At 69.3% G+C, this 55,848-nt stretch carries 51 protein-coding genes and 2 pseudogenes (2 of these 53 cut by a window edge); 19 read left to right on the top strand and 34 right to left on the bottom strand.

What is annotated here, in order from left to right; genetic code table 11:
• Positions 1 to 258, bottom strand: partial view of a circadian clock protein KaiC gene (gene kaiC, locus E4V01_RS04640; RefSeq protein WP_060771350.1) — the 5' end (the start) only. Its footprint begins 1,494 nt before the window's first position; only the first 258 of its 1,752 coding nucleotides appear in the window; it begins with the start codon at positions 256 to 258; the stop codon falls past the left edge of the window.
• A 415-nt stretch (positions 259 to 673) separates the two neighbouring features.
• Here kaiC and E4V01_RS04630 point away from each other — a divergent pair, with 415 nt between their 5' ends.
• Positions 674 to 1,060 carry a response regulator gene (locus E4V01_RS04630; protein WP_135297623.1) on the top strand — a complete coding sequence of 129 codons (387 nt, stop codon included), beginning with the start codon at positions 674 to 676 and terminating at the stop codon, positions 1,058 to 1,060.
• Positions 1,061 to 1,082: 22 nt separating this feature from the next.
• Here the strand turns inward: E4V01_RS04630 and E4V01_RS04625 are convergent, their stop codons facing one another.
• The 3 genes from E4V01_RS04625 to E4V01_RS04615 are packed head-to-tail and all read right to left on the bottom strand — an operon-like array spanning position 1,083 to position 3,448.
• The gene (locus E4V01_RS04625) at positions 1,083 to 2,429 is read right to left on the bottom strand and encodes a HAMP domain-containing sensor histidine kinase (protein WP_060771352.1); all 1,347 of its coding nucleotides are present in this window, start codon (positions 2,427 to 2,429) and stop codon (positions 1,083 to 1,085) included.
• Positions 2,426 to 3,091 (bottom strand): response regulator transcription factor, encoded by a 666-nt coding sequence (locus E4V01_RS04620; protein ID WP_060771353.1) that lies wholly within the window; start codon positions 3,089 to 3,091, stop codon positions 2,426 to 2,428. Before E4V01_RS04620 ends, E4V01_RS04625 begins: the two co-directional genes overlap by 4 nt.
• A gap of 24 nt (positions 3,092 to 3,115) precedes the next feature.
• Entirely contained in the window at positions 3,116 to 3,448 is a 333-nt protein-coding gene (locus tag E4V01_RS04615; RefSeq protein WP_135297545.1) for a PepSY domain-containing protein, read from the bottom strand.
• Positions 3,449 to 3,614: 166 nt separating this feature from the next.
• On the opposite strand from E4V01_RS04615, the gene E4V01_RS04610 reads away from it, so the two are divergent.
• Positions 3,615 to 4,238 (top strand): thermonuclease family protein, encoded by a 624-nt coding sequence (locus tag E4V01_RS04610; RefSeq protein ID WP_135297544.1) that lies wholly within the window; start codon positions 3,615 to 3,617, stop codon positions 4,236 to 4,238.
• Between the two features lie 68 nt (positions 4,239 to 4,306).
• On the opposite strand, the gene E4V01_RS04605 is transcribed toward E4V01_RS04610, so the two are convergent.
• The 7 genes from E4V01_RS04605 to E4V01_RS04575 form a co-directional block, all read right to left on the bottom strand.
• Positions 4,307 to 5,056, bottom strand: a complete 750-nt coding sequence (locus tag E4V01_RS04605; protein WP_245517418.1) for a Hint domain-containing protein — start codon at positions 5,054 to 5,056, stop codon at positions 4,307 to 4,309.
• A 424-nt stretch (positions 5,057 to 5,480) separates the two neighbouring features.
• Entirely contained in the window at positions 5,481 to 5,795 is a 315-nt protein-coding gene (locus E4V01_RS04600) for a hypothetical protein (RefSeq protein WP_060771357.1), read from the bottom strand.
• Positions 5,795 to 6,145: a DUF3325 domain-containing protein gene (locus tag E4V01_RS04595; protein ID WP_135297543.1), complete on the bottom strand. Its 351-nt coding sequence runs from the start codon at positions 6,143 to 6,145 to the stop codon at positions 5,795 to 5,797. The genes E4V01_RS04600 and E4V01_RS04595 overlap by 1 nt, the downstream gene beginning before the upstream one ends.
• Positions 6,142 to 7,734 (bottom strand): PepSY domain-containing protein, encoded by a 1,593-nt coding sequence (locus tag E4V01_RS04590; RefSeq protein ID WP_135297542.1) that lies wholly within the window; start codon positions 7,732 to 7,734, stop codon positions 6,142 to 6,144. The genes E4V01_RS04595 and E4V01_RS04590 overlap by 4 nt, the downstream gene beginning before the upstream one ends.
• Positions 7,731 to 8,045, bottom strand: a complete 315-nt coding sequence (locus tag E4V01_RS04585) for an iron transporter (RefSeq protein ID WP_135297541.1) — start codon at positions 8,043 to 8,045, stop codon at positions 7,731 to 7,733. Before E4V01_RS04585 ends, E4V01_RS04590 begins: the two co-directional genes overlap by 4 nt.
• Before the next feature lie 9 nt (positions 8,046 to 8,054).
• Complete coding sequence (locus E4V01_RS04580) at positions 8,055 to 10,409, bottom strand: TonB-dependent siderophore receptor (RefSeq protein WP_135297540.1); 2,355 nt, start codon at positions 10,407 to 10,409, stop codon at positions 8,055 to 8,057.
• Positions 10,410 to 10,650: 241 nt separating this feature from the next.
• Positions 10,651 to 11,004 (bottom strand): hypothetical protein, encoded by a 354-nt coding sequence (locus tag E4V01_RS04575; RefSeq protein ID WP_245517417.1) that lies wholly within the window; start codon positions 11,002 to 11,004, stop codon positions 10,651 to 10,653.
• A gap of 471 nt (positions 11,005 to 11,475) precedes the next feature.
• Here E4V01_RS04575 and E4V01_RS04570 point away from each other — a divergent pair, with 471 nt between their 5' ends.
• From E4V01_RS04570 to E4V01_RS04550, 5 genes are all read left to right on the top strand, one after another.
• Positions 11,476 to 11,667 (top strand): hypothetical protein, encoded by a 192-nt coding sequence (locus E4V01_RS04570; RefSeq protein WP_135297539.1) that lies wholly within the window; start codon positions 11,476 to 11,478, stop codon positions 11,665 to 11,667.
• Between the two features lie 506 nt (positions 11,668 to 12,173).
• Positions 12,174 to 16,898 (top strand): malectin domain-containing carbohydrate-binding protein, encoded by a 4,725-nt coding sequence (locus tag E4V01_RS04565; protein WP_135297538.1) that lies wholly within the window; start codon positions 12,174 to 12,176, stop codon positions 16,896 to 16,898.
• A gap of 70 nt (positions 16,899 to 16,968) precedes the next feature.
• Complete coding sequence (locus E4V01_RS04560) at positions 16,969 to 18,492, top strand: phosphomannomutase/phosphoglucomutase (RefSeq protein ID WP_135297537.1); 1,524 nt, start codon at positions 16,969 to 16,971, stop codon at positions 18,490 to 18,492.
• 409 nt (positions 18,493 to 18,901) lie between these two features.
• Positions 18,902 to 20,353, top strand: a complete 1,452-nt coding sequence (locus E4V01_RS04555; RefSeq protein WP_135297536.1) for a right-handed parallel beta-helix repeat-containing protein — start codon at positions 18,902 to 18,904, stop codon at positions 20,351 to 20,353.
• A gap of 344 nt (positions 20,354 to 20,697) precedes the next feature.
• Positions 20,698 to 22,128: a right-handed parallel beta-helix repeat-containing protein gene (locus E4V01_RS04550; RefSeq protein WP_135297535.1), complete on the top strand. Its 1,431-nt coding sequence runs from the start codon at positions 20,698 to 20,700 to the stop codon at positions 22,126 to 22,128.
• A gap of 135 nt (positions 22,129 to 22,263) precedes the next feature.
• Here E4V01_RS04550 and E4V01_RS04545 read toward each other — a convergent pair whose 3' ends face one another.
• From E4V01_RS04545 to E4V01_RS04520, 6 genes are all read right to left on the bottom strand, one after another.
• On the bottom strand, positions 22,264 to 22,524 hold the full coding sequence (locus tag E4V01_RS04545; RefSeq protein ID WP_060771367.1) for a hypothetical protein: 261 nt from the start codon (positions 22,522 to 22,524) through the stop codon (positions 22,264 to 22,266).
• Positions 22,524 to 24,728, bottom strand: coding sequence for an exopolysaccharide transport family protein (locus tag E4V01_RS04540; protein ID WP_135297534.1), 2,205 nt, complete (start codon positions 24,726 to 24,728; stop codon positions 22,524 to 22,526). The genes E4V01_RS04545 and E4V01_RS04540 overlap by 1 nt, the downstream gene beginning before the upstream one ends.
• A 70-nt stretch (positions 24,729 to 24,798) precedes the next feature.
• Entirely contained in the window at positions 24,799 to 26,322 is a 1,524-nt protein-coding gene (locus tag E4V01_RS04535) for an exopolysaccharide biosynthesis polyprenyl glycosylphosphotransferase (protein WP_135297533.1), read from the bottom strand.
• An 83-nt stretch (positions 26,323 to 26,405) separates the two neighbouring features.
• Positions 26,406 to 27,404, bottom strand: coding sequence for an NAD-dependent epimerase/dehydratase family protein (locus E4V01_RS04530; protein WP_060771370.1), 999 nt, complete (start codon positions 27,402 to 27,404; stop codon positions 26,406 to 26,408).
• Between the two features lie 457 nt (positions 27,405 to 27,861).
• A complete protein-coding gene (locus E4V01_RS04525; RefSeq protein ID WP_060771371.1) occupies positions 27,862 to 28,641 on the bottom strand; it encodes a WecB/TagA/CpsF family glycosyltransferase in 780 nt (259 codons plus the stop codon).
• The gene (locus tag E4V01_RS04520) at positions 28,638 to 29,654 is read right to left on the bottom strand and encodes a UDP-glucuronic acid decarboxylase family protein (protein ID WP_135297532.1); all 1,017 of its coding nucleotides are present in this window, start codon (positions 29,652 to 29,654) and stop codon (positions 28,638 to 28,640) included. Before E4V01_RS04520 ends, E4V01_RS04525 begins: the two co-directional genes overlap by 4 nt.
• Positions 29,655 to 30,109: 455 nt before the next feature.
• Between E4V01_RS04520 and E4V01_RS04515 the strand changes: the two genes are divergently transcribed.
• The 3 genes from E4V01_RS04515 to E4V01_RS04505 are packed head-to-tail and all read left to right on the top strand — an operon-like array spanning position 30,110 to position 33,356.
• The gene (locus tag E4V01_RS04515; RefSeq protein ID WP_135297531.1) at positions 30,110 to 31,489 is read left to right on the top strand and encodes a polysaccharide biosynthesis/export family protein; all 1,380 of its coding nucleotides are present in this window, start codon (positions 30,110 to 30,112) and stop codon (positions 31,487 to 31,489) included.
• Positions 31,490 to 31,541: 52 nt separating this feature from the next.
• Complete coding sequence (locus E4V01_RS04510; RefSeq protein ID WP_060771374.1) at positions 31,542 to 32,951, top strand: mannose-1-phosphate guanylyltransferase/mannose-6-phosphate isomerase; 1,410 nt, start codon at positions 31,542 to 31,544, stop codon at positions 32,949 to 32,951.
• Positions 32,952 to 32,960: 9 nt separating this feature from the next.
• Positions 32,961 to 33,356, top strand: coding sequence for a hypothetical protein (locus tag E4V01_RS04505; RefSeq protein ID WP_060771375.1), 396 nt, complete (start codon positions 32,961 to 32,963; stop codon positions 33,354 to 33,356).
• 177 nt (positions 33,357 to 33,533) lie between these two features.
• Here the strand turns inward: E4V01_RS04505 and E4V01_RS04500 are convergent, their stop codons facing one another.
• The 14 genes from E4V01_RS04500 to E4V01_RS04435 all read right to left on the bottom strand — a co-directional run bounded on the left by E4V01_RS04500 (position 33,534) and on the right by E4V01_RS04435 (position 46,095).
• Positions 33,534 to 34,211, bottom strand: a complete 678-nt coding sequence (locus E4V01_RS04500; protein ID WP_135297530.1) for a response regulator transcription factor — start codon at positions 34,209 to 34,211, stop codon at positions 33,534 to 33,536.
• Complete coding sequence (locus tag E4V01_RS04495; RefSeq protein ID WP_135297529.1) at positions 34,208 to 34,798, bottom strand: MxaH protein; 591 nt, start codon at positions 34,796 to 34,798, stop codon at positions 34,208 to 34,210. Before E4V01_RS04495 ends, E4V01_RS04500 begins: the two co-directional genes overlap by 4 nt.
• A complete protein-coding gene (locus E4V01_RS04490) occupies positions 34,795 to 35,739 on the bottom strand; it encodes a YncE family protein (protein ID WP_135297528.1) in 945 nt (314 codons plus the stop codon). Before E4V01_RS04490 ends, E4V01_RS04495 begins: the two co-directional genes overlap by 4 nt.
• Before the next feature lie 24 nt (positions 35,740 to 35,763).
• The gene (locus E4V01_RS04485; protein WP_060771379.1) at positions 35,764 to 36,294 is read right to left on the bottom strand and encodes an SRPBCC family protein; all 531 of its coding nucleotides are present in this window, start codon (positions 36,292 to 36,294) and stop codon (positions 35,764 to 35,766) included.
• Positions 36,294 to 37,289 (bottom strand): vWA domain-containing protein, encoded by a 996-nt coding sequence (locus E4V01_RS04480; protein WP_371688508.1) that lies wholly within the window; start codon positions 37,287 to 37,289, stop codon positions 36,294 to 36,296. The genes E4V01_RS04485 and E4V01_RS04480 overlap by 1 nt, the downstream gene beginning before the upstream one ends.
• 11 nt (positions 37,290 to 37,300) lie before the next feature.
• A complete protein-coding gene (locus tag E4V01_RS04475) occupies positions 37,301 to 37,927 on the bottom strand; it encodes an MxaK protein (protein WP_135297526.1) in 627 nt (208 codons plus the stop codon).
• Positions 37,927 to 38,994, bottom strand: a complete 1,068-nt coding sequence (locus E4V01_RS04470; RefSeq protein WP_135297525.1) for a vWA domain-containing protein — start codon at positions 38,992 to 38,994, stop codon at positions 37,927 to 37,929. The genes E4V01_RS04475 and E4V01_RS04470 overlap by 1 nt, the downstream gene beginning before the upstream one ends.
• A 4-nt stretch (positions 38,995 to 38,998) precedes the next feature.
• Complete coding sequence (locus E4V01_RS04465; RefSeq protein ID WP_135297524.1) at positions 38,999 to 39,922, bottom strand: nonribosomal peptide synthetase MxaA; 924 nt, start codon at positions 39,920 to 39,922, stop codon at positions 38,999 to 39,001.
• Between the two features lie 5 nt (positions 39,923 to 39,927).
• Entirely contained in the window at positions 39,928 to 40,797 is an 870-nt protein-coding gene (locus tag E4V01_RS04460; RefSeq protein WP_135297523.1) for a DUF58 domain-containing protein, read from the bottom strand.
• Entirely contained in the window at positions 40,794 to 41,825 is a 1,032-nt protein-coding gene (locus E4V01_RS04455; protein WP_060771385.1) for a MoxR family ATPase, read from the bottom strand. The genes E4V01_RS04460 and E4V01_RS04455 overlap by 4 nt, the downstream gene beginning before the upstream one ends.
• 181 nt (positions 41,826 to 42,006) lie before the next feature.
• Positions 42,007 to 42,297: a methanol dehydrogenase [cytochrome c] subunit gene (locus tag E4V01_RS04450; RefSeq protein WP_060771386.1), complete on the bottom strand. Its 291-nt coding sequence runs from the start codon at positions 42,295 to 42,297 to the stop codon at positions 42,007 to 42,009.
• A gap of 132 nt (positions 42,298 to 42,429) precedes the next feature.
• Positions 42,430 to 43,023: a cytochrome c(L), periplasmic gene (gene moxG, locus E4V01_RS04445; protein WP_060772382.1), complete on the bottom strand. Its 594-nt coding sequence runs from the start codon at positions 43,021 to 43,023 to the stop codon at positions 42,430 to 42,432.
• A gap of 38 nt (positions 43,024 to 43,061) precedes the next feature.
• Complete coding sequence (gene moxJ, locus E4V01_RS04440; protein WP_135297522.1) at positions 43,062 to 43,952, bottom strand: methanol oxidation system protein MoxJ; 891 nt, start codon at positions 43,950 to 43,952, stop codon at positions 43,062 to 43,064.
• Positions 43,953 to 44,214: 262 nt separating this feature from the next.
• Positions 44,215 to 46,095 (bottom strand): methanol/ethanol family PQQ-dependent dehydrogenase, encoded by a 1,881-nt coding sequence (locus E4V01_RS04435; protein WP_060771388.1) that lies wholly within the window; start codon positions 46,093 to 46,095, stop codon positions 44,215 to 44,217.
• A 370-nt stretch (positions 46,096 to 46,465) separates the two neighbouring features.
• Between E4V01_RS04435 and E4V01_RS04430 the strand changes: the two genes are divergently transcribed.
• Together E4V01_RS04430 and E4V01_RS25555 are read left to right on the top strand one after the other, a co-directional pair.
• Positions 46,466 to 47,371 carry a serine protease gene (locus tag E4V01_RS04430; RefSeq protein WP_135297521.1) on the top strand — a complete coding sequence of 302 codons (906 nt, stop codon included), beginning with the start codon at positions 46,466 to 46,468 and terminating at the stop codon, positions 47,369 to 47,371.
• Positions 47,372 to 47,568: 197 nt separating this feature from the next.
• Positions 47,569 to 47,742, top strand: coding sequence for a hypothetical protein (locus tag E4V01_RS25555; RefSeq protein ID WP_060771390.1), 174 nt, complete (start codon positions 47,569 to 47,571; stop codon positions 47,740 to 47,742).
• Positions 47,743 to 47,772: 30 nt separating this feature from the next.
• Here E4V01_RS25555 and E4V01_RS04425 read toward each other — a convergent pair whose 3' ends face one another.
• Complete coding sequence (locus E4V01_RS04425) at positions 47,773 to 48,507, bottom strand: DUF4336 domain-containing protein (protein ID WP_135297520.1); 735 nt, start codon at positions 48,505 to 48,507, stop codon at positions 47,773 to 47,775.
• Positions 48,508 to 48,837: 330 nt separating this feature from the next.
• Here E4V01_RS04425 and E4V01_RS04420 point away from each other — a divergent pair, with 330 nt between their 5' ends.
• The 3 genes and pseudogenes from E4V01_RS04420 (at position 48,838) to E4V01_RS04410 (ending at position 49,889) form a co-directional block, all read left to right on the top strand.
• The gene (locus E4V01_RS04420) at positions 48,838 to 49,173 is read left to right on the top strand and encodes a hypothetical protein (RefSeq protein WP_135297519.1); all 336 of its coding nucleotides are present in this window, start codon (positions 48,838 to 48,840) and stop codon (positions 49,171 to 49,173) included.
• A gap of 11 nt (positions 49,174 to 49,184) precedes the next feature.
• Positions 49,185 to 49,713: pseudogene (locus tag E4V01_RS04415) on the top strand (DUF2243 domain-containing protein).
• On the top strand, positions 49,710 to 49,889 hold the full coding sequence (locus E4V01_RS04410) for a hypothetical protein (RefSeq protein WP_060771393.1): 180 nt from the start codon (positions 49,710 to 49,712) through the stop codon (positions 49,887 to 49,889). Before E4V01_RS04415 ends, E4V01_RS04410 begins: the two are co-directional and overlap by 4 nt.
• A gap of 45 nt (positions 49,890 to 49,934) precedes the next feature.
• Here the strand turns inward: E4V01_RS04410 and E4V01_RS04405 are convergent, their stop codons facing one another.
• Entirely contained in the window at positions 49,935 to 50,741 is an 807-nt protein-coding gene (locus E4V01_RS04405; RefSeq protein WP_135297518.1) for a glycosyltransferase family 2 protein, read from the bottom strand.
• A gap of 542 nt (positions 50,742 to 51,283) precedes the next feature.
• Between E4V01_RS04405 and glmU the strand changes: the two genes are divergently transcribed.
• The 4 genes and pseudogenes from glmU to E4V01_RS26090 all read left to right on the top strand — a co-directional run bounded on the left by glmU (position 51,284) and on the right by E4V01_RS26090 (position 55,496).
• Entirely contained in the window at positions 51,284 to 52,669 is a 1,386-nt protein-coding gene (gene glmU, locus E4V01_RS04400) for a bifunctional UDP-N-acetylglucosamine diphosphorylase/glucosamine-1-phosphate N-acetyltransferase GlmU (protein ID WP_135297517.1), read from the top strand.
• Positions 52,670 to 52,954: 285 nt separating this feature from the next.
• Positions 52,955 to 54,781, top strand: coding sequence for a glutamine--fructose-6-phosphate transaminase (isomerizing) (glmS, locus tag E4V01_RS04395; protein ID WP_135297516.1), 1,827 nt, complete (start codon positions 52,955 to 52,957; stop codon positions 54,779 to 54,781).
• 71 nt (positions 54,782 to 54,852) lie between these two features.
• Positions 54,853 to 55,143, top strand: a pseudogene (locus E4V01_RS26095) (exonuclease domain-containing protein); the annotation flags it as partial.
• Between the two features lie 95 nt (positions 55,144 to 55,238).
• A complete protein-coding gene (locus E4V01_RS26090; RefSeq protein ID WP_245517423.1) occupies positions 55,239 to 55,496 on the top strand; it encodes a hypothetical protein in 258 nt (85 codons plus the stop codon).
• 23 nt (positions 55,497 to 55,519) lie between these two features.
• Here E4V01_RS26090 and E4V01_RS04385 read toward each other — a convergent pair whose 3' ends face one another.
• A protein-coding gene (locus E4V01_RS04385; RefSeq protein WP_060771398.1) for a heme-binding protein crosses the window boundary here: on the bottom strand, positions 55,520 to 55,848 show its 3' portion. Its footprint extends 106 nt past the window's final position; the window shows 329 of its 435 coding nt (coding positions 107-435); the start codon falls outside the window, past its right edge; the stop codon is at positions 55,520 to 55,522.

Genomic DNA, 55,848 nt, shown 5'->3' with positions numbered 1-55,848 from the left:
GAACACGCCGGGCTCGCCGAAGCGGGTCGCGCCGTTGACGAGGAAGGTGGTGGCGAACAGCGTCTTGCCGCAGCCGGCCGCGCCGCAGACCAGCGAGGGCCGCCCCTTCGGCAGGCCGCCGAAGGTGATGGTATCGAAGCCGTCGATGCCGGTGGCGACTTTCGCGAGCGCGGGGGCGCTCGTGGATGCGCTCTTGGATGCGCCCTTCGAAGCGTCCTTGGGAGTGCCTTCGGGCGGGCTCGCGGATTCAGACGCCAAGGCAGGTCTCCAGCACGGTTTCTTCCCCGGCCGTCATCGGGGGCAACCCGTCCGGTCCGCTATCCAGGCGCGGGATCGTGATGGGGAGCGCTGCGGCCGGGACACGAGGAAGAGGGCGGGCGCCGGCAGCGGCGCCGGTCGCAGGCGCCGACGGGAGGGGGCGGAGGCGTCGTGAGGCAAGGGCGTCGTCATGAAGGCGTCATGGCGGGCCTCGATCACCCGTTGCACGGCTCCCGTAATGCAAAGGCCAGGGGGTGGCAATACACGGCCCGGCGAGCGCCCGGCAGGCTCCCCGAGCCGTGGTTCGCGGCCGATATTTCTTCGAATCTTCTACGGCTCCGCTGAAACCAATCGCCGCGCGGGCACTTTGAGGAAAGCCGTGTCCCATCAACCCTCTGCAGCGCGCTTCACCCCAATGCCCTGTCTGTCCGAGCCGACCGATTCGTCCTCCGCGCCCCGCATCCTCGTCGTCGAGGACGAGTGCTTCGTGCGCATGGTGGCCGTGGACATGCTGGAGGATGCCGGCCTGCCGGTGGCCGAAGCGCCGGACGCCGACGCGGCCCTGCAACTCCTGGAGGGGAGGGCGCAGGCCTTCGGCGCCCTGTTCACCGACATCGACATGCCGGGCTCGATGGACGGGCTGACCCTGGCTGCGCGGGTGCGGGCGCGCTGGCCGCATATCCGCCTCGTCGTCACCTCGGGCCGGGTCCGGCCGCGCGCCGACGATTTGCCCGATGCGGGTTTCCTGCCGAAGCCCTATTGCCGCTCCGACCTGCTCGGCGCCCTCGGCCAGGCCGCCTGACGGCATCGCTCCGGCATCGGCCTCAGGCCGCCGGAACCGGCCAGCTCATCTCCACCCGAAGGCCGCCGAGTTCGGAGCGGCTGAGGCGCATCCGCGCGCCGACACCCTCCGCGAGGTCGCGGGCGATGGCGATGCCGAAGCCCGTGCCGGGCCGGGTCTCGTCCCAGCGCCGGCCGCGGGCGATGCCGGCGATTGCGGCCTCGCTCATGCCGGGGCCGTCATCCTCCAGCACCAGACGGTGTTCGCCCCCCTCCGCGCGTCCCGAGACGCGGATGCGGCGGTGGGCCCATTTGCGGGCGTTGTCGAGGAGGTTGCCCAGGATCTCGGTGAGGTCGCCCTCGTCGCCGGGGAAGGCGAGGTTTTCCGGGACCGCGATCTCCCAGCGCAGGGCCTCGCCCTCGGGCAGGCGCTTGAGGGCGCCGACGATCCGTCCCAGTGCCGGTCCGACCGGGCAGGCGCGCCGCCGCAGCCCCCCCGAGGCCGCCCGCGCCCGGGCGAGCGTGCGCTCGACCTGGCGGCCCATGGCGTGCGCCTGCTCGGCGATCTCCGCCGCCAGGGTGGGGTCGGCGGCTTCCGTGCGGCGGGCCAGCGCGTCGAGCACCGCCAGCGGGGTTTTTAGGCCGTGGGCCATGTCGCCGGCGCCCGTGCGCGCCCGCTCCAGGTCGCGCTCCTGGGCGTCGAGCAGGCGGTTGAGATCGGCCACCAGCGGGCGCACCTCCTCGGGAAAGGTGTCGGGCAGCCGCGCCTGCGTCCCGGCATGGATCGCGGCGAGATCCGCGCGCAGGGTCCGGAAGGGTGCCAGTGCCCGGCGCACGAACAGCGACATGGCGAGCGTCAGAGCCGCGAACAGCGCGCCGAGCGAGGGCACCAGCAGGCGCAGGAAGGTGGCGCGGCTCTGGGCGAGGTCGCGGCGATCCTCGGCCACCGTGACGGCGAGCGCCACCGCGCCGCCGTGGCCCGGAATCGAGACCCGCCGGGTCACGGCGATGAGCCGGCCGCCGTCCGGCCCGGCGAGGTCGCCGACCGCCGGCTCCTCGGATGTGTCGGGAAGCGTGCCGAGGCTCCGGTCCCAGAGCGAGCGCGAGCGCAGGGCGGTGCCGCCGGCACGCTCGACTTGCCAATAGAGGCCGCCATAGGGCGTCGAGAAGCGCGAATCCGGCGGCTCGCGCGGCAGGGTCGGGGCTCCGTCCGGCGCCAGGGCGACCTGCCCGGCGATGAGCTTGGCGGTGCGGTCGAGGCCGTCGGCGGTGCGGGCGTCGAGCACCCGGTCGAAGATCAGCGTCAGCCCGATCCCGGCCAGCACCAGCGCCAGGGCGATCAGCCCGGCGGCGGCGAGCCCGAGCCGCAGGCGCAGCGAGCCGCTGTTCACGGCGGATCGGACGGCACGAGGTAGCCGTGGCCGCGGCGGGTCTCGATGATGCCGGGGCCGAGCTTGCGCCGCAGCCGGGTCAGCAGAGCCTCCAGCGCGTTGGCCTCGCGGTCGCTGTCGCTGCCGTGGAGATGGTCGAGCAGCTCGCCCGCCGCCACGACCTGCCCCTGGCGGTGGAGCAGGAAGGCGAGCAGGCGGTATTCGAGCGCGGTGAGGTCGGCCTCGCGGCCCGCCACCGAGACCGCGCGGGTGCGGGTGTCGAGTTCGACCGCGCCGGCCCGCAGGACGGGAGAGGCGTGGCCGGCGGTGCGGCGCAGGATGGCGCGCAGCCGCGCCACCAGCTCCTCCATCCGGAACGGCTTGACGAGGTAGTCGTCGGCGCCCGCGTCGATCCCCTCGACCCGCTCGCGCCAGCCGTCGCGGGCCGTGAGGATCAGCACCGGCAGGGCGACGTCGGCCCCGCGCAGGCGGCGCAGCACGCCGAGGCCGTCGAGCCGCGGCAGGCCGAGGTCGAGCACCATGGCGTCGTAAGTCTCGGTCTCGGCCCGGAACCACGCCGCCTCGCCGTCGCCGACGATCTCGGCGACGTAGCCGGCCCGCTCCAGACCCTCGCTGATGTCGGCCGCGATGCGCGGCTCGTCTTCTACGACGAGGATGCGCATGTCGTCCCCGGAAGCAGGTCGGCCTCAGTCATCGTCGTCCACGTCGAGGAGCTTGAGGGAACTGGCATCGATCTTCACGTCGCGGCGGCGCCCGTCGGTGCCGAGGATGCGCAGCTTGTAGAGCCATCGCCCGTCGTCGCGCTTAAGGTCGAGCGCCACCACGTCCCCCGGCACGGCGGCGCGGGCGGCGGCCAGGACGGCATCGAGGGGGCGGATCTCGCCCCGCTCCAGGGCGCGGCGCGCCCGCTCGCCGTCGTCGTCGGCCCGCGCGGGCACGGCGCCCAGAGGCACGGCACTCAGGGCCGGGATCAGCGCGACGAGCGCGAGAAGGAACGGGCGAAGCGGGAAAAGGAACATCGGGGCACGAACCATGGCGCGACGCGGAGATGCCTGAGCCCGGCTGACGCGAGGCTGACAGGCGGCGTCAGGCTCGCGCGCCGCCGGGTTTGCGAGAAGGCGGCATCGACGGCGCAGCGGCTCTGAGCGGCGCGCCGACCGCCCTCTCCCCGCGAGGCCCATCCCGATGTCGCTCACCGCCACCATCCTGCTGATCTACGCGGCCTGCCTCGCCGGCACCATCGTCAGCCCCGCCCGATCCAATGGGGATCGCCCCCCGGAAGGGCCGGGCCCCCGCCGCCTGCTCGCCGCGCTCCTCGTTCCCGCGCTGGCCCTGTTGGCCGGATTCCAGGTGGCCCCGGCCCGCGCGGGCGAGGCCACGCCCGCGACCGTAAGCGGCCCGGCCACGGTGATCGACGGGAGCACGATCGAGATCGGCGGCCGGCGCCTGCGCCTCCACGGCATCGACGCCCCCGACCTCGACCAGATCTGCTTCGACGGGCACGAGCGCGGCTATCCTTGCGGCCGCGTGGCTGCCGCCGCCCTGGCGGCGCGGATCGGGAGCGACGCTCTCGCCTGCGAGCCGCGCGCCGCCGCGGACGGCCGCGCCGGCGTCGTGTGCCGCCTCGGGGAGGATGATCTCGCTGCCTGGATGGTCGCCAGCGGATACGCTGTGGCCGACCGCAGCGTCTCGGCCGACTACACCGACCAAGACCGCCGCGCCTGGGGCCGCCGTCTCGGCCTGTGGTCCGGGGTGTTCGAACTGCCCGCGGAGCGCCGCCGGGTGCTCCGAGCGAGCGCCGGCCTGTGATGCGGGCCGTCGCCGCCTCGTGCCGTGACGCTCGGGGCGCGCAATCCCGCGGGTGGCGTCCCGCCGGCCTACAGCGTCAGCGCTCCGTCCGACCATGCGCCTTGCCGGTTCAGGATGGCGGCGAAGACGGTGCCGAGGCGCAGGCGTTCGGCCTCGACCTGAGGCCCATCCACTGCGACCGGCCGGCAGCGGGCGCCCCAGCCCGCGGGCACGAAGTCGGGGTTGTGCAGGGCGTGGTCGGAGGCTTCCGAGAAGAAGGCGCGGTCGCCGCCGTCGATGTAGCTCTCGGCCGGCAGGCCCTCGGCGAGCAGGATGTCGTGAGCGTCGAGTTCGACGTGCCAGTAGGTGACGCACGTCACCGGCTCACGGGTGACCGTGGTGCCGTTGATCAGGCACATGACGGGCACGAGCAAGCCGCCCTCGTTGTCGGCATCGGCCCCGACCAGAACCGGGTGGCCCGGCGAGAGGAAGAGATCGCGCTTGGGCAGACCGCCGCCGAAGGCACCCGCGCGCACGCGGACGGGCTGCCGGTCGTGGTGCAGGGCCCTGCCGCCGCCGTCGAGGACGCGATGGCCGATCCAGGTGATCGTCCGGCGCGCGCCGGACGCGGTGACGGCGACGTCCCGCTCGCGCAGATCCTCGACGGCCACCTCGCCGCGCTCGGTCAGGATGTGGGTGCCCGAGCCGAAACAGAGGACGTTGTAGTCGCCCAGGGACGCATTGCTCACGTTGACGACCTGTCCGGGCGTGAGCGGGCTGTTCGACAGAATGATGTAGCTGCTGGCGCCGCCGGCTCCGTTCGGCTGGCTTGCGAGCACGATTAGGCTTGGGTCGTCGAAATTGGTCGCGTAATAAGTTGCGCTGCTCTCGAATCCAAATCTATTGATAACGAAAGTTACCGGATCGTTGGGGTTCGATATGGTTCCGTTGACGACGACATTGGAATCTCTGCTGATCGCATCGACGGAAAAGCTCGTGCTATTGCTGTTTGATTGGGTTGCGCCTCCGGACTGTCCGGCGCGGAACATTGTGTTGTTGAAAACGATTGGCATAGCCAAGCCCATTCTCCTGTCGTCTTTGGCTTGGCGCGCCGATAAGACAGCACATCGCGCACGCACCTCTGATTTGGGAAAGACCAGACTGCCAAGCTTATGTCCAGCATAGATTCGCTGCGTCGCGCCTCGGCGCAGCGGCGGCGCCATCGCCGACCGGAAAGCGTCGAGCCGCGTACGCGGCACCGGGTCAGTGCGGCCCTGTCAGGTGCTTGCACCGCCGCGCGAGCCCGCCCGCGAAGTCGCGCAGGGCGGCTTCGACCAGGGCGGCGACCTGCGCTTCCGTCTTCGGCGCGCGGATCACGAGGCTCGCCATCACCTCGGGATGGACCCGCCGCTGCTTGGGCGTGCGGGCATGGTTCGACAGGCGCAGCCGCTCCGGCCCCTCGCCGCGGGCGAGATAGAGGCTGTCGCCGCGCGCGTTGCGGGCGGTCTCGCGAAAGCCGTGCGCGGCGAGCAGGCGGCTCGCAAGGGCGAGCGCCTGGGGCGGCGGCAGCGGGCGCATCAGGCCGCGGCGGCGAGAACCGCCAGCGGCAGGGCCGCCGCGACGAGGGCGGCGAGCGCGGCGGGGGCGACGTAGCGCGGGCGGTAGGAGAGGAGCAGAACCAGTCCGAGCGCCGCCCCGGTGAGCGCGCCGATCCACTGCACGGGGCCGAAGGCCCAGCCCTCCCACAGCCCCGCGACGACCAGGGACAGGGCGATCGCGAGCCAGCCGAAGAGACGCAGGCGCAGCACCGCCGCCCGCTCCGCCCTGCGGTCGAAGACCTCCGCGTGGTGCCGGTTCAGGCTGAGGCAGAGGGCGGCGAGGCCGGCGAAGCTCAAGGACAGGTTCACGGCCAGGACGAGAGGCGTCATGCGTGGGTCGGCTCAGGGCGCCGCGCGGGCTGGCGGGTGGGGGAGGCGGGAACCGGGGCCGGCTTCGCAGCCCGCTTGGGTGCCTCGTAGCGCAGGATCTTGCGGGCGGCGACGGCGAACAGCATTGCGAGCAGCAGCATCGCCCCGTCGAACCACACGAAGAGCGGGTCGCCGCCAGCCAGCCGCAGGGGATGGCCGGGGATCGTCAGGATGTCGGCTGCGACCACCGCGACGCAGAGCACCGACACGGCGGCCAGACCCTCGCACCACGCCCGGCGCTGCGGACGGACGAGCGGCACCAGGGCCGCGACGATCCAGGCGCCGAAGAAGACGCGGATCTCCCAATCCTCGCGCCCGGCGAGGCCGACGGGCAGGAGCCGGTTGGCGATGAAGAAGCAGGCGATGGCCGCCGGCAGGCCGGCGATGCTGCCGACATTCAGCGCCTGGACCAGCCGCAGGCCGAAGAAGGGCCGCTCCCCCGCCTTCGGCAGGCGGGCCAGCGACCAGAGCACGACGCCGGTCGCGACCATGGCGCAGCCCATGATCCCGCACAGGAAGAACACCAGCCGCAGCAGGGTGCCGGCGAAATGCGCCTCGTGCAGGCCGGTCATCACCGTGAAGGTCTTGGCCGCGGGCTTGAGGCCGCCGTCGCGGACCTCGAGGATCGCGCCGCTCACCCCGTCGAAGGCGATCTGCGGATGCTCGTGCGAGAGGCCGTGCGGCTCCTCGAACACCGCGACCACGGTGGCGTTGGCGTCGCCCGGATTGACGATCGTGAGCCGCTCCAGCGGCTCCGGCCGGGCCGCGACCGCCCGCGCCACGATCGGCCCGAGCGGGGCGAGCGCGGCGGCCTGCTTCGCGGGCGGGCGCGGCGTCGTGATCCAGTTCGCCTCGGTGAAGAAGGTCTGGGCGTTGCCCTTGTAGGCGGTGTTCACGCCCCAGGGCATGTAGAACGTCGCGAGGGTGATGATCCCGGTATAGGTGATCATCACGTGGAACGGCAGCGCCAGCACGCCGGTGACGTTGTGGGCGTCGAGCCAACTGCGCCGGGGCGCCTTGTCGCGGCGGAAGGTGAAGAAGTCGGCAAAGATCCGCTTGTGGGTGACAATGCCGGAGATCAGCGCCACCAGCATGATCATCGCGCAGAACCCGACGACCCAGCGCCCCCAGAGCGGCGGCATGTGCAGCTCGAAATGGAAGCGGTAGAGGAAGTCGCCCCCTTGCGTATCGCGCACGGTGGACTCGGTTCCGGTCCGCGGATCGAGCAGGACGTGACCCGGACGCTCGCCCGGCCGGGTGCGCCAGAACAGGTCGAGCACCGGGTTGTCGGGCTGCGGCAGGCCGACGAACCAGGTTCGGGCCTTGGTCGCGTGCTGGCCGAGATAGGCCACCGCATGCTCGGCCGCCGCCCCGAGGGCGGCAGCCTCCATCGGCTCGGCCCGCGTGAATTCGGGGCGCATCCAGCGGGAGATGTCCGGCCGGTAGTAGCTCGCGGTACCGGTGACGAAGATCGCGAACAGCACCCAGCCCACGATCAGGCCGGACCACGTGTGCAGCCACGCCATCGACTGGCGGAAGCTTCCCTTCATGGCGCGGATCCTCCCATCGCCAACCAGAGGAGGGCGCCGAGCACGACGGCCGTGCCGGCCACGGTGAGGAGCGCCCGCAGCAGCGTGCGCGTCGCGAAGACGAGTACGACGATGCCCGCCATCACGGCGAAGCTGAGCAGGGTCGCCGTCGCCACCGCCTCGGAGCGCGCCATCGGCAGGGTCAGCGACAGCAGCGCGGTGGCGAGCGCGGCGATCCCGTAGCCGCCGCCCGCGGCCAGGACGACCCTTCCGGCCACGGAGACCCGCTCAAGCGCCCTCGTCCTGCCTTGCGCATTGCCTTGCGAAGCCATGCCGGCCTCCTACCAGCGATAGCGCAAGGTTGCATAGACGGTCTGCGGCAGGCCGTAATAGCAACTGGTGTAGCCGTTGCAGCCGCTGACGTAGCGCTCGTCGAGGAGGTTGTTGGCGTTCACCTGCATCGAGAAGCCCTGGAGCGTCGCGTCGAGGTACTTCAGCTCATAGTTGAGCGTGGCGTCGACCAGCACGCTGGCCGGCACCTTGAAGGTGTTGGCCGCATCGCCCCAGGACGGTCCGAGGTAGCGCACGCCGCCGCCGACTTCGAGGCCGAGGAGCGGCCCCTCGCTGAAGCGGTAGGTCGCCAGCAGCGAGGCGGTGGAATCCGGTACCAGAACCGGGCTGCGGCCCTGGAGCGGCACCGTCTGACCCGGGGTCAGGTCGTTGGCGGTTCGGCCGTCGTCCCGGACGTTGCGGATGTCGAGGAGCGAGAAGCCGCCGACCAGGGTGACGCCCTCGGTGAGGTTCACCCGCGCCTCGAACTCCATGCCCTGCACGCCGACCTGACCGGTCTGGACGACGAAGCCTTGGCGCGCCGGGTCCGCGGTCGTGCGGTTCGACTGGCGGATGTCGAAGAAGGCGGCGGTGAGCAGGATGTCGGTGCCCGGCGGCTGGTACTTGATGCCGGCTTCGTACTGGTCGCTCAATTGCGGATCGGGCACGCGGCCGACGGTGCCGAAGGCCGTATCGAACACGCGGCCCGCGACGATCGGTTCGAAGGCCTGACTGTAGGACACGTACGGCGCCACGCCCGAATCGAACAGGTAGAGCAGGCTCGCCCGGCCGGTGAAGGCGTCGGCCGGCGCGTTCTGGAGCGTCAGGGTGCTGGTGCCGTTCGCGGCAAAGGAGCGGGTCGGCCCGGTCTGGCGCGCGACGTCGTAGCGCCCGCCCAGCGTCAGCACGAGGCGGTCGAACTTCATTTGATCCTGAAAGTAGACGCCGGTCTGCTGCGCATCGACCCGCGAAACGGTGTTGAAGGCCGGGACCGCGATGTTCATGTCGTAGTTCGGCGCCAGCACGTTCAGGTCCGGCGCATCCGGGAACGGGGAGCCGCTGGTCCGGGTGCTGAAGGTGCGGTGATCGACGCCGAGCAGGGCGGTGTGGGCGATGAAGCCGGTGTCGAAGTTGGCGACGAAGTTGCTGTCCATCGTGTAGGCTTCCGCCGCCACGTTGGTTGCGATGACGGCGCGCGGAATCAGCGGGCCCGAGGCGAACGGTCCATTGCGGGGATTGAAGGCGCTGTAAACGCTGCGGTAATCGCCCTGGGTGCGCAGGTAGCGCCCGGCCGAGTGGAAGCGCAGGTTCTCGCTGAAGCGGTGATCGAACAGGTACTCGAGCGAGGCCTGGGTCCGGTCCGAGCGCTCGACGCCGCGGTCGCCGTCGTAGAAGTTCACCGGCAGGCGGCCGATGACGCCGTTGCCGAAGTTGCGCGGGAACACCGTGCCCACCGCCGGGAAGCCGCCGTAGAAGCCCGAGAACGGATCGCGCTGGTAGTTGCCGATGAGCGTGAGCTGGGTGTCGGCGGAGGGCCGCCAGGTCAGGCTCGGATTGATCAGCGCCCGCTCGACCCGCGTCGTGTCCACGGGGCCGTCGCCGTTCCAGCCGAAACCGACGATGCGGTAGGCGAACTGGTCGGCGAGCCAGGGCACGTCGGATGGGATCGGGCCGCCGACATCGACGCCGCCGCGCACCTCGCTGAAGCCGCCGCCCTGGACGAAGACCTCGCCGTGCCGGACGAATTGCGGCACCTTCGACACGAGGTTGACGATGCCGCCCGGACCCGACTGTCCGTAGAGCACCGAGGCCGGGCCCTTGATGACGTCGATGCGCTCCAGCCGGTAGGGATCGATCGTGGCGTTGGCGTCGCGTCCCCCGAGCAGCGCCATGCCGTCGAGGAAGACCGGCGCGGTGAAACCGCGGATCAGGAACTGCTCCAGGCGGCTCGAGCCGGCGCCGCCGCGCTGCTCGGTGGTGACGCTTGGGGTGTAGCGCAGCGCCTGGTTGATGCTGAGCGCGTTCTGGTCCTCGATCTGCTTGCGGCCGATGACGGAGATCGACTGGGCCGTCTCCAGGATCGGCGTGTCGGTCTTGGTGGCGACGGTGCTGCGGCTGGCGACGTAGCCCGGCACCGCGCCCGCGGCGCCGCCGGGGCCGTACAGCGCGCCGCCGAGTGTGGCGCCGCGGCCCTCGCCGGTCACGCTCAACTCGGACAGTTCGACGGCGCCGGCCGCCTCCTGTGCGAGGCCCGGCACGGCGAGGCCGAGCAGGGCCGTTCCCGACAGAAATGTCGAGGCAAGCAGGCGTGAGATCCGGCCCGCACGCGGAGCCGGCCGAGCGGAAACGGCACGATCTTCGAACATCTTTTCCGGTACGCTTTTAACTTAGGTTATAAAAACCCAAGAAGACACAACGATTTGTGCCCCGCGTATGACAAACACCGAATGATGCATGCAAGATCTATGTTTTATAGCTGTTATAAATACAAATACTTGAACGCTCGATTATGTTTGCGCGCAACCGTTTTTACTATCTGATATTTTCCTGTTCTGTTGCGGTTCTGCATCGGTCGCACGGTTCGGATCACGGGCTCGGGGCGACGCGCTACAGATCCGTTCGGTCCGCTTCGCTCAAGACCTGCCGGCGCTCGATCGGATCCCAGATTCCCTCGAAGACCGGAGCCGGGCCTTTCAGCCGCTCGGGGGCGGGCATCACCGCAGCCGGAGCGATCGGCTGCCCCAGAATGGGAGCAAGCGACAGCACGGCCACGACGGTGCCGATCACGCACAGCGCGGTGATCGCCCAGCGCGGCGCATCCCAGCTATGAAGAAGGACGGATCCGGCCGCGAGGAGGGCTGCGGATCCGACGAGTTTGGGAAACATCGACGGCTCACTCGATACGGCTCCGCTCCCCGGTGCGAGCGGGATGCCACCGTGTTTCGTGCCAAATCGGGACATGCGCCGGATTTCGCGTCCCGTCCCGGCTGCGGGGCGCCCAGTCGGACCAGGGCGCTCGAGCGCAGCCGGTGCGGGATGCCGCGACGGCGCGATGGGCATGGCCCGCAATCCGGCGCACGGCCTGGCGTAATAGTGATTGGCCGCGACAAAGACCTGAACCATATTTCATGTTAGGGGCTCGCAACGGTTCCACGATCTCAGGCGATCGGGAGGCGAGCCAATTCGGTGAGGGAGGCCGACCCTATGACAAGCATGCTGACCGTGATTGCTCTTCTTCTTGCCCCCGTGGGGGCTCTTGCCTTCGGCGCCTGGGCGTTCGGGCGTCTTCGTCCCGCGTCCTGACGCCGTGGCATCGCCGCCCGTTCGATCGGGCGGTGGCGCTCCGATGCGACGTCCAGCCGATTTCCGACACAAAGCGGCATCACCGATGGGGCATCGTGGCACGCGTGCCGGCGAAGGGAGATCCTGCGCATGACGATTCTGCTTCGGTTCGCGCGTGGCCTTGCATCCGCAGCGCACCATGTCGTCCGCCTCTCGCCGAAGGTGATTTCCCTCGCGCTCGTCTCGGTGATCGGCCTGTCGGCCGGCCGACAGGCGAATGCCGACCGCGACGGCGATGGCGACGAGACGACCCGTTCCATCGTCTACCGCCACTACATCTGAGCGCATGCCGGCCGCCGCCGGCCACGCGAAAACGCGGCCCGTCCTCCTCGAGCGCGAGGATCGGCTGGGCTCGGTGATCCCAGCTCGCGCTTTCTTCGGCCGGTGATGGCGCGGTCCCCCAGGCGAAAGCCGCGTCGCGCGAGCCGGAACCCCCCGGAATGCTGACAGGGACGACGAGGGCGGCACTCCGGCAAATGCCCTGAATCCGAGGCCGCGCCCGAAAACCTGCACCTGCGCATCGTCCAGAGCACGTTCGGCGAGACGATGCCCAAATGCTCCGTGCCCGGAATGGTACGATCGAGAGCGGCTCTTACTCCTTGTTCCGAGGCCGGCTCTTTCGCTGAACTGGCATCCACTTCGGTGGAGACCGCCCTAGCCCGGAAGAGCGCCGCGGAATACCGCTGCGCGCATGAAGCCCGGATCGGGCGCGGATACGGTCGGCCCCAAGTCTGATGTTGAGTCTGATGTTGAGTCTGATCTCAAGTCTGGCGCGAGTGGGGATGATCATGGCCGACGTCACGTTTTCTCAGTCAACACTTGCCGGTTACTCGGGGCTGGCCTCGGCTCTGCAATGGGGGCCGGACGGACGACTCTACGTTGCCGAGCGGTTCGGCAGTATCAAGGCCCTGACGGTCGCCCAGCAGGGCAACGGCTACGTCGTCACCAAAACGGAATCGATCGACCTCATCCTCAACCTGCCCAACCACAACGACGACGGCTCGCTGAACGCGAGCCTGAAGGAGCGGCAGGTCACCGGCATCCTCGTCACCGGCACCGCCGACAACCCCGTCCTCTACGTCACCTCGAGCGACCCGCGCATCGGCGCCGGCAACGGCGGCGAGGACACCAATCTCGACACCAATTCCTCGATCATCTCGCGCCTCACCTTCGATTCCACGACCGATACGTGGAAGAAGGTCGATCTCGTGCGCGGCCTGCCCCGCTCGGAGGAGAACCACTCCGCCAACGGCATGGCGATCTCGCCCGACGGCAAGACGCTCTACGTGGCGGTGGGCGGCAACACCAACGCGGGCGCGCCCTCCAACAACTTCGCCGGCCTGCCGGAATTCGCCTACGCCGCCGCCGTGCTCAAGGTCGATCTGACGGCGCTCGACGCCATGACGCTCAAGAACCCGACCGGGCTCAACCCCTACCTCTACGACCTGCCGACCCTCGACGATCCCTACCGCCCCAACAACGGGACAGCCGGCAACGAGAACCCGGACGGCTCGGATGTCAGCGGTCCGTTCGGCGGGCGCGACGGGTTCAACATGGCAAAGATCACCGCCGACAGCCCGGTGCAGATCTACTCGCCCGGCTACCGCAATGCCTACGACGTGCTTCTGACCTCCGACGGCAAGATGTTCACCTACGACAACGGCGCCAATAACGGCTGGGGCGGGCGCCCGTCGGATGCCGCCGGCAACGTCGTGACCAACCAGAACCAGATCCCGCTCAACACCCCCGACCTGGACGGCGGCACCAAACGGCTCAACTACGACCAGCTCCACGAGATCACGGGGCAGGGCTATTACGGCGGCCATCCCAACCTCGTGCGGGCGGTGGGGGGCCAGGCCGGCTGGCTGCTGACGCCCGGGGCAGGCGTCACCGGCGCGACCTTCCTGCCCCAGGGCAGCGCCGGCCTGCCCGCCGATTTCAACTCGGTGATCCCGGCCGGCACCGCCGACCCGCGCGAGAGCGTGTTCTTCGAGGGCGGCATCAGCGACGGCGCCCTCGACACCGGCCAGGGCTCGCTCAACGGCCTGGCCGAGTACACCGCCTCGACCACCTGGACGACGGCGAACGGCGGCACGACGAGCATTAAGGGCGCCATCCTCGTCACGGATCTCGCGGGCTACCTCCACATCATCCCCCGCAACGCGTCGGGCGGCGTCGACACCACGGTCGGCGCCGCCGGCCAGATCGTCGCCGCGGGCAAGCAGGTGGTGCCGATGGGCGGCGGTGCGCCGCTCGGCATCGACGCGGTCGGCGACGGCAAGCCCTTCGCCGGCACCGTCTGGGTCACGACGCTGGCCGACGGCAACATCAAGGTGCTGACGCCGGGCCCGACCAACCCGCAGAACCTCGACCTCGATGGCGACGGGATCAACAACACGCTCGACCCCTTCGCCCTCGACCCCGACAACGGCACCGCGGGCACCGACGTGATCTCGGGCGGCAAGACCGTCGTGTTCAACTTCGAATCCGGTGCGATCCCCGGCACCTTCGGCGGCAGCGGGCTCACCGGAGCGATGATCAACGGGCTCGACCCGTTCCTCGACGGCGGCCTCTACACCTCGGCCAACATCATCGCGGGCGGCGCGGGCGGCGTCATCCAGTTGAAGAACGTGCAGGAGGGCGACTTCACGGAAGGCAACAACACCCTCAAGGACGCGTTGCAGGCCGGCGTCACCTTCGACGACAGCGTGGCCACCGCCAACGTCACCATGACGATGGCGAACTGGATTCCGAACGCCACGAGCAACGGCGGCTTCCCCTCGGCGGGCCTGCAGATCGGCACGGGCGATCAGGACAACTTCATCAAGCTGGTGCTCGGCGGGCGCGGCGAGAGCGCGGCCGGCAAGTACACCAGCGCGATCTTCGAGACCTCGATGGAGAATCTCGGCGTCGCCCAGACCAGCGCGGTCACCAACAACGCGCTCCTGAGCGCGACGAGTGCGAGCTGGGTGCAGCTGCGCCTCGCGGTCAATCTCGAGACCAACACCGTCACGCCCTACTGGCGCTTCGGCACCGGGGCGGTCTCCTCCGCCACCGACGCGAACGCCGCCTTCACCGCCGGCACCAGCCTGAGCGTGCCGAGCGGCAGCGCGCTGCTGAAGGCGATCCAGGGCGATTACACCGTGGGCGGCAAGGCCAGCGGGATGGCGGTGGGCCTGCTCGCCACCTCCAACGACGGCGAGGCTTTCACCGCCGATTTCGATGGGATCACCATCACGACCACCGCCAAATCGGGCACGACGAACCCGGTCGTCGCCGCGATCAATGCCGGCGGCGCAGCGCTGACGCAGGACGGGATCGGCTTCTCGGCCGACCAGTACTTCACCGGCGGCGCCACCTTCATCGACATGGCCGGCGGCAACGGCCTGCAATCGGCCTTCACCAACACCGTCTACCAGACCGAGCGCTACGGCAATTTCAGCTATGCGATCCCCGTCGCCAGTACGAGTCAGGCCTACACGGTCGAGCTGCGCTTCGGCGAGCTGTGGTGGAGCAATCCGGGCCAGCGCGTCTTCGACGTCACGCTCGAAGGGCAGACCATCCTCAACGACCTCGACATCCTGGCCCAGACCGGCAGCTTCAACACGCCCTACACCTACGTCTCGGGCCCGATCACGGCGGGCGCCAACGGTACGCTCGACCTGCAATTCGCCAACGGCATCGACAACGCCAAGCTCAGCGGCATCGTCGTGCGCCAAGCGAATGGGGGCGGCGGCACCGACATGACCAAGCCGACGGTGGGGCCCTTCACGGTCCAGGCGCCCGTGGCGGGTGACGCGAGTGCCAGCGTCACGGTGGTCTACAACGACGCCTCGGGGATCAACCTCGCCAGCATCACCGCGGCCGACATCGCGGTGACGGGGCCCGGCGCGATCGGCGCGATCAGCCTGCAATCCAAGACGAGCACCAGCGCGACCTCGGCCACCGCCACCTACATCGTCGCAGCACCCACCGGGGGCTGGACCAACGGCCAGTACACCGCCACCGTCAAGACCGGTGAGGTGTCCGATGCGAGCCCGGCGGCCAACACCAACCTTGCGGCCTCACAGCTCTTCTCGGTCCAGACCAGCAGCGCGGGCGGGATCGTCGCGGCGATCAATGCCGGCGGCGGGGCGCTGATTCAGGACGGAATCAGCTTCTCGGCCGACCAGCACTTCACCGGCGGCGCCACCTTCATCGACGGCACCGGCGGCAACGGCCTGCAATCGGTCTTCACCAACACCGTCTACCAGACCGAGCGCTACGGCAATTTCAGCTACGCGATCCCCGTGGCCAGCACGAGTCAGGCCTACACGGTCGAGCTGCGCTTCGGCGAACTCTGGTGGAGCAATCCGGGCCAGCGCGTCTTCGACGTGTCGCTGGAGGGCCAGACCGTTCTCAACGACCTCGACATCCTGGCCCAGACCGGCAGCTTCAACACGCCCTACACCTACGTCTCGGGCCCGATCACGGCGGGCGCCAACGGCACGCTCGACCTGCAATTCGCCAACGGCATCGACAACGCCAAGCTCAGCGGCATCATCGTGCGTCAGGCCACGGGGAGCACCGACACGACCGGGCCGAGCATCGGTGCCTTCACCGTCGACGGTCCCGCGTCCGGCACGGGTGGGGCCAGCGTGACGGTGATCTACAACGATGCGTCTGGCATCAACCTCGCCAGCATCGCCGCGGCCGACCTCGCGGTGAGCGGAGCCGGTGCGGTCGGGGCGATCAGCCTGCAATCGAAGGTGGCGACCAGCGCGACCTCGGCCACCGCCACCTACCTCGTCGCCGCTCCGGCGGGCGGCTGGGCCGACGGCCAATACACCGCGACCGTCAAGGCCGGCGAGATCGCCGACGCAAGCCCGGCGGCGAATACCAACGCCGCCACCTCACACCCCTTCACCATCGACGTGACGCCCGGCAGCGACACCCTCGTTCTCGCCATCAATTCCGGCGGGGCCGCCTATACCCGTGCGGACGGGACCGTGTTCGAGGCCGACACGTCGGCCGCCCCCCACCGCTTCTACGTCGCCGGCCAGGACGGGAACGCGACCTATTCCGACATCGACCCGATCGCCGGGACGACCGACGACGCGCTCTACCAGAACCAGCGCTTCGGCTGGGCCAGCGCCTCGACCACGGATGCGGATGACGGCCGCTTCGGCTACGCGATCAAGAACGCGAACGGCAGCGCGCTGGCCTCCGGCTCCTACGAAGTGATCCTGCACTTTGCCGAGATCTACAACCAGCCCGACGATCCGGGCGGCCTCAGCGGGGCGGGCCAGCGCCAGTTCCATATCGGCATCGAGGGCACCACGATCACCAACTTCGACATCTGGGCGGCGGCCGCGGCGGGGGCGACCGCGACGACCCTGACGCGGACGGTCTCGGTCACCGACGGGACGCTCGACCTCGCCTTCTGGCAGGGGGCGGCCGAGAATCCGACCGTGGCGGCGATCGAGGTGTGGAAGGTCGACCCCGGCTCGGCTCAAGGCGGCCTCTTGGTCTAAACTCTCGACCGATTTCCGGCTTCCCTTCCAGCGGCCTCTCGTCCGCCGCCGCCCTCGCGAAAGGTCCGTCATGTCCTTCGACCCCTCCAAGGCCTTTCCCACCCCCGTTCCGAAGCTCGAACCCAACACCTTCGCCTTCGAGCAGCTGCCGATGGTCAAGCCCACCGGCTTTCGCGAATACGACGCCCGCTGGTTGTTCCCGCAGGAGATCAACCTGATGGGCGTCCAGGCGCTCGGCCTCGGTCTCGGCACGCTGATCCATGAGCGCGGCGTGCGCCCCGACATCGTCACCGGCCATGACTTTCGCGCCTACTCCGCCTCGATCAAGCTCGCGCTGATCGCCGGGATGCAGGCGGCGGGCCTGCGGGTGAAGGATATCGGGCTCGCGCTCTCGCCGATGGCCTATTTCGGCCAGTTCGCCCTCGACTGCCCCTGCGTGGCCATGGTCACCGCCTCGCACAACGACAACGGCTGGACCGGCGTGAAGATGGGCGCCGAGCGGCCCATGACCTTTGGCCCCGACGAGATGGGCCGCCTCAAGGAGATCGTCACCACGGGTGCGTTCCGGTACCGCGACGGCGGCGCCTACGAATTCGTCTCGGATTTCGCTCAGGTCTATCTCGACGACCTCGTGGCGCGCGCCAAACCCGTCTCGCGAAAGCTGAAGGTCGTGGCCGCCTGCGGCAACGGCACGGCCGGCGCCTTCGCCCCCGCGCTTCTGGAGCGGCTCGGCGTCGAGGTGATCCCGCTCGATGTCGAGCCGGATCACAGCTTCCCGCGCTACAACCCCAACCCCGAGGACATGGCGATGCTGCACGCCATCGCCGACAAGGTGCGCGAGACCGGCGCCGATGTCGGCCTCGGCTTCGACGGCGACGGCGACCGCTGCGGCGTGGTCGATGACGAGGGCGAGGAGATCTTCGCCGACAAGATCGGCGTGATGCTGGCCCGCGACCTGTCGAAGCTTCACCCGAACGCGACCTTCGTGGTCGACGTGAAATCGACCGGCCTCTACGCCGCCGACCCCGAGTTGCAGGCGCGCGGCGTGCGCACCGACTACTGGAAGACCGGCCATTCCTACATCAAGCGCCGCGTCAACGAACTCTCGGCGCTCGCCGGCTTCGAGAAGTCGGGGCACTTCTTCTTCAATGCCCCGGTCGGCCGCGGCTACGACGACGGCCTGCTGACCGCGATCGCGGTGATCGAGATGCTCGACCGCAATCCGGGGCAGACCATGGCCGACCTCTACCGGGCGCTGCCGAAGACCTGGGGCTCGCCGACCATGTCGCCGCATTGCGCCGACGAGGTGAAGTACGGCGTGGTCGAGGCGGTGACCGAGCGGTTCCGGGCGCTGCAGGCCTCGGGCGAGCCGGTGGGCGGGCATCCGATCACCGATCTGGTGACGGTCAACGGCGTGCGCGTGACCACCGCCGACGGCACCTGGGGGCTGGTGCGGGCCTCCTCGAACAAGCCGGAACTCGTGGTGGTGGTGGAGAGCCCGGTCTCCGAAGCGCGACTTCGCGAGATGTTCGCGGCGGTGGATGGGGTGCTGCGCCAGCACCCGGAGGTGGGCGCCTACAACCAGACGATTTGACCACACCTCTGGCCGACAGGCGCGTGATAACGGTTCCGGCTGATCACCTCGGTGATGGGTGCGTGTCCCCTCGCCCCGCGTGCGGGTAGGGGGGAGAGCCGGCTCGCCGAACCCATCACCCGAAGACCGTAAGAAGGCATGATTCGGGGAGAAGGACCTTCGCTAGCCGGCCTGGCGATACCCAGGCCAGCCGATCAAGCGTGGCCGTTCGGCAACAAACCGTTGTCTGTCAGAAAATTTCTGACAAAGACCCACGAGAAAACAGCATTAAGCTGAACCGTTTTCGTCGGCCCATACCTCGTGGGGAGTAGTCCTCACGGGGTACGTTGCAGATTTACGCAATCGATCTGCTCGCTAACATTCATTAATTCCCCGCTCCGTTGCGATCATCGCATCTCAAGGAGCGATCATGCCTGCGGGCCAAACCTACAGCACCACCCCCATCCGCACGACGTACGACGGACAGGTTATCGAAAATCTGGATCTCTGGGTCTCCGACGGCGACGCCATCCGCGTCGATCACAACAACGTCGTCATCCGCAACGTCACCATTCACCACGCCGACGGCAACGGCATCGTCGTCGAGGACGTCAGCGGCGTCACCGTCCAGAACAGCCTCATCGTCAATTCCGATCCGCCCGTGGGCAACGGGGGCGAGACCGATGCCGAGACCACCGGCATCCGGGTCGTCAACGCGTCCGGCTTCACCGCGTCGCACGTGACCCTGCAGGACAGCGGCACCGGCATCTATCTCGGCCAATCCCCGAACGCGAAGCTCTCCTACATCGAGGGGCACAACTTCCACGGGCCGTTCCCCGGCGGTCAGCTCGTTCAGTTCTACCAGTCGCCGAACGGCAGCCTCTCGGATTTCGCCGTCACCAACGATGCGAGCCACTCGCATGTCGAGGACAACGTCTCGATCATCGACAGCCGGAACGTCTCGATTACCAACGGCGTGATCGACGGCAACAACTCGCCGAGCGGTGCCGGCGTGATGTTCGAGGGTAATTCGCAGGGGGGCCACGTCCAGAACGTCGACGTGATCCACATGAGCAATGGCGGCTTCTCGTCCTACTCGGACGACGTGTCCTTCGTCGACACCCGCTCCTTCGACAACGATGCCGGCGACCAGGGCCGCGGCGTGTCGCTGTCGAACGGGCTGATCTGGAACACGAGCGGCCACAACGTCACGATCGAGGACTCGACCTACACGGATCCGGGGGTTCCCAACAACATCGTCTGGGGAACCTCCTCGGCCGGCGCGGACGTGTCGGCCGCGCCCTCGGCCACGCCGATGACGCCGATCCACAACGTGTTCGACGGGACGGCGACCGGCACTGCGCCGGTTGCGACCCCGGTGCCGACCCCTGCCCCGACCCCTGCCCCGACCCCAACTCCCGCGCCGGCCCCGACTCCGGCCCCGGCCGGCACGGGCATCGACCGGGACGGCACGGCGGCCTCCGACACGATGACCGGCTCGCGCTTCGCCGACGACCTCGACGGGCTGGCCGGCAACGACACGCTCAACGGGCTGGCCGGCGACGACCGCCTCCACGGCGGGGCCGGCAACGACCGCCTCGACGGCGGCAGCGGCACCGACCACCTCTGGGGCGGCGCCGGCGCGGATCACTTCGTGTTCAAGGCCGGCAACGGCACCGACTGGATCGAGGACTTCCAACTGCGTGGCACCGCGCAGGACGTCGTCGAAGTGAGCAAGGCGATGTTCGGTTCGTTCAACGCCTTGCTCTCCGCAGCCCATGATGTCGGCTCCGATGTCGCCATCACCTCGGGCGCCGACACGCTGTGGCTCGCCGACGTTCACAAGGCGCAGCTCTCGGCCGGCGACTTCCTGTTCGTCTGAGCATTTCTCGCGAAGCGTCCGGTGCCGCCGTCGCGTCCGAAGGGAGGCGGACCGGTCACCGGATGCTGCGCGGGGCGGGCTTGACATGCCGCAGCCGGCGGCAACGCGCCACCGAATCCCTCAGCGCCCGATCAAGCGTGGCCATACGGCCACATCGGTTGTGCGCCGCGAAAAATATCGGGCTGCGGTGCCGGGACTAAAATCTTTACAGTTAATGATTTCCCGCGCCGGATAGACCGCATGGCCTAGCGCAGATTGATTACGTTGCAGATTTGCTAGGTCGATCCACTGATTCTATTCATATAGTTATTGATTTTGTTGTAATATTAACAAATGGAGCAAATATGCCCACGGGTTTGACCACCAGCACCACGCCCATCCGTACGACGCATGACGGACAGGTCATCGAAAATCTGGATCTCTGGGTCTCCGACGGCGACGCCATCCGCGTCGAGCACGACGATGTCGTCATCCGCAACGTCACCATTCACCACGCCGACGGCAACGGCATCGTCGTCGAGGATTCCAGCGGCGTCACCGTCCAGAACAGCCTGATCGTCAATTCCGATCCGCCCGACGGCAATCAGGGCCTGGCCGGCGAGGCCACGGGCATCCGGGTCGTCAATTCGCCCGACTTCACCGCCTCGCACGTGACCCTGCAGGACAGCGGAACCGGCATCTATCTCGGCCAGTCGCCCGGCGCGGCGCTCTCCTACATCGAGGGTCACGACTTCCACGGGCTCTATCCGTCGGGCCAGTTCGTCCAGTTCTACCAATCGCCGGATGGCAGCCTCACGAATTTTGCCGTCAGCAACGATCCGAACGGGTCGCATGTCGAGGACAACGTCTCGATCATCGACAGCCCCAATGTCTCGATCGCCCACGGCGTGATCGACGGCAACAACTCGCCGAGCGGCGTCGGAGTGATGTTCGAGGGCGAGTCCCAAGGCGGCCACGTCCAGAACGTCGACGTGATCCACATGGGCAATGGCGGCTTCTCGTCCTACTCGGACGACGTGACCTTCATCGACACCCGCTCCTTCGACAACATCGCCGACGACCAGGGCCGGGGTGATCCCCTGTCCAACGCCGTCATCTGGAACGCGACCGGCGACGACGTTTCGATCATCGACTCGACTTACACGGACCCGGCGGTGGCCAACAACATCGCCTGGGGCCCGTCCTCGGCCGGCGCGGACGTGTCGGCGGCCCCCTCGGCCACGCCGATGACCCCGATCCACAACGTGTTCGACTGGGTGGCGGGTACGGTCGGAACCGTCGTGGGCATCGTCACGGGCAACAGCCCGGCATCGCCGCCCCCGGTCGCCGCCTCACCCTCCGGCGCGGGCCTCAACCGCGACGGCACCGCCGGGGCCGAGACGATGAACGGATCGAACGCCGCCGACGACCTCGACGGGATGGGCGGCAACGACACGCTCAACGGGCTGGCCGGCGACGATGCGCTCTACGGCGGGGCCGGCAACGACCGGCTCGACGGCGGCAGCGGCACCGATCATCTCTGGGGCGGGGCCGGAGCCGACCGGTTCGCGTTCAAGGCCGGCAACGGCACCGATTGGGTCGAGGATTTCGAGACCGGCGGCTCCGCGCCAGACGTGATCGAGATCAGCCGGTCGATGTTCGGCTCGCTCAACGCCGTCCTGGCCGCGGCGCAGGATGTCGGCACCGATGTCGCGATCCGTTCAGGATCGGACACGCTCTGGCTCGCCGACACGCAGAAGGCCGAATTGAGCGCAGGCCATATCCTGTTCGTCTGACCGCGATGTCCGCGCGATGAGGCGGAAAACCCATCCCTCCGCCTCCTCCTGAGGTGGCCGCGCCAGCGGCCCTCGAAGGATCTTCCAGGGATCGCACGGGATCGGGAGGATCCTTCGAGGCAGCTTCGCAGCACCTCAGGACGGGGGCGTGGGTGGGAAAGCATCGGCGCCCCGGCCGTGCCCGTGGCAGCGATGGGGGGCCAGGACCCGCTCGATCCCGGCCCGGAACGCGGCCAGCGTACCGAGCGGCCGGGCGCAGCCGCCGCAGGCGATGGCCGCCTCGGCGGTCGGGTCCGCCGGCCAAGTGACGGCGGGGGAGCCGCAGGCCGCGCAGGCGAAGCTCCATTCGCTCACGAGGATCGCCGCCCCCAGACCTGCTGCGGACTGCGCGCCCATCACGCGCTGTTCCGGTAGTAGTGCGAGAAGTCGCGGTAGAGCGTGCCGCGATCCGCGGCGCGGCCCTGGTGGCGCTTCAGATCGACCTTGTTCAGGACGAGCCCGGCGACCGTCAGCCCGAGCCGGTGCATATAGGCGAGGCTCGCGGTGACGGCGGCCTTCTGCGTGCCGTGCCACGCCACGACGTGGACCACGGCATCGGCGTGCTGGCGCAGGAGCGCGACATCGCCCAGCAGCAGCACCGGGGGCACCTCCACGAGGATGACGTCGTAGCGCTCGCGCGCCTCCCGCACGAGCATCCCGAAGGTCGGCTCGGCGTAGATGTCGTGACCGTCCTTGAGGCCGGAGACGCGGCGGATGGTCGAGATGCGGCCCTCCGTCTCCTCGTCGTCGGCGTGCGTCTCGTGCCCGAGATTGCCGTGGCGGCCGTCCTCGATCGCCGCGCGGCGGGGCGAGCCGTCGAGGATCAGCACCCGGCGCCCCATCGCGGCGAGCGAGCGTGCCACCGAGCGGGCAACGACGGACTTGCCCTCTCCGGGCATCGCCGAGGTGACGAGGACGACCTTGAGTGGCTCGCGCACCGCGACGAGTTCGGCCACCGCCGCCCGCACGGCCTCGCGGAAGACGAGATCCTGTTCCAGGCGCTCGCCCGATTGCGCACCCGCCGGCCGGTTCGGCAGCAGCGCGAGGCAGGGCAGGCCGGTCTCGGCCTCCATCTCGCCCTGGCTGCGGTAACCCCGGTCGCGGCGGTCGAGCCCGAGCGCCAGCACCGAGCCGGCGCCGGCCCCGGCGAACAGGCCGAGGCCGAGCACGAGGCCGAGGCCGGGCCCGGTGGGCAGGGTCGGCACCTTGGCCGGCGCCAGCATCTGCGCCATCACCGGCTTGAGTTCGCTCAGCGCGTTGGCGGTCTGGTAGCCCTCGTCGAGGACGCGCAGGCGGTCGCGGGCGGCCGTCGCGTCGGCTTGGAGTGCGCGGAGCTTCGATTCGAGCGCCTTGCTCTCGATAAGCGAGCGGCGCACGGTCGAGACCCGCGCCTCGGCCGAGGCTTCGAGCCCGCGGGCGGCGCCGAGATCGACCTCGACCAGCTTCAGCACCTCGGCCATGCGCAGCTGAAGCCGCTGCTGGAGCGCGGCGATCGAGGCCTTGAGGCGCAGCACGCTGGGATGGTTGTCGCCGGAGACGGCGGTGAGTTGCTCCAGTTCCTGGCGCAGCTTGCTGTCATCGGCCAGCATCTGCTGGATCACCGGCGAGATCGTCGTGTCGGAGGCGTTCGGCACGCCGCCGAAGCGCATCACGTCCCCGGCGCGCTGCAGCCGCGCCTCCTCCGCCAGCCGCTTGGCCGAGGCGCTGGAGAGTTCGGTGAGGGCGTCGCGCAATTGCTGCTCGCGCAGGTCCACGCCCTCGCGCACCGATTCGACGAAGCCCGTGCGCTTGCGGAAGGCGTCGATCTCGCTGTCCAGCCGGGCCAGTTCGCCGCGCGAGACCTGGATCTGCTCGGCGTACCAGCGGCTCGCCCGCTCGGTGGCGAGGGAGGCTGCCTGCATCTTGCGGGCGAGATACTCGGTGGCGAAGGTGTTGGCGGTCTCCGCCGCCCGCTTCGGGTCGCGGTCACGGTAGCCGATGGTGATCAGGTAGGCCTTGGCGTCGTTGCCGACGGTGAGCCCGCGCAGGAGCCGCTGGGCCTGGGCGTCCCGCTCGGTCTCCTGCTGCGCGGTGTCTTCCGGACGGGTGCTGGGGAGGGCGGGCAGCGCGGCCTGAACCCGATTCTCGAGGGCTTGCCTCAGGGAGCCGACCCATCCCGCCGATGCCTCCTTGGCCGCCTGCCCCGCCTGGGCCGCCTGCTTGGCTTGCCCGGCTTCCTCGAGCCGGCCCGCCACGGATTGCGCGATGGCAAACGAGCGGATGATGCGCGCCTCGCTCTCCACCACCGAAGCCGGTTCGAGGGCGATCTGCGGGCCGGACTTGCCCGTCCCGCGCACATCTTGGGTCTGGCCGAAATCGAACTGGAGCAGCACCTCGGCGGTGTAGCTCGGCGGCAGGGAGAGCGAGGCCGCCCCCGCCGCCAGCGCCGACAGCCCGGCGATCGAGGCGATCATGATCCGGCGCCGCCAGAGCACCGCGAGGGCGTGCCCGGTGACCGCCTCGTAATGGGAGGTCAGCGATCGCCCGCCGCCGGGCGGGTCGGCTTCGTGGAACGGATCCATGGGTCACGCCTGCGTCGGGATCGAAAAGGGGGAGCGCGTCGAGGGGAGGAGGGGCCGCCGGGGCCCCTCCTCAGCGGGCGCCCTTGGCGGTGAGCACCGCCGGCACCGTCTCGAGGAGGATGTACAGGTCGGTCCAGATCGACCAGTTGCGGATGTAGAAGCTGTCCTGCTGCTCCTGCACCGTGAGGTCGCCGTCGCTGCGGGCCGAGATCTGCCACAGTCCGGTCAGGCCCGGCGGCACGCTCGCCCGCAGCGCCTGGAAGGCCGGGCCGAACCGCTCGGTGTGGTAGGCGGGGAAGGGGCGGGGCCCGACCACGCTCATGTCGCCGCGCAACACGTTGAGGAGCTGCGGCAGCTCGTCGAGGCTGGTGCGGCGGATGAAGCCGCCGATGCCGGGCAGGACGCGCGGATCGTTGCGCAGCTTGCAGAACCGGTCCCATTCGCGCCGGGCGGCCTCGTCGGCAGCCAGATGCTCGGCGAGCCGCGCCTCCGCGTCGCGGAACATGCTGCGCAGCTTGTACACGCGGATGGTACGGCCATCCCGCCCGACGCGGGGCTGGACGTAGAAGGCCGGGCCCGGATCGGCGATCTTCACGCCAAGCGCCAGCACGCCGATCAGGGGTCCGAAGACGAGAAGGGCCGGCACTGCCACGGCAAGATCGAGCGCCCGCTTGAGGCGCAGGTTGTGCGGCAGGAAGATCGCCCGGCGCACCACGAGCCCGACCACGGGACCGAGGCAGCGGGTCTGCAGGCGCACGGTCTCCACCTCCGGCGCATGGTGCGCCACGAGCACCTGCCGGAACGGGTGCCGGGTGAGCCAGGCGAAGCGGGCGGGCTCGCGTTCGCCGGGGGTGCAGATGGCGACCTCGGCCGCCTCCAGCAGGCTCGCCATGCGCTCGGCCGAACGCTCGGCGTCCTCCGAGGGCCCCGGCGGCACGACGGTGCGGAAGGGCTCGACGGTTTGATCGGCCGTGCGGACGATGCCGATCGGTCGCAGTCCGAGTTCCGGCCGGGCGGCGAGGCTGCGGGCCAGCTCGGCGGCGCCCTCGCCGTAGACGATGGTCGCCGCCCCCCAAACGCCCCGCCGGACGAGACGCGCACGCACGAACCCCTCCGCGTAGTGCCCGAGCGGGATGGCGAGGAGGGCGGCGATCCCGGTGGCGGCCCAGGACCATGGCCAGGACCAGGGCCCGCCGCCGACCAGGACGGCAGCGGCGAACGCGAGGGCGGCGGCCAGACCGCGGCGGCGCAGCCGCTCGATCGGCTCCGCCTCGATCGGTTCGTAGAGGCCGCACAGGGCCAGGGCGCCGATCTGCAGGGCGCACCAGCCGATCAGCATGGCCGGCGCGAGGCCGGCGGCCGCTCCGGCCGCCGCCATGACGAGCAGGCTTCCCCCGCAGGCGACCAGCACGGCGACGGCGTCGCCGCCGAGCAGGGCCCCGGTGACGATCCGGCGCCGCGCCTCGGCGATCGTCTCGGCGCGCCCGGACCGGGCGGGTCCGAGACGCTCCTTGAGACGCTCTCGAAGGCGCCCCGGCCAGCCGGCTCCGCCGGCCGGCAGGAGACCGGTATTTGCGACATCGACGTCCGGCATGGGCTCGCTCGCACTGCGTAACGGGCGGGAGGGGCGGGCAGGGGGCAGACAGCGGGCAGACAGGGGGCGCGGGATCGGCGCGCTTACTCGGCGGCCTGCCGCGGGGCGGCGTCCGCTTGTGCCTGGGCCTCTCGAATTTGCTCGTCGATCCAGCGGTAGGTCGGCTGCAGGCCTTCGCGCAGGTGGATGAGGGGCTCCCAGCCCAGAACCTCGCGCAGGCGGGTGTTGTCGCTGTTGCGCCCGCGCACGCCCTGCGGCTTGCTCAGGTCGAACGCCTTGTGGATCGTCTTGCCGGAGACTTCGGCCACGAGATCGACGAGGCCGCTGATGCTGACGAGTTCGTCCGTGCCGAGGTTGAGCGGCCCGTGATGGTCCGACTGCATGATGCGGTAGATGCCCTCGACGCAGTCGTCGACGTACATGAACGAGCGGGTCTGCTGGCCGTCGCCCCAGATGTCGATCGTGCCGCCGTCGGGCGTGCGCGCGATCTTGCGGCAGATCGCGGCGGGCGCCTTCTCCTTGCCGCCGTCATAGGTGCCGAGCGGCCCGTAGACGTTGTGGAAGCGGACGGAGCGGGTCGGGAAGCCGTAATCCTCGGTGAAGTACTGGCAGAGCTTCTCCGTGTAGAGCTTCTCCAGGCCGTAGCCTTCCTCGGGCGCGGCCGGGAAGGCATCCTCCTCCTTCAGCGGGATCACGCTCGGCACGTCCTGCAGGTGCTGCGGGTAGACGCAGGCCGAGGAGGAGAACAGGAACCGCTCGACCCGCGCGTCGAAGGCGGCCTTCAGCATCTGCGCGCTGATCATCGTGTTGTTGAAGGTGATCGAGGCGTGCGCGCCGGAGATGTAGCCGATCCCGCCCATGTCGGCGGCGAGATTGTAGACTTCGTCGACGCCCTTCACCGCCTCGCGGCACTCCTCGATCGAGCGCAGATCGGCGAGCATGAACTCGTCGGCGTCGCTTTGCCCGAAATCGGGGTATTTAATATCGACGCCACGGACATGATAGCCAAGGCGACGCAGGTACGTCACCAGATGTCCACCAATGAAACCGCCGGCCCCGGTAACAACTGCGCTCTTCGACATGGGTGTCACGCCTTTTTCTGCTTTGGCGCTTCCATTCTTATTTCAGGGGCCGTCTGAGCATATCTTCTCGATGGGCGATCATACTTTCGCGCTGCGGTAATCCTTTGGGGCGCTGCGCAACGACGTGGAGATCGGCCGGGAAAAACTGCGCGCGCCGGGGCGCAGGCCGGGTGCCTCGCAAGAACCCCGGCCCCCGAACGTTCCGGCCGGGGCAACGATGCTCACAGGCAGTCGCTCGAACGGGCATGCCCGCGGACACGGGCCCGATCATGCCGGATCGGGCCCGTGTCCGCGGATCATGGCGCGACGCCCCCCGCGCCGGGCGGGCAGCGTCCGCTTCGTCGGATACGCGTTCTCGATCATCGTCCTGGATACCGGATCCAGGACGATGATTGAGGCTCTTGTTCTCGCATCATCTTTTTTCCGAAAGCCGGAGGCCACCTTTCGGGACGATGCTTTAGAACGACCGCCGCGGTCGCGACGGGGCGCTCAGGAGCTGGAACCCGGCGCGCAGGATGAACTCGGGCACGATCCGACCGTAGCGGCGCGCCAGCCGGCGCGGCTCGGTGCCGAGGCGGAAGGCCCATTCGAGCCCGCGCCGCTGCATCCAGGCCGGCGCCTGCCGCTTGGTGCCGGCGAGGAAGTCGAAGGCCGCGCCGACGCCGACCATGACCGGCACCTCGAGCCGGTCGCGGTGGCGCGCCATCCAGTATTCCTGCTTCGGGGTGCTGAGGCCCACCCACAGGATGTCGGGCGCCGCCGCGTTGATGCGCGCGACGATCGCTTCGTCCTCCTCCGGCGTGGTCGGGCGGAAGGGGGGCGAGAAGGTGCCGGCGATGGGCAGATCGGGGAACTGCTCCGTCAGGCGTGCCGCCAGCCGCTCGGGCAGGCCGGAACCGCCGCCGAAGTAGTATTGCCGGTAGCCCTTGCGGGCGGACAGGGCCGTCAGCGCGCGCATGAGGTCGGGTCCGTAGACCCGCTGCGTGCGCGGGAAGCCGAGCCGGCGCGCCATGAACACCAGCGGCATCCCGTCCGGCGTGACGAGGCCGGCGCGCTCGTGGATCGCGCGCAAGCGCCCGTCGGTCTGGCACTCGATGACGCCGTGGGCACCGGTGATGCAGACGTAGTGGCGCTGGCGGGCGAGGATCCAGTCCTCGACCGCCATCACCGCCTCGTCCAGCGTGATCGCGCTGACCGGCACCCCCAGGATCGGAACGCGGGGGAGGGGTGCGCTCATGAGCCGGTCTTCGCGAGTTCCACCTTGGCGAGTTCGGGCAGCGCCGGCTCGAACGGCGTCACGCTCGAGCCGGAGGCCGAGAGCAGCGCCTCGAAATAGGCGATCGTCCGCGTCAGCCCCTCGTCGAGCCCGACCTTCGGGGTCCAGTGCAGCATCGCCTTCGCCCGGGTGATGTCGGGGCAGCGCTGGCGCGGGTCGTCCTGCGGCAACGGGCGGTAGACGATCTCCGAGCGCGAGCCGGTGAGCGCGATGATCCGATGGGCGATCTCGGCGATGGTCACCTCGGTCGGGTTGCCGAGATTGACCGCGCCGTCGAGCGTGCCCTCGACGTTCATCAGGCGCATCAGCCCCTCGACGAGGTCGTCGACGAAGCAGAAGGCGCGGGTCTGGCGGCCGTCGCCGTAGAGGGTGATCGGCTCGCCCCGCAGCGCCTGCACCACGAAGTTCGAGACGACCCGGCCGTCGTCGCGGTTCATCCGCGGCCCGTAGGTGTTGAAGATGCGCGCCACGCGGATCGGCACGTGGTGCCGGCGCTGGTAATCGAAGAACAGGGTCTCGGCGCAGCGCTTGCCCTCGTCGTAGCAGGCGCGCGGACCGCTGACGCTGACGAGGCCGCGATAATCCTCCGGCTGCGGGTGGACGTCCGGATCGCCGTAGATCTCGCTGGTGGAGGCCTGGAGGATCGGGATGCCGAGCCGCTTGGCGAGCCCGAGCATGTTGATGGCCCCGATCACGCTCGTCTTCGTGGTCTGCACCGGGTCGCGCTGATAGTGGATCGGGGAGGCGGGGCAGGCGAGATTGTAGATCTCGTCGACCTCGACGTAGAGCGGGAAATTCACGTCGTGGCGCATGACCTCGAAGCGCGGATTGCTCAGGTGCTGGGCTAGGTTCGACCGGTCGCCCGTGTAGAAATTATCGACCGCGAGCACGTCGTGTCCCTGCGCCACCAGTCGATCGCACAGGTGGCTGCCGACAAAACCGGCCCCACCCGTCACGAGGATACGCTTCTTCATCGCTCGACGTCTCCCATTGTCGGTCGATCCCAGCTTAGGAGACCTTGATCGGGTGCGGCATTGCTGTTTCGAGGAAGACGCGGCGTCCTGCGTGCGAAGGCGGTTTACCACGATCGGGAGGTGCAAGCCCCATTCTTGCCGTGGGCCAAGCGGCGCGCGCGGAATCGGTTCCCAAGCGCGCCTTCGAGCCGCAACCGGCACCGTCGGACTAACCCGGTCGCGAACCCTGAGGTGACCGAATAGCCAGAGCCAACGGGGAGGGGCTCTGGCATTCAGACAGGGCGTCACGACAGCCCGGCCGCCTCCCGGTTCTCCCCCGGTGCTCCCTTGAGCGCGGAGGGCTTCGGGCGGCACCTCCGGGGTACCGGCCGAGCGGCAGATCTCCCGAATGGAGCAGTCTCCCGAACGGCCGCGTCGCCGGCCGGCGCCCGGCAAGCGGCCTGAGAGGCGAAGGCATGCTCGATTTCAGGACATTTCGGTTTTGGGGCGGCGAGGGGCCTCTTCGCGCAACGCTCGGCGCAACGCTCGGCGCGATGCTCGGCTCGGGACTCGTGCTCCTCCTCGCGGGCGCCCCCCTGGCCGCCGAGGCGCAGGCTCCGGAGGCCTTGCCGGAGCCCTCGGCCGAGACCGCGCTGCTGCTGTCGAGCGGCGACAAGGTGACGATGGTCGTCTTCGGCCAGACGGACCTGACCGGCGAGTACGTGGTCGATGCGGTGGGCGACCTGAACCTGCCGATGGTCGGCCGTGTCCGGGTCGCCGGGCTGTCGCCCGAGCAGGCCGAGACCCTGGTGCGCACCCGCCTCAACGACGGTTACCTGCGTTCGGCCACCGTCAGCCTGCGGCTGTCCGAGATGAAGCCGGTCTATGTTCTGGGCGAGGTGCGCTCGCCCGGCAGCTACACCTACCGCTACGGCCTCACCGTGCTCGGCGCGGTGGCGCTGGCCGGCGGCGGACGGGTCGGCGACCGCTCCATCACCGAACTCAAGGGCGAGGTGCTGACCGCGCGCGAGCGTCTGCGCAGCCTGGAACTCGCCCGGCTCGCCCAGCGCGCCCGGCAACTTCGGCTGGAGGCCCAGCGCGACGGGCGGACGAGCTTCGTCTCGGACGAACTGATCGGCCCGGAGGCGACGGCGCTGATGCGCGGCGAGCAGGAGATCTTCTCGCTCCAGCGCGAGACGGAGCGCAGCGAGGTCGGCCTGCTGCGCCAGCAGGTCGAGCGGCTGGAGACCGAGCGGACGTCGCTGACCCAGCAGCGGTCCCTGATCGAGGAACAGGTGAAGCTCACCGAGGCCCAGGTCCGCAACTACGCACGGCTGACCGATAACGGCCACGGCCTGCAGACGATCATGGTCGACCGGCAGCGGGAGAACGCCCGGGTCCGGGCGGAACTCGCCCGGATCGACGCGGAACTCGCCCGCAACGGCACCGCCACCGGCGAACTGACCCTGCGCCAGCGCGACACCGAGAACGGGCATCGCCGCCGGGTCGTGGCCGACCTTCAGGCCACCCGCCAGCAATTGCTGGAGACCGAAGCGAGTCTGCCCATCGCCCGCGACCTGCTGGAAAGCCGCGCCCGGCGGCTCGCCGCCTCCGACGGCGGCACCGAGTCCACCGGCTGGAACGTCGAGGTGACGCGGACCCAGCGCGACCGGGCGGCGACGTTCCGGGCCAGCCTGACCTCCGTGCTGCTGCCGGGCGACGTCGTGCAGGTGTCCCCCGCCAAGGCCGGCACCGGAGAGGCGCCGGCCCCGGCCCCCACTCGTGGCGGGGCGGTCGCTCCCGGCCCCGTCTCGCAGGCGGCACCCGCCCTGCGCAGCGCGATCGAAACCCCCTGACCTTTTTTCCCAGTTCCATCTTCCAAGTCCCAGCACAAAAGGACGCCCGTCGATGCCTGCACGGATCCAGCCCGTCATCCTCTGCGGCGGCTCGGGAACGCGGCTCTGGCCCACCTCCCGCACCTCGCTGCCGAAGCAGTTCGTGCCCCTGCTCGGGCCGCACTCGACCTTCCAGCAGACCCTGCTGCGGCTCCAGGGCCCGCTCTTCGCCCGGCCGATCGTCGTCGCCAACCGCGATCACCGCTGCCTCGTCGAGAAGCAGGCCGCCGCGATCGATGCGGGCGTCACCCTCCTGCTGGAGCCGGAGCGCCGCGATTCCGGCCCGGCGATCCTGGCCGCCTGCACCCTGGTGGCGCGGGAGGATCCGGAGGCGGTGGTGCTCGTGCTGCCCTCCGACCACATCGTCACCGAGCCGCGTGCCTTCCGGCGGGCCGTGGCCTCCGCCCTGCCGGCGGCGCGGGCCGGGCGGCTCGTCACCTTCGGCATCGAGGCCGATCACGCCAGCATCGAATACGGCTGGATCCGGCCCGGCGACCGCGTCGAGGCGCGCTGCCACGCCGTGCACACCTTCGCCGAGAAGCCGGACGCGGCGCGGGCCGCCACCTACCTCTCGGAGCGCTGGCTATGGAACTCCGGCAATTTCCTGATGCGGGCGGACACCCTGTGCGCCGAATACGCCGCGTTCGATCCCGACACGGCCGCCGCCGCCGCCCGGGCGGTCGAGGCCGCCGCCGACGAGGGCGGGGCGCTCGCCCTCGACGCCGAGGGGTTTGCCGGCACCCACAAGACCTCCCTCGACTTCGCGGTGATGGAGAAGACGAGCCGCGCCGCGGTTGCGCGGATGCGCTGCGGCTGGTCGGATGTCGGCAACTGGAACGCCCTCTGGGCGATCAGCGAGCGGGACGATCTCGGCAATGTCAGCCGCGGCGCGGCCGAGCTGTTCGACACCGAGGGCTGCTTCGTCTCCTCGGAGGGGATGGTGACCTCGCTCGTCGGCGTGCGGGATCTCGTGGTGGTGGCCGAGAAGGACGCGATCCTGGTGGCCGACCGCAGCCGCTGCGGCGACGTGCGCAAGATGGTCGAGATCCTGCGCAGCAAGGGCCGGCCCCAGGCCGAGTGGCACGCCTCCTCGCACCGCCCCTGGGGCAGCTACCGGGTGCTGGAGGCTTCCGACGGCTTCCAGGTCAAGCGGATCACCGTGGCACCCGGCGGCCGGCTCTCGCTGCAGAAGCATCGCCACCGGGCCGAGCACTGGGTCGTGGTGCGGGGCTGCGCCCGGGTCACCGTGGACGACACGGTCGCCGATTACCGCGAGAGCGAGCACATCTTCATCCCGCTCGGCGCCATCCACCGCCTCGAGAATCCCGGCAACGACGATGTCGAACTGATCGAGGTGCAACTCGGCAGCTACCTCGGCGAGGACGACATCGTCCGCCTCGAGGATGCCTACCACCGCGCCTGACCGCTCGCCATGACAGCCCCCGAGGAGCGGACAACGGAGACCGGACCGGACGCCGCGGCGTCCGAGCCGGCGGAGCACGGCGCCCTGACCCGGCACTGGGACAGCCTGGACGGGGAGGCCGCCGCGCTGCTCGGCGCGGTCGAGCGGAATCTCGAGCGCAACTTGGACCGGGACAGGGACCGCGGGCCGGAGGAGGGCCGGCGTCCGACCCCGTTCGGCGGGGAGGTGCACCGGCCCCGCCTCAACGGTCCGAGCCGTGCCGCGAGCCTGCCCGACCGGCCGAAGCGCTGGATCACCGCGGTGATCGCGGCGGCGGCGCTGACGCTGCCCTTCGCCACGCCCGCGGGCGACGCCAGCCCGCGGGCCCCGTTCGGCGGGCCTGCGCCCGAGCGGGGCGCCGAGTGACGGCCATCCGACCTGCCCCCTCATTCTGAGGTGCCGACGCGCAGCGTCGGCCTTGAAGGATCTTCCAGGGATCGCGCGCTTCCCGGAGGATCCTTCGAGGCCCGCTGTCGCGGGCAGCTCAGGATGAGGGTGAGGAGGGGATATCTGTTCGCTTGCCCGCCGCCCCTTCGAAGCAACTCACAGCAGCGCGTTGCGCCGGTTGACCGCGATCTGCACCAGCCCGGCGCGCGACTCGACGCCGAGCTTCTTGCGCATGCTGGAACTGGCATTGATGATCGTGCGGTAGCTCACCGCCATGGCGCTGGCGATGGCGTCGTAGGATTTGCCCTGGCTGAGCAGCGACAGGATCTGCAATTCGCGCGCGCTCAAGGTGGCGAGCGGGGCGGGGCGGGCGCTGCGGTTCAGCATCGCCACATCGGTGGCGAGCGCGTGCGGCAGGTAGCCCTGCCCGGCATGGACGGCGTCGAGCGCCTCCAGGAAGGCGTCCGATCCGGCATCCTTGAGCGCGAAGCCGAGCGCGCCGCTTTCCAGGGCGCGGGAGACCAGCACCGGGTCGGCATGCATGCTGAACACGAGAATGCGCGCGGCCGGATCGAGCGCCCGGATGCGGCGGATCAGCGACAGGCCGGACAGTCCGTCGTCGCGAAAGCTCAGATCGGCCACGACGAGGGCCGGCCGGTGCCGGTGGAACAGGCGGTAGCCCGAGACGATGTCGGCGGCCTCGTAGACTCTGGCGACGCCCGCGGCTTCCGCCAGCCGGCGCACCCCCTGCATCACGATCGGGTGGTCGTCGATGACGAGCATCGTCTCAGGCCGCGTCGGCAGGGGCCGGGTGGAGGCGCGTCCGTCGCTCAAGGCTGCCCTCCCGGCTGCTTTTCCGGTTCCCGAGGCCTCTCCGGCGCGGCGATATCCGGCCGCTCGCGGGCTTCGAGGCGGGCCAGCGCGGCGGCGTGGTCGGCGCCCTGGGCGCGGGTGTTGTAGTAGTGCTGGCACATCTCGCCGTAGAGGCTCTTGTGGCGGCCGCGCACCGACGCGATCCCGCCGAGGCCGTCGATCAGGCTGCGATAGGATTCCGTCTTGCCGATCTCGGACAGCATCTGTCCGAGCTGCACCGTGCGGTTGGCGATCATGCGCTTGTCTTCCACGAAGGCGCTGCGCGCCCTGTCGAGGGCTTCGCGCAGTTCCCTGACCGCGGCGGCGTCTGCGGGCAAGGGGTGTCCTGCCTCACGGCCCGCGAGCCAGCGCGCCGGATCCGTCCCGTCGGTGGGCGAGAGCCAGTCGGCGAGGTGATCCTCCGAGGTCGAGGCGACGACGGCCCCGTCGTCGCCCCGGTCGGGCGCCGCGTTCGATGCCGCGTCGGAGGTCTCGCCACCGCGGTCGCAGGCGGAGAGGACCAGCAGGGTGGCGAGCCCGGCCGCGAGACCGGCCGTAAGCGGTCTCATCGCAGGGCTTCCTTCGCCGGGGCGGCGATCGCGAGGCTGCGCGGGCCCTCGGCGACCGGCACTTGGGTGACCTCCTTCAGCGTGGCGAGATCGATGACGGACACGGTGTCGGAGAACCAGTTCGCCACGTAGGCCCTTCCCCCCTCGATCACGATGCCCTCCGGATAGCGGCCGACGCCGATGGTCGCCGCATTTGCGAGCGTGCCCGCATCGAGCACGGTGACCGTGCCGGCATGCTGGTTGGTGACGAAGACCCGCGCCCCATCCGGGCTCACGCCGACGCCATAGGGCATCGCGCCGGCCGGCACGGTGGCGAGGGCTTTGAGCGTCTGCGTGTCGATCACGGTGAGGTCGTTGCTGCGCACGTTGCCGACATAGAGGCGGCGCTGGTCCGGGCCGAGCGCCAGGGCGAAGGGCGCGGTACCGACGGGAATCGTCGCGAGCCGGGTCATCCGCGCCCCGTCGAACACGCTGACGCGATGGCTCTCCCGGTCGGCGACGTAGAGCCGGCCGGCGCGGTCGAGGACGATGTGGGCCGGGTCTCGGCCGGTCTCGGCGGAAGCCTCGACGGTGCCGTCCGCGGCCGAGAGCCGGTCGATGCGGTTGCCCGACCAGTCGGCGACGAACAGGGTCCGGCCATCCGCCGAGGCGGCGAGGCCGAAGCCCTGGCCGTTGTAGGGGAGGCGGCGCAGCACCGCGCCCGTGGCGGCGTCCGCCACGGTGATCGCGTGCCCGTCCGGATGCGTGAGGAACACGGATCCGCCGCCCGTCGCGACCGTGGCGGGCGCTCCCGCCACGGTCGCGTGGCCTGCGACCATGCCCGCCTCGAGGCGCGTCACCTGAGCTCCCTGCTGGCTCGCGACGTAGATCGTCGCGGCTCGCACGGGCAGGCCGGCGAGAGCGGGGACAAGGAACAAGGCGACGAGGGCGGGGCGGATCATGTCGCGTGCCTCATTGGGACCGGCTCATTTGCCCTTGCCGCCCTCCACGGCCGCCTTCAGGCCCTTCAGCCCTTCCGAGAAATACGTGTTCATCGCCGCCTTGCCGGCCTCGTCGCTGAGGTTCTCCGGCGGCTCGTTGCCGGTGTCGCCGCGATAGAACCGGCCCATCCACTCGACCTTGGAGCCGTCGCCCTCCGGGCTCACGGTGAAGGTCGCCGAGTAGGACGAGACCGGCAGCGCTGTCAGGTTCGGCTCGCCCATCCGGTAGGAATAGGTGCGGCCGTCCGCCTTGTACTCGTCGAGGCTCTCTTCGAGTTTTCCGCCGTTCTTGAAGGTCAGCGTGCGGGTGCCGCCATCCTTCGAGCCGCTGCCCTCCGCCTTCTCGATCGCCGGGTGCCACTTTCCGATGCCCGCGAAGTCGCCCGCGACCTTCCACACCGCGTCCGGGCTCGCCTTGATCGTGATCGACTGGGAGACCTTCTGCGGGGTCGGGCCGTGGGCGAGGGCGGCGGTTGCAGCGAGCGCGAGCGGCAGAACGAGAAGGGACAGACGCATTATGACATCCTGCTGGGGGTGAAGGGTGTGAGGCGGGCGCGGAGCGCACCCGCGAGGAAGACGGCGAGCACGAGGGCCAGAGCCGCTGCGCCGAGGAAGGGGCGGAGGTCGAGCCGGCTCGGAAGGGGGCGCGGCGTGGCAGCGGCGAGAAGCGGCGCGCGCAGGTCCGGCCCGTCGAGATGGGCGTAGGCGAGGCCCGTCTGGGCGGCGAGCGCCTTCAGATGCGGCTCGCGCACGGAGGAGAGATGCTCCTCGCCGCGTGCCGCCGCGCCGCCGAAGGGGGCGTTGCGCGGATTGTAGCCCTCGCGCGATTCCGCATCGGCCGGGGGCGGGCCGAAGCGGTTCTCCTGCTGCACGTCCGATTCGGCATAGAAGCCGGTCTCGCGGCCGCGGTCGTTGAATTTCGGGATCGGCGCGAGCGCGTACCCGCCCGCTCCGACGATCAGGCCGCGCACCGCCCCCGCCTTGCCCTCGAAGGGCGGGATGCCGGTGGCGGGGAGCGGCGGCGTCTCCTGCCCGTCGGTGATGAACAGGAGGTCGGTGTCGAGTTCGCCGGCCATGGTGAGGGCGCGGTGGAGGCCGGACGCGATGCGGCTGTCGCCCTCCCAGGCCATGCGCCAGTCGAGCGCGGCGATCGCCCCGTCCAGCGGCGCGAAATCGGCGCAGACCTCGATCGGCGCGAACAGCAGGAACGGGCGCCGTTCCGTGAACAGGGCGAGCGCGAGGCGCGAGCCGCAGGGCAGTTCGGGCAGCAGACCGCGCAGGGCCGCCTTGGCGATGTCGAGCCGGCTCGCCGGGCGCCCGTCGCTTGTATAGTCGCGCACGTTCATGCTGCCGGTGATGTCGACCACCGCCAGCACCGACACGCCAGAGCGGGTCAGCGGCAGCGGGGGCACGACGATCGCCAGACCTGCGAGCAGCAAGGCTGCGGCGAGCGCCTGAAAGCGGCGATCGCGCAGGTTTCTTGCGAAGGGAAGCGCCGCCCACACACTCATGGCCCGCCGATTCATGGTCCACCCCGGGGCTGCCCGGGAATGTCGGTCCAGATCTGCTTGGGCTCGGCCTTCAGCTCGTCGCCGAACTTGCGATCGAATTCCGGAAAGTCGCGGATCAGGCGCGAGGCAACATCGAAGTTGAACTTCGCGTCCCAGAAATCGGGCCGGGCCTGAAGCGCCCGGCGGTAATCCTGGCGCGCGAGCGTGACCTGCGGGCCCGCCTTGTCGAGTTCGCTGCGCTCGATCAGCCGGAAGGCCTCGCGGATGCGGGCATTGGCGACGATGTAGCGGGCGCGCGCCGCGGCGTCGGCGGACCGCCGATGGTCGAGGGTTTCAAGCAGCGGCTCCGCCTCACCGAGACGATCGCGAAAAGCCAGGAACTTGGTGCGCGCGACGAGGAGCGCGTCGGGGGCGTCAGGCGGGACGGCGAGGTCGCGGCCCGCTTCCAGCTCGGCGATGGCCGCGTTGGTGCGCGCGTCCCGCCAGGCCGAGAGCGCGAAGGCGGCAGCAGCCCCGAGCAGCAGGATCGGCAGCAGCACGAGCAGGGTGGGGCGCAGGCTGCGCCAGCCCTGGCCCAAGCCCGCGCCGCGCCGGGTGCGCAGGGACGGGGAGGGCGCGTGGGTGAGGGCGGTGGGCATCAGGCGGCGGCCCTTTTCGGCGCAGCGGCGGGCGCGGGGCCGGACGCAGCGGCACTCCGCTCACGGACGGGCACGCGCAAAAAGTCGGTCTCCGCCAGCTTGGCGAGGACGAGGAGGAGCAGGCCGAAGGCGGCGAGCGCATAGGCCCAGCCGGTGAGGTCGCGGCGCGGGCGCTCCTCGGTATAGGGGATCGGGTCGCGCTCCAGCGCCTCGATCTGGCGCACGGCGTTGGCCACGGCCTCGGCGCCCTCCGCCTCGAAAGCGCGGTAGGGCACGCCGAGGCTCTTGAAGAACAGGTCGAGATGGCGCTCGGGGGCCGCCTGCGGCGTATCCTCGCCCGCGGGCTTGTCATAGATCGAGGGCGAGCCCTTGGTGCGCAGGAACAGCCAGTAGAGGTTCGGCTGCACCTTGGCGAACTCGGCGCGCAGCTGCGCCTGGATGCGCGGGTCGATCACCGCCGCGCCGTCCGAGACCAGCAGCAGCGCCCGCGACACACCCGGCGCGCCCGCGCCGAACTGCGACAGCGCCATGCCGAGGCCGCGGGCGACGTTGGTGTAGTCGAGGCCCGGTCGGTCGATGGCGGCGACCGCCGCGCGCACGGCGTCGTGCCGGTCGGTCATCGGCACGACCAGCATCGGCGCCGTCGAGAAGGCGGTGACCGCGAACTGATCGTGAGCGCGCTCGCCGACGAAGTCGCGCAGGATGCGCCGGGAGGCGGCGGCCTTCGATTCCTCCGCCCCCGAGGGCTGCCGGCCGGCAAAGGTCTCGTTCATGCTGCCGGAGCGGTCGATCAGCATCGAGACCTGCGCCCCGATGCCGGTGCGGGTCACCCGCTCGCCGGCGCGGTACGGGCCGGCCAGCGCCAGGACGAGACCGCCGATCGCCAGCATGCCGGCGGCGGTCAGGGCGATCCGCAGACCCGCGGAGAGGGGATCCTCGGGTGCGGCCGCGACCGAGGCGACCGCGCTGCGCCGGGTCACGGACAGGAGCAGCGGCAGAAGCGCCAGCGGCAGAAGCCAGAGCAGCCAGGGCGTGGCCAGGCCGAGGGAGGGGAGGAGCGCCGTCACCGGGTCACGCGCTCCGCTCGACCGCGCCGAGCCGGCGCAGCAAGGCCTCGACCTCGGGCAGGGGAAGCGTCGTGCCGGCCCCGGCGGTGTCCCGGCCGAAGAAGGCCAGCCGCGAGGCCGAGAAGAACCTTTCCAGGCCGCCCGCCTGCCCCCGGAAGGCGGGATGGCGGCCGAGGAAATCGGGCAGGTCGTCGGCAAGCACCCGGCGCCCGTCGGTGGCGTCGAGGCCGCGATGCAGGGCGAGCAGCGCCTCGCGGTACAGGGCTTCGCCCTGCGATTGCTGCCTCGCTCGGCCCAGCGCCTTCAGGGCGAGCGCGAAGGGCCGGCCGCGGCGACGTCCAAAGAACCACCACGCCCGGTCGTAGGCGAGCAGCACCAGCGCCAGAACGGCGAGCGCGAGGAAGCCGGCCGCCGAGGCGAGCGCCGGCTGCGGATCGAGGCGCGGCGCGCGTCCGTCGGGCCGCAGGTACTCGGCCGGGTCGTCGCGCCGCTCGGGTTGCACCTCGCGCAACGGCGAGACGCCGATCTTCCAGGCGGGCAGCTGTGCCACCGCCGTGGTCGAGCCGTTGGCGCCCGCACTCTCGACGGTGACGGGAAAGCCCGGCACTTCGAGGGTGCGGGCATCGAGCGCGACGTAGAAATCCTGGTAGGTCAGGCGCAGCCGGATCACGTTCGCGCCGTCCGCGCCCCGGCTCTCCTCCGTCCGTACGTCGCGCAGGTCGAGCCAGTAGGTGACCGGCCCGGGCTTCGGCAGGGAGGGCCGCTGCAGGGTGAAGCCGGGATCGGTGCGGATCTCGGCCTGGACCTGCACGAGGTCGCCCTGGAAGTAGCCGAAGGCGCGGGGCGTGCGCAGCTCGACGCCGCGCACCTGCGCGGAGGCGGGCAGAGACACCAGCGCGAGGAGGAGGGCGAGGGGCAGCGCGCGCATCGCTCTCACGTCGTCATCAGGTGGCGGCTCAGCGCTTCCGCATCGAAGCGGTCGGCGAGCCGGAAGGGCGGACGGGCGAAGGGGGCGCAGATCCGGCGCAAGGCTTCGACGCGCTCGGCCTCGCGGGCGATCCAGCGGCGGCGCAAGGACGGGCGCAGGAAGACGAGGCGGCGCCCGGCGCCCTCGAGGTCGTCGAGTTCCACGAGGCCCCAGGCCGGCAGGTCTTCGGCCTCGGCGGAATCGGCGAGCAGCACCGGCGTCACGTCGTGGAGCGCCAGTGCCGAGAAGACGGCCTCGATCAGCGCCTCCGGCCAGCGGAAATCCGAGACGAGGAAGATCAGCTTCGGGCGCCCGGCGAGACGGCGCGCCGCCTCCAGAAAACCCTCGGCGCCGCGTCCCTCGCAGGCCGCCTCGCCGAGACGGGCGGCGGCGGCCTGGGCGGCGGCGCGGTGGCGGGTCGCGGGGAGGTAGAGGTCGTCGCGCACGATGTCGTCGCAGGCGATCACACCGAAGCCGTCGCCGATCCGCGTCGCGGAGCGGGCGAGCGTCGTGCAGAAGGCGCCCGCGAGATCGCGCCGGTCGGCCCGGCCGCGGAAGCGCATCGAGGCGGAGAGGTCGACCAGCGCGTAGGTCTCGACCGGGCTGCGCGCCTCGAAGCGGCGCACGAACACGCCCTCGAACGGGTCGCGCAGCGACGCGCGCACATCGATGCGCCGCGCATCCGGCAGGCGTGAGAAGCTGACCTGGTCGCGGAACGTGCCGAGGCCGCCGGCATCGTGCCCGCGATGGGCGCCGACCCGATGTCCGCCGGGCCGCCAGCGCGGCAGGTAAATGATGTCGGCCCCATCGTTGACCCCGTCCTCCGGACTGCTCACGGGGCGGGCACCGTCTCGAACACCGCGCGAATGAGGTCGGGCACGATCTGCGCGCGCCGCATCTCGTAGACGGGTTCGAGGAAGACGCGGTGGGCCATCACCTCGGGGAAGACGGCGCGGATATCCTCCGGCACCAGCCAGTCCCGGCCTTCCAGCCAGGCGCGGACGCGGGCGGCGCGCACGAGGAAGGCGACGCCGCGGGGCGAGGCGCCGCCCTGGACGAGGCGGTCCATGTCGATCCCGGAAAGCCGGATGCCGGCGGGGCCGGGGCGCACCAGCGCCTCCCACAGGCCGACGACGTAGGCCTCGATCGCCGGCTCGGCCGAAATCGCGTGCTGGATCGCGCTGGCGATGGTGCCGATGCGCTCGAAGTCGAGCACGCCGGCCTCGACCGCTTCGGTGAGCCGGTCGGTGTCGTGGAAGCGGGGATCGAAGACGAGGTCGCGGCGGGCCTTCGTATCGCGCGGCGCCTCCATGCCGATTTCCATGAGGAAGCGGTCGCGCGCGGCGGCCGGCAGCTCGAAGGTCTCCTCGCGCTCGACCCGGTTGCGGTCGGCGAAGACCTGGAGGTTGGGGAAACGGTACGCGCGGTTGAAGGCGGTGACGCTGCGCTCGGCCATGATGCGCAGGAGCAGCGCGTGGACCTGGGGCCGGGCGCGGTTGATCTCGTTGAAGAAGAAGACCGAGAGGTCTTCCGCCTGCCGCAGCACCGGGCCGGGCTCGACCCGCGGGCGGCCGTCCTCGCCGAGATAGGTGTGGTAGATCAGGTCGGTGGGCATCATGTCGACGGTGCCCTCGACGCGCTCGTAGGCGCCGCCGAGGCCGCGGGCGACCGCGCGCAGCAGCGTGGTCTTGCCGACGCCGACATCGCCTTCGAGCATGACGTGGCCGCGGGCGAAGATCGCGATCGTCAGCAGGCGGATCGCCCGTTCCTGGCCGACCACGGCCTTGCCGATCTCGCGCTCGAAACGCGCGGCGGCATCCCGCCAGTCGGTGAGCATGGCGTCGCCGGGGCGCAAGGTGTTCATTCGGCGGGTGGCCTTTGTTTGCCGTCTTGGGCGCCCCAGGCGCCATGGGCCGCCGCCACCTCTCCGCTCCCCCTCGCGGGGATGGATCGGGGCATGGCCTGTTCGGATGGGGCGCCGGGCGGTGCCTCCTGCGCCACCCCCGCCCCGAACCCCTCCCCGCGAGGGGGAGGGGGCAAAAGGCTCAGTTCGCCGCGATCTTGCTCACGTCGTACTCGAACTTGCCGGTCTTCTTGAAGTTCTCGACGCGCTTCTTGTTGCGCTCTTCCATCTGCTTGATGGAATCGGCCTGCTTGTTCAGCTCCTTGGGGTCGTGCTTGGGATCGTACTTGGAGCCGGCGATCTTCTCGGGGAAGCCGGGCTTCGGCTCCCAGCAATTGCCCGCGGCCTTGCACTTGGTGCCGTCATAGGCGAGCGCCGGGGCGGCGATGCCGGACAGGGCGACGATGGCGGCGGCGATGAGAGTGGTCTTCATGGTTTCCTCCACTTTTCGAGACGTGCTCTTCTTGAGGCTTGCTCTTCGGGGATCCGGCCGCGCCCGGCGACAGGATCCCACCGCCCGCCCCCTCGATCGTGCCGGTTGAATCCGGCTCGACACCCGAAAGGATCACTCGTCCAGCGGCTTGCACTGGCCCTTGGCGTCCTTCGGGATGACTTCGCCCTGCTTGTAGGGCGTGTAGGCCTTCTTCTGCTCGTCGTTGAGCCACAGCGCGTCCTGCTTCGGCCCCGTATAGAGGTGCCGGATCCAGGCGATGGTCTGCAGCATCTCGTCCGGCGTCAGATTCTCGTTGTGCGGGCCCATCATGCCGTTGGCGCCGCCGAAGATCGTGGCGAACAGGCCCACATCCGTCGTGTTGGACGGATAGGTCCAGTAATTGTCGTTCAGCCCCGGCCCGAGCTTTCCTTCCGCGAGGTGGCCGTGGCAGCCCGAGCAGGAGGTCGCGAAAAGGCTCTCGCCGTTCCGCAGGCAGGACTTGTCGTCGATGTAGAGGTTCTCGCCGGTCTCGAGGAACTTCTTCACGGCCGGCGTGTCGCGGCCGCCTTCCTTGCCCTGCGACACGTCGAGCGCCTCGCCGGTCACGGTGTTGCGGAACACGACGCCGGTCTGCGGCCCGGATTGCGGCTGGGCGAGCGCGGGCAGGGCGATGCCGGCGAGCGCGAGGCCGAGAAGGGCCGTTCCGATCTTTACGCGGTTCATCATCGTCTTGTTCTTGGTCCTCATCTCACGGTCGGTCGGGATCAGTTGGAGACGGGCAGCACGGGCACGCCCTCCTCCTTCAGGATCGCCTCGATCTTCGGCTTGGCCTTCTCCAGGGCGGCATCGATCTGCGCCTTCAGGGCGGTGTCGTCCTTGCGCACGCCCATCGCCTGGTCGAAGCTCTGCGGCATCTTCCGGCCGTCGCTGGCCTGCGTGTCGTCGGGCACGGCGGTCATGCGCAGCTTGGTCGAGGAATCGCGCACGTAGCGGGCGACGTCGGGCCCGAAGACCACGCCGACCTCGGCCTTGCCGGTGGCGACCTCGCTGACCATCCGGGCCGGATCGATCTGCGTGTATTGATTCCGCGGCGCGCGAAAATTCACCAGCGAGTAGAGGTAGGCCATGTCCTCCTCGTAGCGGCCGATATCCTTGAGCATCGCCTCGCCGGGCGTGCCGAAGCCGACCACCATGTGGCTCACTTCCTTCAGGCGCGGATCGGACCAGGACTTGATGTCGAGATCCTTGTCGGCGCGGGTGAGGAAGACGTAGCCTGAGCGGTAATAGGGCTTGCTGGTGAGCACGCGGGGATCGTCGGCATCGAGCCCGATCACCACGTCGCAGGTCTTCTTCTCCAGCCCGTCGCGCACGAGGTAGATCGCGGGCTTGCCGAGCCATACGAACTGGGCCTTGCGGCCCATGGCCTCGGCTACCGTCGTCGCGATGCGGTTCTCGAGCCCCGAGCCGTCCTTCATCGAGAGCGGCGGCTGCTCGGCGGCGCAGACGCGCAAGGTGCCGGCATCGGGTTTCGCGGCCTCGGCGGCTTTCGACTCCTGCGCCAGGGCGGGCGCGCACAGGGCGGCGAGGGCGGTCAGGGCAGCGGTCAGAGCGACGGCCGATGCGGCTGTACGGCGCCGTCCGTTCACGAGCGACATAGGTTCGTTTCCTCTGGCTTATTCTTATGAAATCTTGGCACCGGGCTTTTTCGGCTGAGACCTGCCCTTGGCGCATCGCCCCGTGCGGACGATCGCCGGCGCGACGTCGGAGGCGCGCGGGACGAGGGTCTGCGGAGAGGGACATGAGGTGGCGCGGACCGTCACGGGCCGTTCGTGCCCGCGCCATCTCGGCCCCGTCCCCCCCCGGCGAGCGGGAGAGGGACGGTTCGAATCTGCCGTCAGGCAGTTCCTGCTTCAGACCTTACTTGGCGGCCGACTTCCACTCGCCGACGTTCGGATCGTCGTAGGGGCCCTTGCCGTCGAGCGAGAACACCACCACGCCGCCGCCCATCTGGGTGTAGTTGGCGAGCTTCTTGAAGGCACCCACCGCGCCGAGACCGGCGGTCGGGTCGGCGAGGTCGAACACGAGGCCGACACCCGGCCAGCCGCCGACGCCGTAGTAGATGGCGACGTACTGCGTGTCCTTATGGGTGTAGGTCATCGGGTAGCCGATGGCGCCGGACGGGATCTTGAACTTCCAGAGAAGGTCACCCGTGTCGGAGTCGCGCGCCTTCAGGTAGCCGTCGAGGGTGCCGTAGAAGACGAGGTCGCCCGCGGTGGCCATGGTGCCGCCCCACACGGCGAAGCGCTCCATCTTCTCCCACTTATAGTCGCCGGTGATCGCGTTGTACGCCTTGATCTGGCCGAGACCTTCGTAGTTCTGACGGTCGCCCTTCGGGCCCGGATACATGTTCAGCGTCGCACCGACGAAGAACTGACCCGCACGATAGGGAAGCATGAAGGGCTCCCAATCCATGCAGATGTGGTTGATGCCCATGAAGAACAGTTCACGCTTCGGATCGTACGAGTCGTGACCCTGGTTGTGGTAGCCCATCGCCGAGGGGCAGATGTCCTTGGCGAGGTGGTCCATCCGGGTGCCGTATTCGGGATCGCGCACCGGCTGGCCGGTCTTGAGATCCACCGACTTGAACACGTTGACCGTGTCGTCGAGCTTGTTCGCCGAGACGAGCGCGCCGTCGGTCCGGTCGAGCGTGTAGACGATGCCGTTGCGGTCCGGGTGGGTCAGCAGCTTGCGAGCCTTGCCGTCCTTGTCCTTCTGCTCGGAGAGCATCATGACGTTGACGCCGGCGTAGTCCCACTCGTCGTGCGGGGTCTTCTGGTAGCCGAACTTGGCTTCACCCGTATCGGCGTCGCGGCCGAAGATCGTCATCGTCCACTTGTTGTCGCCCGGACGCATGGTCTCGTTCCACGGCGCCGGGTTGCCGGTGCCGAAGTAGATCAGGTTCGTGCCCGGATCGTAGGCGTACCAGCCCCAGTTGGTGCCGCCGCCGATCTTCCAGGCGTCGCCTTCCCAGGTGCCGGTGCCGAGGCCTTTCTGGCCGTAATGGGGGTTCTTGATGTTGAAGTCGGAGGCCAGCAGCAGGTCCTTGTCCGGACCCGTGGCGTAGGCGCGCCACACCTGCTCGCCGGTCTTCACGTCGTAGGCGGTCAGGTAGCCGCGCACGCCGAGCTCGGCGCCCGAGGAACCGATGATGACCTTGTCCTTCACGACGTAGGGGGCGATCGTGAGCGTCGAGCCGACCTTGATGTCGGAATTCTCGACCTTCCACACCGTCTCGCCGGTCTCGGCGTTGAGGGCGGCCACGTTGCCGTCGAGCTGGGTCTTGAGGATCAGCGCGGGGGTCTTGCCGTCGCCGGGCCAGTAGGCGAGGCCGCGGTTGACGAGGTCGCAGCAGGCGACGGCGCGGGCGGCCGGGTTCTGCTTCGGCTTGTCCTGCCACAGGATCGTGCCCGGATCGTCGAGACCGAGGGCGAAGGTGTTGTTCGGGAACGAGGTGTGGATGTACATCTTGCCGTCGACGACGAGCGGCGCACCCTCGTGGCCGTTCAGCAGGCCGGTCGAGAACGTCCAAGCCGGCCGAAGCTGCTTCACGTTGCTCTTGTTGATCTGCTTCAGGTCGCTGAAGTTGTTCGAATCGTAGTTCTTGCCGGGCATCACCCAGTTGTCGTCGCTCTTCGACAGCTCGACCAGCTTATCGTTGGCGTAGGCCCCGCTCGACAGCGCGGCCGGCGCGAGCGCCAGCATCGCCAAGGCCGAGACTGATGTCACAAACCTGCTCATCCTGCGTCTCCTCGCTGAACCGCCTCGCCTTTCGGCCTCGCGGTATCTCTCAGACGTTTTTCTGAGGTTCCAGGATCGCTCGGAAGTCCTCCGAAGTGCCACATCGTGAATCTAAGGATATTCTTAGATTTGAGCGGTCTTATGAAAGACTTATTAGCGTCCCTTCGCCTATATTTTCTAGGCTTTGATTGGACGCGATGTCTTTAGCTGGTCGGACATTTCTTATCAGGAAGATAAGGCAATTATAAAAGTGCCAAGGCGTAGTGTCGCAACGTGTTGGCATCGTCTTGACCGGGGCCGGAACCCATCGCACCGTTGTGCTCAACGGGCCCTCGCGAAGCGGCCCGACCGAGCGGGAGGCTTGTCGGCCATGGCGCAGGGGCAGCGCGCGCGGGGCGGTCTAGCGGTATGCGGGCTCCTCGCCCTCGTGGTTTGGGCCGGGGGCGGCACCGCACGCGGCACCGCACTTGGAGACGATGCGCCGCACCCGCCGCCCGATGCCGCCGCACCGGCTCAAGCGCGCGAGCGGGACATCACCGAAACGGCCGCGCTCTATCCCCAGGACGGGCGCCGCGAGCTGACGAGCAGCGACCGCGCCCGCTATCCCGGCGCGGGCGTCCTGTGGTGCCGCCGTTCGGACGGCGTGCCGCAGAAGGCGGCCGCCGCGTGGCTGATCGGCACGCCTTCGCTCGTGATGCTGAACGCACACAACTTCCGCAACCGGCAGCTCGAAACGACGCGGCAGGTCGGCGACTGCTACTTCCAGATCGGCGGCCGCAATTACGATTTCGTCGCCGAGAGCCTGCACCTCGGCGTCGCCGCGGACGCGACGCGCCTCCACATCACCGACGATTGGGCGCTGCTCCGCCTCGCGCAGCCGGCCGAGACGCAGCGCCAGCCGATGCCCGATGCGCCCCCCGATCTCTCCACAGGGGACCTGTCGCTCGCGGTGACCCTGGTCGCCCCCGGCGGTCACCAGAACTACCGGGGCGACAGCAGCCTGGAGACCTGCACGGTGCGCCGGATCGACCCGCCGACGGAAGGCGGTATCCGGCGGGCCCGCCACGATTGCAACGACGGCTACGGCGGCTCGGGTTCGGGCCTCTTCGACGAGGCGGGGCGGCTGGTCGCCATGCAGAGCGCCTCGCTCTCCATGAACTCCCGGCACGCCTTCGACATCGAGTTCCATTACGGTTCCGCCCTGCTCATCGAGGGCGCCTTGCTCGACGCTCTGCGCCGGGCGCAGCGGGAGGACACGCCGCCGCCGGCGCCGTGAGCCGCGACGAGCCGCGACGAGCCGCGACCCTTGCCGGCGCTCGGGCGTGAAGGATTCCCGTAGGCGAGCCCGGCCTCGCTCGCTCGATCTGGTGAGACAGGATGCGCCTGGAACACCCTCCGAGAACCCCGGTTGCCCCGACTCAAACCGACACACCGGGAGACGACCTTCGCAGGTCGAAGCATCTGAAGACGGATATGCCGAGCGATGCCGACCTGAAGGGCAATCCGGGCATCGGGCAGTCGAAGGGGCTGACCGGAACCGACCCGGAGGCGATCGAGGGGGATTCCACCTTCGAGGGCGATGTCGAGAACGAGACCGCGCCGGAGGGCGGGGTCGATCCCGATCACCGCGGGCGCACGAACGCCTGAGCGATCGGCGGGGCAGCGGTTCGGCCCGCCTCAGTCGAGCAACCAGCGGAGGGAGCGGCGCAGTTCGGCTGTGCCGTTCCGGTCGAACCAAGCGCCGTGGCTGAACACCACCCGCTCCGGCGACAGGGCGACGAGCCGGGCCGCGGCACGGGCCGCGTCGCGCTTGCGCAGGCGCACCACCAGCCTGAGATAGATCGGCGCCCGTCCATCGGGCGCGGTCGCACCGGCGATCCGCAGGAGCGGGCGCAGCAGGGGCGGGAGCTTATCCGGTTCCAAGTTCAGCACGAGGTCGGTCAGGATCAGCGTCGCCGAGGCGGCGTGGAAGAAGGCGACTTCGCGAAAGCCGAAGCCGCCGGGCACCACGACTTGCGACAGGTCGTCGGCCCATTCGGGCGGAGCCGTGTCGCCGAGATCCCGATCGAGCCGCACGCCCGCCTGACGGACCTGTCGGCGCTCGCGCAGGTTCGGGGCGGCCCAGGTCAAGGCCTGCGGGCAATGCCGCTGCCATTCCTTCAGATAGCTCCAGTGCCCGACATTGGGAGCGACGAGGTGGCGGATCGACCCGAGCGCTTCGATCTCGCGGTGCAGGCGCGCGTCGTAGCGGGTCGGCGAGTGCAGCCACAGGCCGCCGTCTGCGAGCCGCACCACGGTCATGCGCACGGGCAGCGGCAGGCCGGCAGCGTGAATCGGGCCGCTGTCCACGATCCAGAGCCCGAAGGCCACGGGCTTGAGCCTGTCGAGGGGCGGATAGGTGGGATCACTCACGGCATCGGGTCCGGAATCGAGGGGGTTTGCCGAGGGCCGATCATGGAGCCGCCGCTCGGCAGCCGCGTGACAGGAGCATCGAGACGGCGGCACGGGACATCAACGGCACGGTGACGGACCCTGAGATCGCAAATGCCGGGTCGCCCTGGCGACCGATAGACCTCCAACCGGAGCGCGCGCGCTCGGTTTCCGAATGGATGTCCCGCGGCCGTCGTTTCTGTCCTGTCGCGGTGCGGAAACAACGCTTTCGCGCCAGCCTTCCCGTGACGATCCTTCCCGCACGGCCGGAACGCTTGCCGGCTCCCGTCCCACCTCGCACGGGAGAAGGCCATGGCGCCGCAGATCCCGATCAGCCGCGAGGCCCGCGCCGACGATCCGCGGGCCGATGCCGAGCGCGACGACGGCACCCATGAGATCGCGCCCGACCTCGCCGATCGCCGCCTCGTTCTGGCCAACGTCGTGTTCGTCGGCTCCGTGCGCAGCCTCGCGGCGCTGAAGCCCGAACGGGTGGTGACGGGCCACGGATGCGCCCTGCACGGGCCGGAGCTGCGCCACGGCCTCGATGCGCTGGCGCAAGACTTCGAGCACGTCGCCGTGCCGGATCAGGGCCGCTACGTCGAGACGCCGGCGCGGGCCGAGGACGTCTCCGCCTACCGTTCACCGTGAGGCCGGTGGCGATGCGCGATCAAGCGAGCGCTCCCGCGCCGACGGAGGGGGCCGACTTCCCGGTCGCGGCGGGCGTGCTGTTCGGGCTCGGCCTCGGCGGCTTCTTCGACGGCATCGTGCTGCATCAGGGGCTGCAATGGCACCACATGGTCAGTTCCCGGTACCCGATCACCTCGATCGAAAACCTCGAACTCAACACGCTCTGGGACGGGATTTTCCACAGCGTGACCTACGTCTTCGTCGTGGTCGGGTTGTTCATCCTGTGGCGCCGGGCGCGGGGGGCGGCATCTCAGCTGGTCGAACCGGGCGCTGGCCGGCAGCCTTCTCGTCGGCTGGGGGCTGTTCAACCTCGTCGAAGGTCTGGTCGACCACCAGTGGCTCGGCGTGCGCCACGTCAACGAGCAGGTGGACCGGGCACACTGGCTGGCCTGGGATCTCGGCTTCCTCGCCTGGGGCCTCGCTATTCTGTTGGGCGGCGTCTGGCTGCTGCGGACGGGGCGCCGGCAGGCCGGGGCGGCTCCCGCCGCGCTGTGGCGATGAGGCGGGCGGGAGAGGGCGGCCTGCGGCGGGAAACGAATGCCCGACGGCGGGCGTGGCCCCGGCTCGTCTTCGCCGCAGGCCTCGGCCTTGCGACGATGCCGGCTTGGCGCGTTCCGGTGTTCGGCATCCGGGTGAGCGCGGAGGATCTGCTTCAGATCCGCGGCCTGCCGTGGTGAGAACCCCCACGGGCCGGCGCCGCTCTCATGACACCCAACCGTATTTTACGACATGTAGAACTTCATCAAAGACAGATATTGAAGGGCGCTGTCATCGCGGACGTCGTTTTTATCGTGCGCGCGCCACATTTCTTCGAATCTTTCCTGGGATTTATTGATCTTATCATCGTTGATTCCGAAATATCCGCGCGTTGCCTTCTTCTTGTACTGCTCAAGAGAGCGGACATGGTAGTGGTTGATTCTCAGTTTTTGATGTGATGGCGTCATGTCGTCATAAAATCCATGCGGCGGGCGATCATGAAGAGCCGCTTTGGTTTCATCTACGAACGCGCCATCCAGCTTGAACGTATGCGATCCGAAAGGGTAGAATACCTTGGACGGTTTAACGATCGACTTCACATGTCTGTTCATGATGTAGTTGTCATCAGCCCGGTGAAGCATGGTTTCGATGACGGTCCCCTCCGGCTTCGTCTGATGCCCAGACGATCCGTAGATGTGCCAATAAACCCCGATGCCGGAGACATCTTCGTAGTCGCATAAAATATTCCTGATATCGCCGCCCTGGCTGGGGAACAGAAATTCGTCGGCATCGATGAAAGCAATCCAGCGAAACTGGTCGCCAAATATTTTAATCGCATCGATCTCGAAATCGATCGGGTCGCCCGATCGACGATGCAGATATGTTACCGAAGCGGCATCGCGAAATTTTTTGACGACGGAGCGCGAATTGTCTGAGCTTCCATTATCTGTGATAATGAGATGCTCAAATCCGACTGCTCGGTGGAATGCCATCCATTCGAGAATAAGGTCGTCTTCGTTTTTGATATGCACATATGCCGCAGCGTATTTCATTTTTGCTCCTTTGAAGATGTTTGATATAAAATATAAATTTCAATATATCTATCGGTCTATTTAATAATGAAAAGGTAAATTGCTTAAATCATCCTGTAGGTTGGCATTTTACTGTTATGATTACACGAATAATTTCCTTTTACACTATCGATTTTACCTTTGTGGCACCTTGCGATACTCTAAGATGATTTTTCTACGAAAATTAATTTTGGGTTGTAAAAGAGTCAAGGTTCTCTTGCTATCGTGCTGCGCATCCAATCGGCCGGGCGTTCCCGCCGGATAGGTGACTTGGGCGCGGCCCATTCCCGCTCCTCCGGCACCGGCGTGCGAGCGCTGGTTGCAAGGGTGACCTCGGCGGTCGGACCCATTTCCCTGACTTCGAATCTCGCCGATCCCCGTCGCTCTTCGCGCCGGCGCCCCGATCGGTTAAATGGGCCGTTTACTCGGTGCCTTTCACGGGGGCCGCCGCGACGTTCCGCTGGAGGCGAGGGCGGCGGCTGGGTGATTCGTGAAGCACTCTCGACGGCAGAGAGCGGATTTCGATGACGGCAGGCGCGAACCACGGGGCGGAGAGCGGCTTCACCGCGATCGTGCTAGCGGCCGGCAAGGGCGTACGGATGCGCTCCGGCCGGCCCAAAGTGCTTCACGCGCTGGCCAACCGCTCGATGCTCGGCCACGTGCTCGCCGCGGTGCAGGAGGCGGGCGCCGCCCGCCTCGCCGTGGTGGTCGAGCCGGACCGCGAGGATATCGTCCGCGAGATCGAGCGGCTGGCGCCTGGCGCCAGCGTCCATCTGCAGGCCGAGCGCCTCGGCACCGCGCACGCGGTGCTCGCCGCCCGCGCGGCGCTGGAGGTGGGGCAGGACGTGCTCGTGGCCTTCGGCGACACACCGCTCGTCACGGCCGAGACGTTTGCCCGGCTGCGTGCCCCCCTGCATGAGGGTGCAGCGGTGGCGGTGCTGGCCTTCGAGGCCGCCGACCCCACCGGCTACGGACGCGTGCTGACGGAAGGGGACCGTGTCTTGGCGATCCGCGAGGAGAAGGACGCCTCGCAGGACGAGCGCCAGGTCAATTTGTCGAATGCCGGGTTGATGGCGCTCTCCGGCGCCCATGCCCTCGACCTCCTGGAGCGGATCGGCAACGACAACGCCAACCGGGAATACTACCTCACCGACGCGGTGGCGCTCGCCGCCGGCGACGGCCTCTCCGTCGCCGTGGTGCCCGTGGCCGAGGCGGAGGCGCAGGGCGTCAACGACCGGGTGCAGCTCAGCCAGGCCGAGGCCACGATCCAGGCGCGCCTGCGCCGGGCGGCCCAACTCGGCGGGGCGACGCTGATCGCGCCCGAGACGGTGTTCCTCAGTGTCGACACGGTTCTCGGCCGCGACGTCGTCGTCGAGCCGCACTGCGTGTTCGGCCCCGGCGTCGTCGTCGGCGATGGCTGCACCATCCGCGCCTTCTCGCACCTGCACGATGCCCGGCTGATGGAGGGCGCCGATATCGGTCCGCATGTGCGTCTGCGCGGCGGCGCGGTACTGGGGGCGGGCGTCCATCTCGGCAACTTCGTCGAGATCAAGAACGCGACCCTGCATGCGGGCGCCAAGGCCTCGCACCTCACCTATCTCGGTGACGCCGAGGTCGGAGCGGGCGCCAATATCGGCGCGGGCACCATCACCTGCAATTACGACGGCGTGTCGAAGCACCGCACGCTCATCGGCGAGGGCGCCTTCATCGGCTCGAACTCGGCGCTGGTTGCGCCGGTCAGCATCGGCGCGGGGGCACTGGTCGGGGCCGGCTCGGTCATCACCCGCGACGTGCCGGCGGATGCGCTTGCCGTCGCGCGGGGGCGGCAGGTCACCCGCGAAGGGGCGGCCAAGACCCTCCGCCAGACCCTGAAAGCCGCCAAGGCGGCCCGCGAGGCGAAGAAGAGCTAGGGCGCCTTCCGACGAAGTGGTCACCGTTTCGTCGGAAGAAGGCGCGAAAACATGGAGCTCGAGACGCCGGCCTGATGCAATCAGGTCGGACACGGCTCCGGCAGCCGAGCCGAACGGCGTCCCACGGCCGGGAGCTAGCCTTCTCGCGCCGCGATCCGTACAAGCCCTTCCATCCGCGCCAAGCTCAAGGTCGGGCTCCTCTTGCACCGCAGGAAGCCTCGCCTCGGGCGGACATCCCATCATGGAATGTGACGGCGCCTCTGATCAACGGCTTCAGGATCGGCCATGTGCGGAATCGTCGGCATCGTCGGGCGTGAGTCGGTCGCGGACGCGTTGGTCGAGGCGCTGCGGCGGCTCGAATATCGCGGCTACGATTCGGCCGGTGTCGCCACCCTGGAGCACGGCCGGCTCGACCGCCGCCGGGCCGAGGGCAAGCTCGCGAACCTGCAGCTCAAGCTGGTCCAGTCGCCGCTTCCGGGCGCGATCGGCATCGGCCATACCCGCTGGGCCACGCATGGACGCCCCAACGAGACCAACGCCCACCCGCACGCCACCGAGCGGCTGGCGGTGGTCCATAACGGCATCATCGAGAATTTCCGCGAGTTGAAGAGCGAACTCGAAGCGGCGGGCGCGCGCTTCGAGAGCGAGACCGACACCGAGGTGGTGGCGCAACTCGTCAGCCACCTGATGGAGCAGGGGCTCGGGCCTGTGGCTGCCGTCGAGGCGGCGCTGCCGCGCCTGCACGGCGCCTTCGCCCTGGCCTTCCTGTTTTCGGGCGAGGACGGTTTCCTGATCGGCGCCCGCCACGGCGCGCCGCTGGCCATCGGCTTCGGGCAGGGCGAGACCTATCTCGGATCGGACGCGCTGGCGCTCGCGCCCTTCACCGATCAGATCACCTATCTCGAAGAGGGCGACTGGGCGATCCTGACCCGCGACGGCGCCGAGATTCGCGACATCTCCGGTGCCGCGGTGCGTCGGCCGCGCCAAAGAATCGCGACGCAGGCCTTCCTCGTCGACAAGGGCAATCACCGCCACTTCATGGCGAAGGAGATCCACGAGCAGCCGGAGGTCGTCGGTCGCACGCTGGCCCACTACATCGACATGGCGCGCGGTCGGGTCGTCCTGCAGGAGGAATTGCCCTTCGACTTCGCCCGGCTCTCGCGCCTCTCGATCACCGCCTGCGGCACGGCGTACTATGCCGGACTCGTCGCCAAATATTGGTTCGAGACCCTGGCGCGTCTGCCGGTCGAGATCGACGTCGCCTCCGAGACCCGCTACCGCGAGCCGCCGCTGGAGCGGGACGGGCTGACGCTCGTGATCTCGCAATCGGGCGAGACCGCCGATACGCTCGCCTCGCTGCGCTACGCCAAGGCGCAGGGGCAGCACACGCTGGCGGTCGTCAACGTGCCGACCTCGACCATCGCCCGGGAATCCTCGGCAGTGATGCCGACCTTCGCCGGGCCCGAGATCGGGGTCGCCTCGACCAAGGCCTTCTCCTGCCAGCTCACGGTTCTGCTCTGTCTCGCGCTGGCTGCCGGGCGCGCCCGCGGCACCCTGAGCGCGGAGCGTGAGCGCGCCGTCGTCGATGCGCTCATCACCGCCCCTGGCCTGATGGCGGAGGCAGTGAAGATGGAGGCCGAGGTCGAGGGGCTCGCCCGCGAGATCGCGAAGGCCCGCGACGTGCTCTATCTCGGCCGCGGCACGAGCTACCCGATGGCGCTCGAAGGCGCCCTGAAGCTGAAGGAAATCAGCTACATCCACGCGGAAGGCTACGCGGCGGGCGAACTCAAGCACGGGCCGATCGCCCTGATCGACGAGAGCGTGCCGGTGATCGTGATCGCGCCGCACGACGCCATCTTCGAGAAGACCGTCTCGAACATGCAGGAGGTCGCCGCCCGCGGGGGCAAGATCATCCTCATCGGCGACGCGAAGGGCGCGGCGGCCGCCGGGCTCGACACGCTCGCGACGCTGACCATGCCGGACGTGGACCCGGTGATCGCGCCGATCGTCTACGCGGTGCCGATCCAGCTCATCGCCTACCACACCGCCGTCTTCATGGGCAAAGACGTCGATCAGCCGCGCAACCTGGCGAAGTCCGTCACGGTGGAGTGACGAGAACGGGGACCGCCTTGCGGCCCCCATATGCCTGATTATGCTTCCGCCACCCGGCGGGAACTCCTTAGATGGTCGAATCAGCCCTGCCGTCCGAGGTCGTGTTCGTCGATGTCGAGACGACGGGTCTTGGAGCGGCCGATCGGGTGGTGACGCTTGCCGCGATCCACCTTGATACGGCGAGCTTGGCGGCGGGTGAGGTGATCCTCGATTATCTCCATCTCGCCTTCGATCCCCGACGGGATTGCCACCCCGGTGCGGCGGCCGTCCACGGCTATTCCGATTGGGATCTGCGGCATCAGGATCTGTTCGCGACGCACGCGGCAACGATCCAAGACTTCCTCCATCGTGCGCCCCTGATCGTTGCCCACAATGCCGCCTTCGATCTCCGCTTCATCGGGCAGGAGTTTCAGAACTGCGGCCTGCCCCCCCCCTCGCGCGGCCGCATTTCTGTACGATGCAGGCCTACCGCGACCGCGGCCATCCCGGCTCCTCGTCGCTGGACGCCGTCTGCCGGCGCATCGGCGCCGCCCGCGCCGGCGTGCGGCACGGCGCTCTGGAGGATGCGTGGCTCGCCTTGCGGGTCTATCTCTGGCTCCAAGGCGGGAAGGCAACCCTGCCAATGCCGGATGCCTTCCGGGAGCGGCCGGTGAACTGGGTCGATCCGCCGCCGCGGCCGGAAGGGCCGCTGAAGCGGCGGACGAGGAAGACCTGACCGGCCGCGCCTGGGATAAAATATCAGGTGCGCCAGGGGTGGTCGGGCAGTTCGGTGTCGCCGATCGCGCTGGCGCCGGCGAGCGCCACCGCGTCATCGTTCTCCACCGACGAGCCGCTGACGCCGATCGCGCCCGACATCTCGCCGTCCGCATCGACGATCGGGATGCCGCCGGGGAAGGTGATGAGGCCCTGGTTCGAGTGCTCGATGCCGTAGAGCGACCCGCCGGACTGCGACAGGGCGCCGATCTGGCCGGTCTTCATGCCGAAGAAGACGGCGGTCTTGGCCTTCTTCTGCGCGATGTCGATGGAGCCGACCCAGGCGCCGTCCATGCGGTGGAAGGCCTTGAGGT

Origin of the sequence: Methylorubrum sp. Q1 (assembly GCF_004683995.1) — a bacterium.
GTDB lineage: Bacteria > Pseudomonadota > Alphaproteobacteria > Rhizobiales > Beijerinckiaceae > Methylobacterium.
Note: the sequence above shows the minus strand (reverse complement) of the source record. Positions and strands in the feature narration are given on the sequence as shown.

Bases quoted from the DNA above. Each gene is read 5' to 3' on its own strand.
- E4V01_RS04545 (WP_060771367.1), bottom strand. From the start codon at position 22,524: ATGGGCGCGCAGTCCGCAGCAGGTCTGGGGGCGGCGATCCTCGTGAGC.
- E4V01_RS04495 (WP_135297529.1), bottom strand. From the start codon at position 34,798: ATGAGACCGCTTACGGCCGGTCTCGCGGCCGGGCTCGCCACCCTGCTG.
- E4V01_RS04430 (WP_135297521.1), top strand. From the start codon at position 46,466: ATGGCGCAGGGGCAGCGCGCGCGGGGCGGTCTAGCGGTATGCGGGCTC.
- E4V01_RS04610 (WP_135297544.1), top strand. From the start codon at position 3,615: ATGTCGCTCACCGCCACCATCCTGCTGATCTACGCGGCCTGCCTCGCC.
- E4V01_RS04510 (WP_060771374.1), top strand. From the start codon at position 31,542: ATGCCTGCACGGATCCAGCCCGTCATCCTCTGCGGCGGCTCGGGAACG.
- glmS (WP_135297516.1), top strand. From the start codon at position 52,955: ATGTGCGGAATCGTCGGCATCGTCGGGCGTGAGTCGGTCGCGGACGCG.
- E4V01_RS04565 (WP_135297538.1), top strand. From the start codon at position 12,174: ATGGCCGACGTCACGTTTTCTCAGTCAACACTTGCCGGTTACTCGGGG.
- E4V01_RS04575 (WP_245517417.1), bottom strand. From the start codon at position 11,004: ATGTCCCGATTTGGCACGAAACACGGTGGCATCCCGCTCGCACCGGGG.
- E4V01_RS04620 (WP_060771353.1), bottom strand. From the start codon at position 3,091: ATGCGCATCCTCGTCGTAGAAGACGAGCCGCGCATCGCGGCCGACATC.
- E4V01_RS04550 (WP_135297535.1), top strand. From the start codon at position 20,698: ATGCCCACGGGTTTGACCACCAGCACCACGCCCATCCGTACGACGCAT.
- E4V01_RS04590 (WP_135297542.1), bottom strand. From the start codon at position 7,734: ATGAAGGGAAGCTTCCGCCAGTCGATGGCGTGGCTGCACACGTGGTCC.
- E4V01_RS04600 (WP_060771357.1), bottom strand. From the start codon at position 5,795: ATGCGCCCGCTGCCGCCGCCCCAGGCGCTCGCCCTTGCGAGCCGCCTG.
- E4V01_RS04435 (WP_060771388.1), bottom strand. From the start codon at position 46,095: ATGAGCAGGTTTGTGACATCAGTCTCGGCCTTGGCGATGCTGGCGCTC.
- E4V01_RS04540 (WP_135297534.1), bottom strand. From the start codon at position 24,728: ATGGATCCGTTCCACGAAGCCGACCCGCCCGGCGGCGGGCGATCGCTG.
- E4V01_RS04555 (WP_135297536.1), top strand. From the start codon at position 18,902: ATGCCTGCGGGCCAAACCTACAGCACCACCCCCATCCGCACGACGTAC.
- E4V01_RS04585 (WP_135297541.1), bottom strand. From the start codon at position 8,045: ATGGCTTCGCAAGGCAATGCGCAAGGCAGGACGAGGGCGCTTGAGCGG.
- E4V01_RS04615 (WP_135297545.1), bottom strand. From the start codon at position 3,448: ATGTTCCTTTTCCCGCTTCGCCCGTTCCTTCTCGCGCTCGTCGCGCTG.
- E4V01_RS04515 (WP_135297531.1), top strand. From the start codon at position 30,110: ATGCTCGATTTCAGGACATTTCGGTTTTGGGGCGGCGAGGGGCCTCTT.
- E4V01_RS04490 (WP_135297528.1), bottom strand. From the start codon at position 35,739: ATGATCCGCCCCGCCCTCGTCGCCTTGTTCCTTGTCCCCGCTCTCGCC.
- E4V01_RS04595 (WP_135297543.1), bottom strand. From the start codon at position 6,145: ATGACGCCTCTCGTCCTGGCCGTGAACCTGTCCTTGAGCTTCGCCGGC.
- E4V01_RS04580 (WP_135297540.1), bottom strand. From the start codon at position 10,409: ATGTTCGAAGATCGTGCCGTTTCCGCTCGGCCGGCTCCGCGTGCGGGC.
- E4V01_RS04535 (WP_135297533.1), bottom strand. From the start codon at position 26,322: ATGCCGGACGTCGATGTCGCAAATACCGGTCTCCTGCCGGCCGGCGGA.
- moxG (WP_060772382.1), bottom strand. From the start codon at position 43,023: ATGATGAACCGCGTAAAGATCGGAACGGCCCTTCTCGGCCTCGCGCTC.
- E4V01_RS04505 (WP_060771375.1), top strand. From the start codon at position 32,961: ATGACAGCCCCCGAGGAGCGGACAACGGAGACCGGACCGGACGCCGCG.
- E4V01_RS04485 (WP_060771379.1), bottom strand. From the start codon at position 36,294: ATGCGTCTGTCCCTTCTCGTTCTGCCGCTCGCGCTCGCTGCAACCGCC.
- E4V01_RS04455 (WP_060771385.1), bottom strand. From the start codon at position 41,825: ATGAACACCTTGCGCCCCGGCGACGCCATGCTCACCGACTGGCGGGAT.
- E4V01_RS04475 (WP_135297526.1), bottom strand. From the start codon at position 37,927: ATGCCCACCGCCCTCACCCACGCGCCCTCCCCGTCCCTGCGCACCCGG.
- E4V01_RS25555 (WP_060771390.1), top strand. From the start codon at position 47,569: ATGCCGAGCGATGCCGACCTGAAGGGCAATCCGGGCATCGGGCAGTCG.
- E4V01_RS04525 (WP_060771371.1), bottom strand. From the start codon at position 28,641: ATGAGCGCACCCCTCCCCCGCGTTCCGATCCTGGGGGTGCCGGTCAGC.
- E4V01_RS04465 (WP_135297524.1), bottom strand. From the start codon at position 39,922: ATGCGCGCGCTGCCCCTCGCCCTCCTCCTCGCGCTGGTGTCTCTGCCC.
- E4V01_RS04405 (WP_135297518.1), bottom strand. From the start codon at position 50,741: ATGAAATACGCTGCGGCATATGTGCATATCAAAAACGAAGACGACCTT.
- E4V01_RS04520 (WP_135297532.1), bottom strand. From the start codon at position 29,654: ATGAAGAAGCGTATCCTCGTGACGGGTGGGGCCGGTTTTGTCGGCAGC.
- E4V01_RS26090 (WP_245517423.1), top strand. From the start codon at position 55,239: ATGCAGGCCTACCGCGACCGCGGCCATCCCGGCTCCTCGTCGCTGGAC.
- E4V01_RS04560 (WP_135297537.1), top strand. From the start codon at position 16,969: ATGTCCTTCGACCCCTCCAAGGCCTTTCCCACCCCCGTTCCGAAGCTC.
- moxJ (WP_135297522.1), bottom strand. From the start codon at position 43,952: ATGTCGCTCGTGAACGGACGGCGCCGTACAGCCGCATCGGCCGTCGCT.
- E4V01_RS04530 (WP_060771370.1), bottom strand. From the start codon at position 27,404: ATGTCGAAGAGCGCAGTTGTTACCGGGGCCGGCGGTTTCATTGGTGGA.
- E4V01_RS04420 (WP_135297519.1), top strand. From the start codon at position 48,838: ATGGCGCCGCAGATCCCGATCAGCCGCGAGGCCCGCGCCGACGATCCG.
- E4V01_RS04450 (WP_060771386.1), bottom strand. From the start codon at position 42,297: ATGAAGACCACTCTCATCGCCGCCGCCATCGTCGCCCTGTCCGGCATC.
- E4V01_RS04410 (WP_060771393.1), top strand. From the start codon at position 49,710: ATGAGGCGGGCGGGAGAGGGCGGCCTGCGGCGGGAAACGAATGCCCGA.
- E4V01_RS04570 (WP_135297539.1), top strand. From the start codon at position 11,476: ATGACGATTCTGCTTCGGTTCGCGCGTGGCCTTGCATCCGCAGCGCAC.
- E4V01_RS04630 (WP_135297623.1), top strand. From the start codon at position 674: ATGCCCTGTCTGTCCGAGCCGACCGATTCGTCCTCCGCGCCCCGCATC.
- glmU (WP_135297517.1), top strand. From the start codon at position 51,284: ATGACGGCAGGCGCGAACCACGGGGCGGAGAGCGGCTTCACCGCGATC.
- E4V01_RS04480 (WP_371688508.1), bottom strand. From the start codon at position 37,289: ATGAGTGTGTGGGCGGCGCTTCCCTTCGCAAGAAACCTGCGCGATCGC.